Annotated in this window: 52 protein-coding genes and 2 tRNA genes (2 of these 54 cut by a window edge); 30 read left to right on the top strand and 24 right to left on the bottom strand. The window is 63.5% G+C overall.

The genetic code is table 11. From position 1 onward, the window contains the following. The 4 genes from CHB97_RS04155 to CHB97_RS04140 form a co-directional block, all read right to left on the bottom strand. Positions 1–22 carry the 5' portion of a pyridoxal phosphate-dependent aminotransferase family protein gene (locus CHB97_RS04155; RefSeq protein ID WP_089286629.1) on the bottom strand. The gene continues 1,193 nt to the left of window position 1, outside the view, so 22 of the gene's 1,215 nt are visible here — the first part of the coding sequence; it begins with the start codon at positions 20–22; its stop codon lies beyond the left edge, outside the window. 3 nt (positions 23–25) lie between these two features. Continuing rightward, positions 26–277: an acyl carrier protein gene (locus CHB97_RS04150; RefSeq protein ID WP_089286628.1), complete on the bottom strand. Its 252-nt coding sequence runs from the start codon at positions 275–277 to the stop codon at positions 26–28. Between the two features lie 236 nt (positions 278–513). Next, on the bottom strand, positions 514–1,467 hold the full coding sequence (locus CHB97_RS04145) for an NAD(P)-dependent oxidoreductase (protein WP_089286627.1): 954 nt from the start codon (positions 1,465–1,467) through the stop codon (positions 514–516). 1 nt (position 1,468) lies between these two features. Continuing rightward, positions 1,469–3,193: a fatty acyl-AMP ligase gene (locus tag CHB97_RS04140; RefSeq protein ID WP_089286626.1), complete on the bottom strand. Its 1,725-nt coding sequence runs from the start codon at positions 3,191–3,193 to the stop codon at positions 1,469–1,471. A gap of 379 nt (positions 3,194–3,572) precedes the next feature. On the opposite strand from CHB97_RS04140, the gene CHB97_RS04135 reads away from it, so the two are divergent. Beyond that, complete coding sequence (locus tag CHB97_RS04135) at positions 3,573–4,367, top strand: VacJ family lipoprotein (protein ID WP_089286625.1); 795 nt, start codon at positions 3,573–3,575, stop codon at positions 4,365–4,367. Between the two features lie 61 nt (positions 4,368–4,428). Here the strand turns inward: CHB97_RS04135 and CHB97_RS04130 are convergent, their stop codons facing one another. Genes CHB97_RS04130 through CHB97_RS04120 form a run of 3 tightly spaced genes read right to left on the bottom strand, consistent with a single transcriptional unit; the run spans position 4,429 to position 7,514 of the window. Beyond that, entirely contained in the window at positions 4,429–5,187 is a 759-nt protein-coding gene (locus tag CHB97_RS04130; RefSeq protein WP_089286624.1) for a sulfite exporter TauE/SafE family protein, read from the bottom strand. Positions 5,188–5,244: 57 nt separating this feature from the next. After that, the gene (locus CHB97_RS04125) at positions 5,245–5,922 is read right to left on the bottom strand and encodes an RluA family pseudouridine synthase (protein WP_244559375.1); all 678 of its coding nucleotides are present in this window, start codon (positions 5,920–5,922) and stop codon (positions 5,245–5,247) included. 11 nt (positions 5,923–5,933) lie between these two features. Continuing rightward, positions 5,934–7,514, bottom strand: coding sequence for a hypothetical protein (locus tag CHB97_RS04120; RefSeq protein WP_089286622.1), 1,581 nt, complete (start codon positions 7,512–7,514; stop codon positions 5,934–5,936). 390 nt (positions 7,515–7,904) lie between these two features. Between CHB97_RS04120 and CHB97_RS04115 the strand changes: the two genes are divergently transcribed. The 5 genes from CHB97_RS04115 (at position 7,905) to CHB97_RS04095 (ending at position 10,661) form a co-directional block, all read left to right on the top strand. Further along, positions 7,905–8,108, top strand: a complete 204-nt coding sequence (locus CHB97_RS04115; protein ID WP_143270702.1) for a hypothetical protein — start codon at positions 7,905–7,907, stop codon at positions 8,106–8,108. Between the two features lie 66 nt (positions 8,109–8,174). After that, a tRNA-Met gene (locus tag CHB97_RS04110) sits at positions 8,175–8,249 on the top strand. A gap of 71 nt (positions 8,250–8,320) precedes the next feature. Further along, a tRNA-Met gene (locus tag CHB97_RS04105) sits at positions 8,321–8,395 on the top strand. Between the two features lie 220 nt (positions 8,396–8,615). Further along, complete coding sequence (locus CHB97_RS04100; RefSeq protein ID WP_089286620.1) at positions 8,616–10,283, top strand: GGDEF domain-containing protein; 1,668 nt, start codon at positions 8,616–8,618, stop codon at positions 10,281–10,283. Between the two features lie 69 nt (positions 10,284–10,352). Continuing rightward, a complete protein-coding gene (locus tag CHB97_RS04095; protein ID WP_089286619.1) occupies positions 10,353–10,661 on the top strand; it encodes a hypothetical protein in 309 nt (102 codons plus the stop codon). Here CHB97_RS04095 and mnmA read toward each other — a convergent pair. Further along, on the bottom strand, positions 10,627–11,775 hold the full coding sequence (gene mnmA / locus CHB97_RS04090) for a tRNA 2-thiouridine(34) synthase MnmA (protein ID WP_089286618.1): 1,149 nt from the start codon (positions 11,773–11,775) through the stop codon (positions 10,627–10,629). The two genes, CHB97_RS04095 and mnmA, sit on opposite strands and share 35 nt — an antisense overlap. 185 nt (positions 11,776–11,960) lie before the next feature. Beyond that, a complete protein-coding gene (locus CHB97_RS04085; protein ID WP_160105537.1) occupies positions 11,961–12,653 on the bottom strand; it encodes a beta/gamma crystallin-related protein in 693 nt (230 codons plus the stop codon). A gap of 223 nt (positions 12,654–12,876) precedes the next feature. Here CHB97_RS04085 and CHB97_RS04080 point away from each other — a divergent pair, with 223 nt between their 5' ends. After that, positions 12,877–14,478 carry a peptide ABC transporter substrate-binding protein gene (locus CHB97_RS04080; RefSeq protein WP_089286616.1) on the top strand — a complete coding sequence of 534 codons (1,602 nt, stop codon included), beginning with the start codon at positions 12,877–12,879 and terminating at the stop codon, positions 14,476–14,478. 104 nt (positions 14,479–14,582) lie between these two features. Continuing rightward, positions 14,583–15,326, top strand: a complete 744-nt coding sequence (locus CHB97_RS04075; protein WP_089286615.1) for an ABC transporter substrate-binding protein — start codon at positions 14,583–14,585, stop codon at positions 15,324–15,326. Here the strand turns inward: CHB97_RS04075 and CHB97_RS04070 are convergent. From CHB97_RS04070 to CHB97_RS04060, 3 genes are all read right to left on the bottom strand, one after another. Next, positions 15,319–16,107: a hypothetical protein gene (locus CHB97_RS04070; RefSeq protein ID WP_089286614.1), complete on the bottom strand. Its 789-nt coding sequence runs from the start codon at positions 16,105–16,107 to the stop codon at positions 15,319–15,321. The two genes, CHB97_RS04075 and CHB97_RS04070, sit on opposite strands and share 8 nt — an antisense overlap. Positions 16,108–16,189: 82 nt before the next feature. Next, positions 16,190–16,861: a phospholipid-binding protein MlaC gene (locus tag CHB97_RS04065; protein ID WP_244559374.1), complete on the bottom strand. Its 672-nt coding sequence runs from the start codon at positions 16,859–16,861 to the stop codon at positions 16,190–16,192. 97 nt (positions 16,862–16,958) lie between these two features. Beyond that, a complete protein-coding gene (locus CHB97_RS04060; RefSeq protein WP_244559373.1) occupies positions 16,959–17,864 on the bottom strand; it encodes a VacJ family lipoprotein in 906 nt (301 codons plus the stop codon). 162 nt (positions 17,865–18,026) lie between these two features. On the opposite strand from CHB97_RS04060, the gene CHB97_RS04055 reads away from it, so the two are divergent. Beyond that, on the top strand, positions 18,027–19,007 hold the full coding sequence (locus tag CHB97_RS04055) for a metalloregulator ArsR/SmtB family transcription factor (protein ID WP_089286613.1): 981 nt from the start codon (positions 18,027–18,029) through the stop codon (positions 19,005–19,007). After that, positions 19,004–19,924 (top strand): methylenetetrahydrofolate reductase, encoded by a 921-nt coding sequence (gene metF / locus CHB97_RS04050; RefSeq protein ID WP_089286612.1) that lies wholly within the window; start codon positions 19,004–19,006, stop codon positions 19,922–19,924. Before CHB97_RS04055 ends, metF begins: the two co-directional genes overlap by 4 nt. Before the next feature lie 26 nt (positions 19,925–19,950). Here the strand turns inward: metF and CHB97_RS04045 are convergent, their stop codons facing one another. The 5 genes from CHB97_RS04045 to CHB97_RS04025 form a co-directional block, all read right to left on the bottom strand. Further along, entirely contained in the window at positions 19,951–21,180 is a 1,230-nt protein-coding gene (locus tag CHB97_RS04045; protein WP_089367394.1) for a hypothetical protein, read from the bottom strand. Between the two features lie 176 nt (positions 21,181–21,356). Beyond that, positions 21,357–23,033 (bottom strand): energy-dependent translational throttle protein EttA, encoded by a 1,677-nt coding sequence (gene ettA / locus CHB97_RS04040; RefSeq protein ID WP_089286610.1) that lies wholly within the window; start codon positions 23,031–23,033, stop codon positions 21,357–21,359. Positions 23,034–23,221: 188 nt separating this feature from the next. Further along, positions 23,222–23,479, bottom strand: a complete 258-nt coding sequence (locus CHB97_RS04035; protein WP_089286609.1) for a type II toxin-antitoxin system Phd/YefM family antitoxin — start codon at positions 23,477–23,479, stop codon at positions 23,222–23,224. Positions 23,480–23,719: 240 nt separating this feature from the next. Next, positions 23,720–24,058: a hypothetical protein gene (locus CHB97_RS04030; RefSeq protein ID WP_089286608.1), complete on the bottom strand. Its 339-nt coding sequence runs from the start codon at positions 24,056–24,058 to the stop codon at positions 23,720–23,722. 195 nt (positions 24,059–24,253) lie between these two features. Further along, positions 24,254–24,691 carry a DUF3618 domain-containing protein gene (locus CHB97_RS04025; protein ID WP_160105535.1) on the bottom strand — a complete coding sequence of 146 codons (438 nt, stop codon included), beginning with the start codon at positions 24,689–24,691 and terminating at the stop codon, positions 24,254–24,256. A gap of 189 nt (positions 24,692–24,880) precedes the next feature. Here CHB97_RS04025 and CHB97_RS04020 point away from each other — a divergent pair, with 189 nt between their 5' ends. Together CHB97_RS04020 and CHB97_RS04015 are read left to right on the top strand one after the other, a co-directional pair. Continuing rightward, complete coding sequence (locus tag CHB97_RS04020; protein ID WP_143270695.1) at positions 24,881–25,204, top strand: PilZ domain-containing protein; 324 nt, start codon at positions 24,881–24,883, stop codon at positions 25,202–25,204. Positions 25,205–25,213: 9 nt separating this feature from the next. Next, a complete protein-coding gene (locus CHB97_RS04015; RefSeq protein ID WP_089286605.1) occupies positions 25,214–25,693 on the top strand; it encodes a hypothetical protein in 480 nt (159 codons plus the stop codon). Between the two features lie 13 nt (positions 25,694–25,706). On the opposite strand, the gene CHB97_RS04010 is transcribed toward CHB97_RS04015, so the two are convergent. Beyond that, positions 25,707–27,572, bottom strand: a complete 1,866-nt coding sequence (locus tag CHB97_RS04010) for a PAS domain-containing protein (RefSeq protein ID WP_160105533.1) — start codon at positions 27,570–27,572, stop codon at positions 25,707–25,709. A gap of 328 nt (positions 27,573–27,900) precedes the next feature. Here CHB97_RS04010 and carB point away from each other — a divergent pair, with 328 nt between their 5' ends. The 9 genes from carB (at position 27,901) to CHB97_RS03965 (ending at position 40,689) form a co-directional block, all read left to right on the top strand. Then, on the top strand, positions 27,901–31,185 hold the full coding sequence (gene carB / locus CHB97_RS04005) for a carbamoyl-phosphate synthase large subunit (RefSeq protein WP_089286603.1): 3,285 nt from the start codon (positions 27,901–27,903) through the stop codon (positions 31,183–31,185). Positions 31,186–31,271: 86 nt separating this feature from the next. Beyond that, positions 31,272–31,745, top strand: coding sequence for a transcription elongation factor GreA (gene greA / locus CHB97_RS04000; RefSeq protein ID WP_089286602.1), 474 nt, complete (start codon positions 31,272–31,274; stop codon positions 31,743–31,745). Between the two features lie 140 nt (positions 31,746–31,885). Next, positions 31,886–32,284 (top strand): BlaI/MecI/CopY family transcriptional regulator, encoded by a 399-nt coding sequence (locus CHB97_RS03995; RefSeq protein ID WP_089286601.1) that lies wholly within the window; start codon positions 31,886–31,888, stop codon positions 32,282–32,284. Further along, positions 32,281–33,894, top strand: a complete 1,614-nt coding sequence (locus tag CHB97_RS03990) for a M56 family metallopeptidase (RefSeq protein WP_089286600.1) — start codon at positions 32,281–32,283, stop codon at positions 33,892–33,894. The genes CHB97_RS03995 and CHB97_RS03990 overlap by 4 nt, the downstream gene beginning before the upstream one ends. Before the next feature lie 293 nt (positions 33,895–34,187). Continuing rightward, entirely contained in the window at positions 34,188–35,276 is a 1,089-nt protein-coding gene (locus CHB97_RS03985; protein ID WP_089286599.1) for an ATP-dependent 6-phosphofructokinase, read from the top strand. Next, positions 35,266–35,796, top strand: coding sequence for a TIGR02444 family protein (locus tag CHB97_RS03980; protein WP_244559372.1), 531 nt, complete (start codon positions 35,266–35,268; stop codon positions 35,794–35,796). The genes CHB97_RS03985 and CHB97_RS03980 overlap by 11 nt, the downstream gene beginning before the upstream one ends. A gap of 84 nt (positions 35,797–35,880) precedes the next feature. Continuing rightward, on the top strand, positions 35,881–37,914 hold the full coding sequence (locus tag CHB97_RS03975; RefSeq protein ID WP_089286598.1) for a M13 family metallopeptidase: 2,034 nt from the start codon (positions 35,881–35,883) through the stop codon (positions 37,912–37,914). A gap of 204 nt (positions 37,915–38,118) precedes the next feature. Continuing rightward, positions 38,119–40,173, top strand: coding sequence for a M13 family metallopeptidase (locus CHB97_RS03970; protein WP_244559371.1), 2,055 nt, complete (start codon positions 38,119–38,121; stop codon positions 40,171–40,173). Positions 40,174–40,227: 54 nt separating this feature from the next. Beyond that, on the top strand, positions 40,228–40,689 hold the full coding sequence (locus CHB97_RS03965) for an acetyltransferase (protein WP_089286596.1): 462 nt from the start codon (positions 40,228–40,230) through the stop codon (positions 40,687–40,689). Between the two features lie 219 nt (positions 40,690–40,908). Here the strand turns inward: CHB97_RS03965 and CHB97_RS03960 are convergent, their stop codons facing one another. Continuing rightward, on the bottom strand, positions 40,909–42,003 hold the full coding sequence (locus CHB97_RS03960) for a polyamine ABC transporter substrate-binding protein (RefSeq protein ID WP_089286595.1): 1,095 nt from the start codon (positions 42,001–42,003) through the stop codon (positions 40,909–40,911). 234 nt (positions 42,004–42,237) lie between these two features. On the opposite strand from CHB97_RS03960, the gene CHB97_RS03955 reads away from it, so the two are divergent. The 3 genes from CHB97_RS03955 to CHB97_RS03945 all read left to right on the top strand — a co-directional run bounded on the left by CHB97_RS03955 (position 42,238) and on the right by CHB97_RS03945 (position 45,016). Next, complete coding sequence (locus CHB97_RS03955) at positions 42,238–43,086, top strand: FkbM family methyltransferase (protein ID WP_160105531.1); 849 nt, start codon at positions 42,238–42,240, stop codon at positions 43,084–43,086. 108 nt (positions 43,087–43,194) lie between these two features. Beyond that, a complete protein-coding gene (locus CHB97_RS03950; protein WP_089286594.1) occupies positions 43,195–44,142 on the top strand; it encodes a DMT family transporter in 948 nt (315 codons plus the stop codon). A 1-nt stretch (position 44,143) separates the two neighbouring features. Next, positions 44,144–45,016 (top strand): 23S rRNA (adenine(2030)-N(6))-methyltransferase RlmJ, encoded by an 873-nt coding sequence (locus CHB97_RS03945; protein WP_089286593.1) that lies wholly within the window; start codon positions 44,144–44,146, stop codon positions 45,014–45,016. 9 nt (positions 45,017–45,025) lie between these two features. Here CHB97_RS03945 and CHB97_RS03940 read toward each other — a convergent pair whose 3' ends face one another. Beyond that, positions 45,026–45,355 (bottom strand): DUF2892 domain-containing protein, encoded by a 330-nt coding sequence (locus CHB97_RS03940; protein WP_160105530.1) that lies wholly within the window; start codon positions 45,353–45,355, stop codon positions 45,026–45,028. A gap of 234 nt (positions 45,356–45,589) precedes the next feature. Between CHB97_RS03940 and CHB97_RS03935 the strand changes: the two genes are divergently transcribed. Next, a complete protein-coding gene (locus tag CHB97_RS03935) occupies positions 45,590–46,312 on the top strand; it encodes a protein phosphatase CheZ (RefSeq protein WP_089286591.1) in 723 nt (240 codons plus the stop codon). Between the two features lie 188 nt (positions 46,313–46,500). On the opposite strand, the gene CHB97_RS03930 is transcribed toward CHB97_RS03935, so the two are convergent. Continuing rightward, complete coding sequence (locus CHB97_RS03930; RefSeq protein WP_160105529.1) at positions 46,501–47,292, bottom strand: LuxR C-terminal-related transcriptional regulator; 792 nt, start codon at positions 47,290–47,292, stop codon at positions 46,501–46,503. 333 nt (positions 47,293–47,625) lie between these two features. Here CHB97_RS03930 and CHB97_RS03925 point away from each other — a divergent pair, with 333 nt between their 5' ends. Beyond that, entirely contained in the window at positions 47,626–48,285 is a 660-nt protein-coding gene (locus CHB97_RS03925) for a response regulator transcription factor (RefSeq protein WP_089286589.1), read from the top strand. A gap of 131 nt (positions 48,286–48,416) precedes the next feature. On the opposite strand, the gene CHB97_RS03920 is transcribed toward CHB97_RS03925, so the two are convergent. Continuing rightward, complete coding sequence (locus tag CHB97_RS03920) at positions 48,417–49,826, bottom strand: class II 3-deoxy-7-phosphoheptulonate synthase (protein WP_200819790.1); 1,410 nt, start codon at positions 49,824–49,826, stop codon at positions 48,417–48,419. A gap of 247 nt (positions 49,827–50,073) precedes the next feature. On the opposite strand from CHB97_RS03920, the gene CHB97_RS03915 reads away from it, so the two are divergent. Continuing rightward, positions 50,074–51,423, top strand: a complete 1,350-nt coding sequence (locus tag CHB97_RS03915; RefSeq protein WP_089286588.1) for an MFS transporter — start codon at positions 50,074–50,076, stop codon at positions 51,421–51,423. 21 nt (positions 51,424–51,444) lie between these two features. On the opposite strand, the gene CHB97_RS03910 is transcribed toward CHB97_RS03915, so the two are convergent. After that, the gene (locus CHB97_RS03910) at positions 51,445–52,134 is read right to left on the bottom strand and encodes a tyrosine-protein phosphatase (RefSeq protein ID WP_160105527.1); all 690 of its coding nucleotides are present in this window, start codon (positions 52,132–52,134) and stop codon (positions 51,445–51,447) included. 298 nt (positions 52,135–52,432) lie between these two features. Here CHB97_RS03910 and CHB97_RS03905 point away from each other — a divergent pair, with 298 nt between their 5' ends. The 3 genes from CHB97_RS03905 (at position 52,433) to CHB97_RS03895 (ending at position 55,778) form a co-directional block, all read left to right on the top strand. Next, on the top strand, positions 52,433–53,764 hold the full coding sequence (locus tag CHB97_RS03905) for a hypothetical protein (RefSeq protein ID WP_089286586.1): 1,332 nt from the start codon (positions 52,433–52,435) through the stop codon (positions 53,762–53,764). A gap of 250 nt (positions 53,765–54,014) precedes the next feature. Beyond that, entirely contained in the window at positions 54,015–55,019 is a 1,005-nt protein-coding gene (locus tag CHB97_RS03900) for a retropepsin-like aspartic protease (protein ID WP_089286585.1), read from the top strand. Between the two features lie 126 nt (positions 55,020–55,145). Beyond that, positions 55,146–55,778 carry an outer membrane protein gene (locus tag CHB97_RS03895; RefSeq protein WP_160105525.1) on the top strand — a complete coding sequence of 211 codons (633 nt, stop codon included), beginning with the start codon at positions 55,146–55,148 and terminating at the stop codon, positions 55,776–55,778. A 104-nt stretch (positions 55,779–55,882) separates the two neighbouring features. Here CHB97_RS03895 and CHB97_RS03890 read toward each other — a convergent pair whose 3' ends face one another. Further along, positions 55,883–56,170, bottom strand: the 3' portion of a protein-coding gene (locus CHB97_RS03890; protein ID WP_089286583.1) for a DNA polymerase IV. 1,017 nt of this gene lie beyond the right edge of the window; only the last 288 of its 1,305 coding nucleotides appear in the window; the start codon falls outside the window, past its right edge; it ends in the stop codon at positions 55,883–55,885.

Here is a 56,170-nt window from a genome sequence, read left to right as displayed (position 1 = left end):
TGTATTTGGCGAGAATGGTCATGACTCAGGCGCGCCCCCGGAGATCCTGAATGGTCCTGGCCAGGTCGCCAATGGTTTCGACCTCCGCAATCCGCTCCAGCGGGATCGAGACGTCGAACTTATCTTCGAGCACCATCACAAAATCCATCACGGCCAGGGAATCCAGGCCGAGATCGCGTGTGATGCTGGTGTCCGTCGTGATGGTGACCGGCGTGGGTAGGGTGGACCCCAGGGCAGTTATTATCTCTTCAACGATCTCGTTGAGGTCAGCAGTCATAAAAGTCGCCCCAGAGTCATACAAAACAGCAGCCGCAGTGACGCGCTGTTGTCGTGGTTGTACCAACTGACAGCCCAGGTGCCCCCCTGCGCGATCAGAAAAGCGTCACGATCCCGTAAGGTAAATGCAACGCCCATGGATGCAAGAACAAACCATCATCAGAACGCCACCGCTGTGACAGAAGACACAGCATTGGGTAATTCCGCAACACCTTGTCACACCCAGGTGCGCGTTAACTATATCCAGCCGTGGGAACGATACCAACCTGCCGTGGCACGGAAACCCTCCGTCAATCCGATTTTGGGACACCAAAGACCCGAATCCGGCATGTCCGTCACTGCCACTGTCCAATCAGGGTGCAGAATTTCCTGCACCTTTCCCCGTGTCAACATAGCAGGCCGGCCGGTCAGGCGGGCCTGAAGGCCGGAAAGCCTGCCTAGCAGCGACAGCAGGCCGGGCGGCACGCGCAACCGCAAGGCCCGGTGCCCAACCGCCGCCGCCGCGCAATCCAGCAGTTCATCCCAGCCATAGCCGGCATGTTGGCCGTCGCAAAGGGTATAGCAGCGCCCCATCACGCCGGGGGCAACCAGGGCAGTGATCGCGGCGGCAGCGTCACTGACATGCAGCATAGCGATACGCGCCGCCTTTCCCCCCAGCACCGGCACCACGGGGCCGGCGGCGGCCTTGAACAAGGACAGGGTTTCCCGGTCCCAGGGGCCGTAGATCGCCGGGGGACGGATGATCAGCCAGTTTTCCCCGCCATAGGCGGCAATCGCCGCATCCTCCCCCGCCCGCTTGCTGGCGGCATAGTCGGAAAGCGCCGGCTCCCGCGCGGCCTGGCTGGAAGTCACCAGAAAACGGGCCTGTGGCGCATGGCGGGCCAATGCCCGCCCCAGCCGCGCCGATCCGCCTTCATTGACCGCAAAAAAAGCGGCGCGGCTGGCCGCCTTGATCAACCCGCCAGCATGGATGACCGTGTCGGCGCCCGTCACCAGCCGGGCCAAGGCGGCCTCATCCCCCAGATCGCCGGGCACCAGCTGCGGGTGAATTCCCTCCAGCAGCGGGTGAGCGGGATCCTGGCGCACCAGCAACCGGGGCTGATACCCGGCCTGCCAGAGCGCCGCCACCAGATGGCGCCCGAGAAAGCCGGTCCCCCCGGTAACAGCGACGACAGGCCGCGCCACCGCCATATCAGGCAGCCTGCGGCTCGAACTCACCCGCCAGATACATCTGCTTGGCCTTCGTCCGGCTCAGCTTGCCCGACGAAGTCTGCGGCAGGGAATGGGTGGGAACCAGCACCACCTTCACCTCCAGCCCATGGGCGGCGCGCAGCACGCCGGTCACCTCTGCCGCCAGGGCGGCGCGGGCTTCCGCCTGGTTGGGGCGGCACTGCACCAGCACCGTCACCACCTCGCCCGCGTCGCTATCGACGGAGAAGGCCACCACATCGCCGCTGCGCAGCGAGGGTACGGCATGTTCGGCCGACCATTCCAAATCCTGTGGCCAGATATTGCGCCCATTGACCAGGATCAGATCCTTGGCCCGGCCGGTGATGACAATCTGACCGTTGCAGAGATAGCCCAGATCGCCGGTATCCAGCCAGCCATCGGCGGAGAATACAGCTGCCGTCTCCTCCGGCCGGTTGAAATATCCCTGCATCAGCGACGGGCCGCGGGCGAAGACCCGGCCCACCCGCCTTTCCGGCAACACGGTGCCATCCGGGTCGCGGATTTCCAGCTCATGCAGGGGCAGCGGCGGACCATTGAGCACGAATTCACGGGTGCGCACGCTGTCCGCATTCGGGGCCACCGCCACCGCGTCATTCTCCAGCCGGTCCAGATCGACCAGATCGGTCACGACACCCGTATCCAGCGGCGCGAAGGACAGGGCCAACGACGCCTCCGCCATGCCGTAAGACGGCACGAGGGCTTGCGCGCGGAAACCGCGCGGCGCAAACATCTCGGCAAATTTGCGCATCACGCGCGGGCGCACCATGTCGCCGCCAATGCCGGCACCGCGCCAGTTGGACAGGTCCAGCCCCTCGGTCGACGCGGTCTCTGCCCGCCGGGCCGCCAGCTCATAGCCGAAGCTGGGGCTGTAGGAGAGGGTGCCGCCATTGCGGCTGATGAGCTGCAGCCAGAGCAGCGGCCGACGCGCGAATTCCCGCGTCGGCAGATAATCGATGGAAATCTGGCAGACCAGCGGGGTCAGCAGAAAACCGACCAGCCCCAAATCATGGTAGAGCGGCAGCCAGGAAATGCAGCGATCCTTGGCCGTGATCTTCAGCCCATGGGCCATGATGGCCTGGGCATTGGCCATCAGGGCGCGCTGGGTGACCGCCACGCCCAAGGGGAAGCGGGTGCTGCCGCTGGAGAATTGCAGATAGCAGAGATCGTCCGGGGTGACGGTCGGCAGCGTGACGCCGCTGCCATCAACATCGGCGAACCGGGCCAATGTGCCCACCACCTTCAGGCCCAGCCCGTCGGTGGCGGCGCGCAGCCATTCTTCCAGATTGGCCGGGGACAGTGCGGCGCCGGCATCCGCCCCCTGGATCATGCGGCGGATATGGTCGATATAGGCATCCTTGCCGCCAAAGGCCGCCGGCAGCGGCAGCGGTGCCGGCACCAGCCCGGCAAACTGACAGGCCGCAAAGGCCCGCATGAAATCACCATCGCTTTCAGCGATGATGGCCACCCGGTCCCCCTTCACCAAACCCGTCGCCAGCATCCGGCGCGCCAGGTCCAGCGCCTGGGTATAAAGCTGGGCATAGGGCAAGGCCTCGGTCAGCTCCCCCTTGCCGGAATAGAAATTGAGGCCCGTTTCACCCTGCGCCGCATAAGCAATCGCCTCCGCCACCGTGGCGAATTCCGCCAAACGGGACGGCAGGGCATGGAACGATGGCGTGGGACGAAGCATAGCGCAGGGATCCGGATGCTTACGGGTGGGAAGATACCCGTTGGTCAAATCAAAGAACCATGGGCATAGGGGGATGCCTTCGCGGGCCCCTGTGCCAACGGTGATGGGCGCTCATACCAGAGGGAGGGCGCGGGGGCAATCGGTCAGGAAGGCAAAAGTCCTGCGATGGCCGCGCGCCCCCTCATGCCTGCCATGGATATGGCGGGGGTGACAGTCACCTATGCGTGAAGCCTATCCAAAAGGGCGCCACCATCCATCGGCGTCTGTGACTATTATCACTTTGCCGCAACGCACCTCGGCCTAAATGTGTGCTTTATCCAAGCCGGCTGGTGCGCTATGCGCCATTCTGACTTCATCTCCTTGTTCGATAGGGTAAGACATGGCCCGCCATCTGCCAGCCACTCCGTTGCGCCGCCGCGGCATTGCCGCGTTGCTGGCGGCTGCCCTGCTCTGCACGGTGACAGCCACCGGGGCTGGCGCACAGGACCGATCAGCCCGCCAGGCACAGGAAGACAGCGCCAATGATCCGCTGGAGCCGGTGAACCGGGGGATTTTCTGGTTCAATGAGGGTGTGGACACTGTCTTGCTGCGCCCCACGGCAAAGGTTTACCGTACCGTCCTGCCCGACCCGGCCCGGACCGGCATTCGCAATGTGCTGCGCAACCTGCGCTCCCCGCTTGATCTGGCCAACCAGCTGCTGCAGGGCGACGTGCCGGGTGCCGGCAATGTCATCAAGCGGTTCGTCATCAATTCCACGGTCGGGCTAGCCGGACTGATTGATGTCGCGGCGGAAAAGGGCATTCCCTACGAGTATGAGAGCCTGGATCAGACCTTTGCCGTCTGGGGCGTGCCGGAAGGGCCTTATCTGGTCTTGCCGGTGCTGGGCTCCTCCAGCCTGCGCGACGCATTCGGCACGGCGGGTGAATTCTTCGCCGATCCGGTCTCCAACTACGCGTCCAACACAGATCGCACCTGGATCAGCTACACGCGCGCTGGCCTCTATGCCGTGGACACGCGGTCGGAATATCTGGATGCGCTGGATGATGTGAAGCGGAACAGCTTCGATTATTACGCCTCCATGCGCTCCCTCTACCGCCAGCGGCGTGACGGCTGGATTCGGGATGGCAAGGCCGATCTGAACCAGATGCCCGATATTCCCGATTACGGTAACTGAACCGGATCGTTTATGGATCAAGGCCCCGTCATCAAGCGATGATGGGGCTTTTTTCTTGCTCTCAACCCGCCGACAAGGTGTGGACCGCCTCCACCAGATTGCGCAGGCTCAGCAGCATGATGATGATCGCCACCAGGATCATCATCGGCTTATCAGGCAGCTTCTGCGTTACCATGGCGGCAAAGGGGGCGGCGATGACGCCGCCCAGGATCAGACCCAGGATGGCCGGCCAGAGATCCAGACCGATGGTCAGGATGAAGGTGCAGGAAATCACCGTGGTAACAAAAAACTCCGCCAGATTGGTGGAGCCGATGGCATAGCGCGGCGTCGTGCCCGCCCCGATCAGGGTGCTGGCCACCATCGGGCCCCAGCCCCCGCCCCCCACGGCATCCAGAAAACCACCGCCCACGCCCAGCGCGCGCACCTTGTTGGGCGACAGCTCCGTTGCCGGCGGCGGGTGCAGGGCCTTCCACAGGATCAACCCGCCCATCCCCACCAGATAGATGGACACGATGGGCCGGATCAGTTCGCCCGACACGCCAGACAGCACATAGGCCCCCAGCGCCCCACCAACCATGCCGGGAATCGCCAGCCGCCAGACCAGCTCCGGACGGATATTGCGGCGACGCCAATGGGCAAAGCCCGATGCGCCGGTAGTGAACATCTCCGCCACATGCACGCTGGCGCTGGCCGTGGCGGGCGGAATGCCCAGGGACATCATCACACTGCTGGCGGTAACGCCATAGGCCATGCCAATGGCCCCATCCACCATCTGGGCGGCAAACCCCACGGCCATGAACAGCAGGATGTCTTCAATCATCAGAATGGGTTCCGCCCTGTTTATGCTGGCGCCGGCCCCTGGCGCAACCAGCGGCGGCTATCCCTTAACAATCTTCGCTAAGGTCTGTGCCATATGCGGGGGCGGTTCCGCCACCGCCGATACAGGGGCTTCAGCGGAAAAGTTGAATTGAACGGCGCGGGCCAGCAGATGCAGCCCGGTTTGCGGCGGCATCTGCGCCCCATAGATCGGGTCACCCAGCAGCGGCATTCCCATATAGGCACAATGGGCGCGAATCTGATGCATCCGACCGGTGCGCGGATGCAGTTCCAGCCAGGACAGCCCGCCATGGCTGGCCAGCAGCCGCCAGTCGGTCAAGGCCGGCTTGCCGGCAAGATCGACCACCACCTTGGATGTGCCGGGGATGCGCACCTTCAGCAGGGGCATGTCGATGCAGCCAGCATCGCCCTTCGGCCGCCCCTCCACCACTGCCCAATAGGTCTTCGCCACCTTGCCGGCAAGAAACAGGTCGCCGATGCGGGCCGCGGCGGCGGCATCGCGGGCCAGCACCAGACAGCCCGCCGTATCCTTGTCCAGCCGGTGGGCCAGACGCGGCGGTTCGTCCCGATCATCGGTCAGATGCGGCAGGTACAGTTCCAGATGGTCAGTGGTTTTTGTGCCGTAATGAACGGGCAGCCCATAGGGCTTGTCGATCACCAGCACATCATCATCGCGGTAAAGCACGCGGGCGCGCATATCCGCCGCTGTCAAAGCCATGGCTGCGGCACTCATTCCGTGGCCAGCCGCGCCTCGGCCATCTCGGCAAATTGCTGCAAGGCGGGGTCGCGCCAATGTTTGGTGCGGCGCAATTCCTCCATGGCCAGTTCCAGCACGGAACGGGCCAGCGCTGCCTCCCCGCCGGACAGCGGCTCCGGCTCCTGCAGCCGCTGGGCGACGGTGCGGGTCAGGCCGGGGTCCATCAGCCCCATCCAGCTGCCGGCCTCCGCCCCCAGCCGGTTGCCCAGCTGCGCCAGCCGGATCGCATGGGCCAGCCGCTGCGAGGCCGAGGCGTAACCATTGCGGGAGAAGCAGCCGCGATAGGCATCCCGCAGCCCGGCCACAACATTATCATGGAAGGAGGAAAAGCCGGTGCCCCAGAACAGGCTGCGCTTCAGCACCGCGCGCCAGCGGCTGCAAAAGGCCAGGGTCCAGTCCAGTGCCTCAAAATCGGGAATCGGGCGGCTGGCGCTGCGCCCTTCCATCAAGCAGCGCTCCTCCAGCATGGGATAAAGCTCCGCCTCCACCCGGCGGACCATGCGGTCCAGGAAATCGCGCGCCAGGCTGCCATAACGCATATGGTTGATCAGGTCCAAATCCTCAAACAGGGACAGGATCACATCCAGATTGCCCAGTTCCCGGTCCAGCAGATCGCGCCGCGCCAGCGGCAGCGACAGGCCGGGCCGCACCAGTTGGCCCACCCCCATGGCGCCCAGAATCTCCTCCGTCAGGGCAAAGCAGGTGCGCCCCAGATGGCGGGTCAGGGCCATCACCGTCGGTTCCTGCCAGGGCTGTGGCCCGTGCAACAGGATCATCCGGCCAGCAATATAGTTGCGATCAACATGCAGCAGGGCCAGGGGCGCCAGCACCCCGACGCCCGGCACCAGGGCTGCCACCCGCCCGTCCAGCCCCTGCGCCGGGTTGCCCACCATGGCGGCCAGGACATCCGGGTCACGGGCGGCCCGGCGCAGCTGTTCATGCAGTTCCCCCATGGCCCGCCCCTGCGCCAGCACCCCCTGCATCAGGCGCAAATCGTCAATGGTCAGCGGCCGTGGATCAAAGCCCAGGCGAATCCGCTTGGCCTCCAGCCCGCGCCAGCGGTTGGTCTCCTCCAGAAAGGGGCGAACGGCGCCGGCCGTACCCAGGGTGGCTGTCAGCACCTCTGCCGCGCGCTTGGCCAGGTCAGCCTGCAAGGCCACCACCTCCGGCAGGCCGAACACAGCGCGCAGCGGGCGGGACTGGGCACGTTCGGCCAGCATGGCATCCGCCTGCCGGGCGAATGGCCCGATGGATTTATCGACCAGCCTGATCCACAGGGCCCCCACATCCAGCGGATGCAGGGTGCCGGGGCTGGCAAATTCCGGCCGCAGCAGGGCGGAATCACGGGTCATGTAGCGCTGAAACAGCTCGGTGAACAGGCGGCGGGCGTGCTGCTGGCGCAGGGCGTTCAGCTTGGCCACCAGGGCACGGCGCACTGCCTGCCGGCGGGCCGTATCCCCCTCCAGCTGTTCCAGTTCCTCGAACAGCCGGTCGGCCTCTTCCGTCGGCAGACGGGCGACCAGATCGTTAATGGTACTTTCAGAGACGTTCATGGCGCGTCTGGCAAAAGCCGTCCTGTTCATTATCTAGCGCGCTTTCGTGTATGCCACACCAACTTCCTGAACACCCTATGCAATTGCACCCATCGGGAAAATCGACAGGCCAAGGGGCCGGAACAGCAGCAGCCTTGCTGAGTTGCGGTCAACCCCTCGGCGGATTGGTATCATACCAAGGGGCATGTCCCATGCCCCTTGAAGGCCAGCGACCGCTGGCCCGCGGGCTCGTGCCTGCTGTCAAGCCAAGCTGCCGGAGGCAGCGCCCGGCGTCTGAGGGAACATATAAACACCAAGGGGCATGTCCCATGCCCCTTGGTATCAGATGGACAGGCATCGGCTTCACGCGGCATTCTGTCCCGCATGACAGCCGCGCCCGGTGCCCCCACCATGTCCACGCCCGCCCCCGCCCCGTTCGTGTTCCGCTGGCGCGATGAGGCGGGCCAGTGGACAGAGGTAAATTGCTGGGCCGCCAGCCGGCGCGAGGCGGAAATCTATGCCAGCCGCGCCGGCTGGCCGGGTCATGATGGCACAAGGTTGGGCCGCTACCGCGCCTGGCTGGAACAGACGATCAAGGGCACGGAAGAAAACTAAAAAAGAGACTTGACGGAAGCAGCTGATTTATCTACACAGCGGCTCCCGATCGGAATGGCGGTCGATGGCACTGTAGCTCAGCGGTAGAGCAGGGGACTCATAAGCCCTTGGTCGCGTGTTCAAATCACGCCAGTGCCACCATCCCTTCCCGACGACAGGATATGCGCCGTATTTTCTACATCACGGCATTCGGCCCTCTGGGCCCGGGTTTCGGCACTGTAGCTCAGCGGTAGAGCAGGGGACTCATAAGCCCTTGGTCGCGTGTTCAAATCACGCCAGTGCCACCATTCAGTCGCCCCGCCGGCCCCAGTGCCCGGCGGGGCGTTTTGTTTTGGCCCCTCCCCCTCACCACCCCTTTGAATGATTTCCTCACCGAATGGATAGAGGGAACGCCGTTTGCACCGGCGGAAGGCTCGGTTAATTACGGGTAAACCTTCCCCTCGTGTGGCGGCCCGCGATCCCGGCGGTGGCGCTTCGTCCCCTGGAACCGCCCCCGGAGCATCACCCATGCTCAGCCTGCGCAGCATCATCGGCCTGTCTTTCCTGATTCTGACAGCGACGACCACAACCCTGTGTGGCGCCTATATGGAGCGGGAGGCCCAGATCACCCTGCGGCGGGAGGTGGGCAGCATGTTGGCCAGCATCGCCGATGGCATGGCCGACAAGATCAATGGCGATATGCGCCACCGGGCCAGCCAGGCCCTGCTGCTCACCCAGTTTGGGGGGCTGACCGATCCGGTCCATGCCCAGCGCACGGTGGATGAGATCGTCTCCCTGGACCCGACCGCCTCCTGGATCGGCATCACCGACGCGCAGGGCAATGTGATTGCCGGCAGCCGGGGCATCCTGACCGGCAAAAGCATCGCCAGCCGGCCGGTCTTCATGGAAGGACGCAAGGGCCTGTTTCTCGGCGATGTGCATGATGCCGTCATGCTGGCTTCCCTGCTGCCCAACCCGACCGGGGAACAGATGAAATTCGTTGATGTCGCCGCGCCGATTCCGGGGCCGGATGGCGCTGTTGTCGGTGTGCTGGCCATGCATTACAGCTGGACCTGGGTGCGCGATCTGGCCCGCAACCTGCTGCGGCCTGTCTCCAACCATGAGGGGATGGAGGTGATTGTCGTCGCCCGCGAAGGCACCGTGCTGCTGGGGCCGACGACGATGATCGGCCATCCGCTGGCCTTCAGCCCCCGCCCCGGTCAGCAGGGGTGGGAGGAACGGCGTTGGCCGGATGATCATGCCTATCTCACCGGCTATTCCACCGGGGTGGAGGGGGCAATGGTCAAGGATCTGGGCTGGACGGTGATTGTCCGCCAGCCCATGGACAAGGCCATGCAGGCTGTCCAGCATATGCGGAACCGGGTCTATCTGGTGGGGATGCTGCTGGCCGCCCTGCTGGGCGGCATTGGTTGGCTGACCGCCGGCATCATCACCCGCCCCCTGCGCGCCATCACCAAGGCGGCGGAACGCATCCGCCAGGGCGACAAGGATGCCGCCATCCCCATGGTGGGCGGGGCCCACGAAACCCGCATCCTGTCGCAGACCCTGGGCGATCTGATCAATAATCTGGTGACCAGCAACGGCGCCCTGATCGCCTCCGAAAAGGCGCTGGCCCAGATGGAGGATATTGCCTATCAGGACAAGGTGACGGCCCTGCCCAACCGGCATTTCTTCGACCATTATCTGGGACTGGCGCTGGCCCGCGCCCAGGCCACAGATGAACAGCTGGTCGCCCTTTATATTGATCTGGACGGGTTCAAGCCAGTGAATGACCTATATGGTCATGATGCCGGCGATGCGGTTCTGTGGCAGGTGGGGGCACGTTTTTCCGCCGTGCTGCGCCAGAATGACCTGATCGCCCGCATCGGCGGCGACGAGTTCGCCGCCTTGCTGCCCTGTGACGGGGCGGATGGCCATGCGGAGGGGGCGGCGGTGGCCGCCCGCCTGCTGGCCGCCGTAGCACAGCCGGTCAGCATCCAGGATGGGGGCGTGACGGTGAACGTGGGCTGCAGCATCGGCATCGCCGTCTGGCCGCTGGACGGGGACGATGCCGAGACATTGCTGAAACATGCCGACGCGGCGCTTTATGAAGCCAAGAAACGCGGCAAGAACCGGGCGGTGCATTACCCGGCCCTGGTGTCTGAACTGACGCTGGGCCCGCCCTGTCACGATTGAACTGGCGGATCATCGCCCCTACCATGGCGGGCATCGGAGGCGCCAAAGCCTTCCCCAGGGAGTGTCCCCATGGCCCGCAACCGCCGCCCGTCGCTTTACCTGATCCCCGCCATCCTGCTGGCCTTTACCTTCGTGGTGGTGCCCGGCCTGCCCTTCGATTTCCTGCCCGATGGCGTGCGCAGCGTCTGGGACGGGCTGGTCGCCCCCCTTCGCACCCCCGTCACCCAATTCTGGTGGGGCTATATCCGGGGAGCAACACAGCAGCCCTTGTTCAATCTGGTCAGCTATCTGACCCAGGTGGCGATTCTGGTCACACCCTGGGTCATCATCCGCCTGATCTGGATCAGGCGGCAGCGCGCCGCTGGGCCGTTCCGCTGATCCAGCCGCCGCCCAGCATCCGCTCCCCATCATAGAAAACGGCGGCCTGACCGGGGGAGATGCCATACTGCGCCTCCTCCAGATCCAAAGTGGCATTGCCGTCGCCATGCAGCAGCAGCACGGCCGGCGCCGGGTTCTGGGCGGAGCGCAGCTTCACCATCACCGGCATCGGCACGCCCACAACCGGGTTACCCAGCCAATTGACCTCCCGCACCTGCACCCGGTCACGGGCCAGTGCGGCGCGCGGGCCAACAATCACCTGATTGGCCACGGGGTCGACACGCACGACATAGAGCGGATCGGCTTCGTCCCCGCCCTCCCCCTTGCGGCCACCGATGCCAAGGCCCCGGCGCTGGCCGACAGTGTAGTTGATCACCCCGTCATGTCGGCCCATCAATGTGCCATCGACATGCACAATCTCCCCCGGCCGCACGGCACCGGGGCGCAGCTTCTCCACCACCTTGGCGTAACCGCCGGTGGGCACGAAGCAGATATCCTGGCTGTCCGGCTTGTCCGCCACGGCCAAACCCAGCTCATCGGCGATGGCGCGGGTTTCCGTCTTCGGCTTCATGCCCAGGGGGAAGCGCAGGAAATCCAGCTGTTCCTGAGTGGTGGCAAACAGGAAATAAGATTGGTCGCGGCTATGGTCCGCCCCGCGCAGCATCTGCGCCTTGCCATCATCGCCCACAAGGCGGCGGGCATAATGGCCGGTGGCCATGCAGTCGGCACCCAGTTCACGCGCCTGATCCAGCAGATCCTTAAACTTGACCGTCTGGTTGCAGCGCACGCAGGGGATGGGGGTTTCGCCCTTCAGATAGGTATCGACGAAATCATCCATCACCGAATTGCGAAACCGGCTTTCGTAATCCAGCACATAATGCGGGATCTCGATCTGGTCGGCCACGCGGCGAGCATCATAGATATCTTGACCCGCACAGCAGGCCCCCTTTTTGCCCACCGTCATCCCGTAATCATAAAGCTGCAGGGTGATGCCGACGACATCATAGCCCTCCCGCTTCAACATGGCGGCGGCAACGGAACTGTCGACGCCGCCGGACATGGCGACGACGACGCGGGTGTCGGCGGGCGACTTATCGAGACCAAGGCTGTTCATGGGCGCAAATATAGGCCGCCCCCCGCCCCGCCGCCACGGGGATGCAAAGCAAAGCGGCTATGAAGGGGCGATGGGGGTCATGCCCCTTCAAGGCCAGCGACCGCTGGCCCGCGCCCGCGTGGGCGCGTAAGCCAAGGCGGGCGCGTGCCGCCGCCCGGCGTCTGCATGATCCATAGCTCCAGGGATTACTGCCAGATATTGATCTGGCCACCGCTGCAGCGATAGTTCCAGCGCTGGCCTTCCCACCAGATGGTGCCCTCATACTCATTGCCGGTGAAGCGCGAACTGCCGCTCAAGCCATAGCGCTGGATGAAGGCCTTCTGCACCTCCCGCTGGCAGCTGTTGGTGGGGTTGGGATTGGCATCCCACTGGTCGCCCCGATCCTTGTTGCCGCGATTATCCCAGATGATCCCATCATCATCGGCGCGCCGATCCGGCCGGCGATTATCCTCCCACGGGTCGCGCTGGCCCCAGCCCGGCCGGCGATCATCCTCCCACCGCCGGTTATCCCAGCGCCGGTCATCCCAATCGCGGTCGCGCCCGTCGCGCCAGTTATCCTGCACCTCCCGCAGAGAGCTGATGCCACCGCGCAGGTTCTTCACCTCCGCCGTATTGGCGATGCGGGCGCCGCCGGCGAAGGTCTGGCAATGATCGTAGCGCTTATCCTTGCAGATTTCCCAGACACCCGAATGCACGATGACGGAGCGGGCCCGGTCATTCCAGGGCGGAATCTTGGCCAGCGAATCGACATCATCGCGGATGGTGATGCGATCCCCCCGGAAGTCCGGTTCGGCATAAAGCGTCACCGCCCCGGCCAGGGCCGCCCCCGACCAGGCCATGCTTGCCAATCCAAGGGTGATCGCAACGATCTTCTTCATCTTCTGTCCAAGGGGCCAACCCACCCACCATGGGCCGCCAGCCCCCCTCCCATCCTGCTGTCTTCCGGTCATCGCCGGACAGATCATCAATGTCACGTGGCTTTATGGCGCAGCAAGGGCACAGGCGCGGCACAATTTCGGTGTGGATTGAGGATGGACAGAGGGCACCTGACCAGACAGTCTGTGCCGCCGATTGCGAAGACCGGGAGATAGTGCAACCCCCATGACCAACATCACACGGCGCAGCATTATGGGCAGCGGCCTGTCCCTGGGGCTGGCCCTTGGCCTGCCAGGGACGGCCAGTCTGGCGGCAACGCCAACCATCCTGAATATCGGCCTTGGCCCCGATATCGACACGGCCGACCCGCACCGATCCACCACCATCGTGGCCGGTGGCCTGTTTGTGGAATTGTGGGAGGGGCTGACCAGTTTCGATGCCGCCGGTAATGTGGTTGCCGGTGTCGCCACATCTTGGGAAACCAGCGCCGACGGGCTGCGCTGGAATTTCACCCTGCGCCAGGATGCCAAATGGTCCGATGGCAGCCCGGTGACGGCCGATGATTTTGTGTTCGCCTGGCGCCGCGCCGTGACGCCTGCCACCCGGCTGGGCCTGCCGGAATGGATCGCCCCCATCCGCAACGCCATGCCGATCATGCGGGGGGAAAAGCCCCCGGGGGAACTGGGCGTGCGGGCTGTCGGCCCCTATCAGCTGGAAGTGCTGCTGGAACATCCCAAGCCCGACCTTACCGTCTATACCGCCTATTGGGTGCTGAGCCCGCTGCACCGCACCTCGGTGGAAAAGCATGGCGACAGCTTCCCGCAGCCGGGCAAGCTGGTGGGCAATGGCCCCTTCATCCTGGATGCCGCCATCCCGCAGAGCCATTATGCCCTGAAGCGCAACCCGCATTACCATGGCGCGGCCAGCATCGCCGCCAGTGCGGTGAATTACCATGTCACCGAAGACTTACAGACGGAGATGAAGCGTTTCCGCAGCGGGGAACTGGTGGCCACCAAGGAGGTGCCGCCCACCCAGCTGGACTGGGCGCGTAGCAATCTGGCCGACAGTCTGCGGCTGGCGCCCCGCGCCTCCACCTTCTTCCTGGTGCCCAACCTGACCCGTGCGCCTTGGAAGGGGAATGCCAAGCTGCGCCAAGCCTTGGCCATCGCCATCGACCGCAAGACCATTGTGGAGAAGATCGCCCGGGGGAATGAGCCGCCAGCCTACAGCATGACGCCGCCGGGGCTGGTCGGCTATCAGCCGCCGGAGCCGGACTGGGCAAAGCTGGGCGATGCTGACCGGGTGGCCCTGGCCCGCCGCCTGTTCGCGGAGGCCGGTTACGGCCCCGGCGGCCAGACCCTGCCCCCCGTCGAACTGCTGTACAACACCAACGAACTGAACCGGCAGGTCGCCGTGGCGGTGGCCGCCATGTGGCAGCAGGTGCTGGGGGTGAAGACCACCCTGTCCAACCAGGAATTCAAGGTGGTGGTCAGCCGGATGAAGGAACATTCCTATCCGGATTTCGCCCGCATCTCTTGGGCGGTGGGGCTGGTGACCGAATATCTCAACCTGCTGCGCTCCCGTGCGGAGGCGTTGGGGCCGGGTTATCGCAATCCGGTTTTCGATCAGGCGATGGAGGCGGTGGATGCCAGCCTGAGCCTGGAGGGATTCCGGTCGGCCCTGGCGGCGGCAGAAAACATCGCCATGGCCGATATGCCGATGATCCCCATCATGCGGCAATCCAGCCGCCGCCTGGTCAATCCGGCGCTGAAAGGTTGGGTGGACAACCCGCTGGATTTGCACCCGGCCAAGTTCCTATCCCTCTGATCGCAGTGGGATGGGGACGGGAAAGAAAGATTGCCGCATGATGGTGACTGTTAACCGGCAGCGACATCGCTGCCGGTCGGTATCCGACATGGAAAGGCAGGTGCATGTCACGATTCCGGCTGCTGGCGCTGATGATATTTCTGGCCCTGTCTGGCCTTGCCGCCACCGCGCAGGGGGAAGCCGTGCGCTTCGGCCTGCGGGAAGCAGCCCCGATGGTGCTGCTGCAGCCGGACGGACGGCTGGCCGGGCTGGAATATGAGATCATCCAGGCCGTGATGCAGGCGGCGGGCATGGAGCTGGTGCCCTATCTGGGGTCCAATGCGCGGCTGGCCGTGGCCGCCGATGGCAAGGCGGTGGAGGCATTCGCCCCGGTGGTCGGCCAGCCGCCGCAGGGCGTGACCCTGACCGACAGCTATCTCACCTATCAAAACGTGGCCATGAGCCTGCGGGAGCGACGGATAAAGCTGGAGCGGATGGCCGATCTTGGCCGTTACCGGGTGCTGGCCTTCCAGCGTGCCACCCAGACCCTGGGGCCGGAATTCGCCGCCGCCGTCGCGGGCTGTCCTTTCTATCGGGAGGAGCCCAAACAGGCGCTGCAGGCGGCGGGCCTGCTGTATGAGCGCTATGATGTGCTGATCGCCGATGCCCGCATCCTGCGTCACCATCTGGGGCCAACGCCGGTGACGGAACACCGGCTGTTTGCACCCAGCCCCTACAGCGCCGGCTTTCGCGACCCGGCCCAGGCCGCGCGCTTTAATGAGGGGCTGCGGCGGATCAAGGCCGATGGCACCTATGCGGCGATTCTTGCCCGCTATCCAGCCCTGCCGGACGATCCGACCATTAATTGATCCGGTGGCTATCCAGCCGCGCCGCCCGCACCCGGTTGATGATCGACCAGCGGTCGGCAATCTCCCCCACCGGGGCAACGGTCCAATCCCATTCGGGACCGGGGGGCAGGCTGGCGCCGAACAGCGGGTCTTCCACCTCCACCACTACCCCCTGATCATTCAGCACATGGCGGCGTATATCGCCGATCAGCAGGGCCGGACAGGCAAAGCCGCGCAGATGCGCCAGGTGGGCTTCCACAATGGCCCGGCCCAGGGCCGCCCTGTCGGTTTCCGGCTGCCGCCGCAGGGCCTGACGCAAAGGCACCAGCGGCAATTGCGAGACCAGATTGGCCGAGACGACAAGGCCGATGCGCGGATCATCCCAAAAGGCGGTGATCGGGGGCACCGCTACTGTGCCCCCCTCTCCGGCTTTCCAGGCGTCAGCCATGCCGGTCAGTTCCTGCGTCACCAGTTCGATCCCCGCATGGCGCGCCGCCAGACGGCGGGCCGGCGGCGGATGGGCCACATCCACCAGCAACAGCCGGGGGAAACGGGCCAGCAGCTCCGCCATCGGCAAATCCAGGCAGGGACCAGAACCCAGGATCAAGGCCGTGTCCCGATCCGGCGATGTATCGGCCATGGCCTTGATGATGGCGTTGCGGGTCTGTCGCTGATGCGGGGCCCAGGCAGCCGCACAACGTTCGGCACGGCTGAGGCAGGCCACCGCCGCATAACGATAGCCCAGCGCCACCAAGCCCTTGGGGCATCGGGTTCTGAGGCTGATCAGCCATTCACGCAGCATGGGGCCATCCGCCGGATATGGAAATGGCCCGTCGGAGAAAGACCGACGGGCCACGGAAAACAGGGAGACATGCCCCAACGCCTTACGGGGTGGGTGTCGCCGGGTGGCTGATGCGCTGGCGCAGCGCTTCCAGCAGGGCGTCGAACTTGCCGCCATTATTCTCGATCACGGAGGCGAATTCCGACCGCTGCGTCTGGCTCATGGAGACATTCTCCACCACCACGTCGACGATCTTGTAACCGCCACCATCCTTGGCCCGCACGCGCCAAGCCACATTCACCGGCGGGCCGCTGGGGCGCAGCACCTGGCTGACCACCACCGCGTCCCGCTGGCCGGCCGGCTGGGCGCCGCTGACCTTGAAGCTCTCACCCGCATACTGGCTGAAACGCTCGGCATAGACCTCCACGATCATCTGCTCGAACAGGTCCATATATTCCTTGCGCTGCGGCTCCGTCGCCGTGTTCCAGTACCGGCCCAGCACGAAACGGCCGATGGTGGCGACGTCGAAATTATCATTCAGCAGCTTGCGGAAAATCTCCTTGGTCTGTTCCTTGGAGACCTTGGAATCCGCCAGCGTGGCGATGGCCTTGTCACCCAGCGACTGCACGAAATCGGCGGCGGCCTTCGCCCCCTGGTCCGCCTGGGCCTGCGCCGGCAGCACCGCCACAACGGGCATGATCGCGGCACCAAAGCCAGCCATCAGCATGAAAGCGGCACCAGAGAGAAGCGAACGGCGATTATTGGTCATGGTCATCACGGGGTTCAGTCCTTGTTTCTGGCGTCAACATCGTTCTTTACCGCAAGGCAAACAGTGATGGACGTCACGGGGAATGCTGATAGGCCGGTTCCTGTCATTTAGCATCCCCATAGTCCGGTATAGCTGGCAATTGAGACGGATCTGGGGCGCCATCGCGGATCAACCCATCACGCCGCTGGCGATAAAGCGAACGCATCGCGGCATAGTAATCAAGACTATTACGCTTCAGGTCATCCAAAGGTTCCAAGAGTTCGGCGCGCGTGTCGAGCCCGACCAGCCCGGTACGGGTATAGACGATCCAGTCCCGATCCGTATTCTGGGCCCAGTTCGTCACCGGATCGGCATAGGCCTCCCCACTCAGGCCCACGGCATCACGCACGGAAGAGGGCCCCAGCAGCGGCAGGACCAGATACGGCCCTTCCGGCACACCCCATACCGCCAATGTCTGATCCAGGCTTTCATATTCATAGTCGAGCCCGTTTTCAGCCGCGACATCGATCAGCCCCCCCAAACCAACGGTGGTGTTGATGACAAAACGCCCCAGTACGGTGCCGGCACCCCCGACATCGCCCTGCAGAAGCTGGTTGGCGAAATCCAGCGGGCTGCGCAGGTTGCGCATGACATTGCGCACACCCGTGCGGGCCGGTGCCGGCACCACCGCCTTATAGGCCACGGCAAGCGGGCGGATCAGCACCGTGTCCACCCCGTCATTGAACCAGAAGACGGCCCGGTTGAAACCTTCCAGCGGATCATTATCCGATACTGGCCGGGGTGACGCCCCCTGCCCCGGCGCATTGCCCTGCAGGGCAGTGGTCGCCGGGTCACCACCCACGGGTTTTGTACCGTCGGGGCTGGCATAGAGATTGCCAGCCATGCCGGGATGGTTCGCCCGGTCGGTGCCGGTGCCACAGGCGGTCAAGGCAAGGGCAAGGAACGGCAGGGCCAGCCAGCCCCGGGCACGGCTGATCATCGGCATCATTGGCTGCATCGGCTTCGCCATCTCCAGTCGTCAGGGCGCCCCGGCAAGGGGGCGGATCAGCCCTTAACGCTTTTGCACGAGGATCGGATCGTCGGCCCATCCACCTGATGGATGCACAGCAGCCATTTACAGCGCATAAAGATATCTTTATATATTGATACAGAGAATGAAAGGTCAGGTGCCATGGATTTTCTGTTGAATGCGCTGAAGGCCGCGGCGGAGCCAACAAGGCTGCGGATGCTGTCGCTGTGCGCCCATGGCGAATTGTCCGTGACTGAGCTTACCCAGATTCTAGGGCAGAGCCAGCCGCGTGTTTCCCGTCATCTGAAATTGCTTTGCGAGGCGGGGTTGCTGGAACGGTTCCGTGAAGGCATCTGGGCCTATTACCGGCTGGCGGAGCGCGGCAATGTGGCGGAGCTGGCCCGCACCCTGGTGGATGCGATTCCCGCCGACGATGCCGGCCTGTCGCTGGACCTGGAACGGCTGGAGACGATCAAGGAAGGCCGCCGCGCCGCCGCCCAGCTTTATTTCAGTGAGAATGCCGCCCGCTGGCACCAGATTCGCAGCCTGCATGTCCCGGAACGGGAGGTGGAGCAGGCGCTGCTGTCGCTGCTGCCGGCTGAGGGCGTGCATGATCTGCTGGATGTCGGCACCGGCACCGGCCGGATGCTGGAACTGTTCGGCCCGCGCATCAGCCATGGACTGGGCATCGACAGTTCACGCGAAATGCTGGCGGTGGCGCGGGTGAATCTGGAAAAGGCCGGGCTGCGCCATTGCCAGGTGCGGCTGGGCGACATGTACCAGCTGGCCCTGCCGGGCCAGAGTCAGGATGCGGTGATCTTCCATCAAGTGCTGCATTTCGCCGAAACCCCGGCCGAGGCGCTGGCAGAGGCGGCGCGCCTGCTGCGCCCCGGCGGCACCATGCTGGTGGTGGATTTCGACCGCCATGAACAGGAATCGCTGCGCACCGATCATGCCCACCGCCGTCTGGGCTTCACCGATGCGGAAATACGCAGCTGGCTGAAACGGGCGGGGCTGGACCCCGCACCCGTCACCCAATTGCCGGGCGATCCGCTGACTGTCTGCATCTGGCGCGCCGTGCGCCGGGCTGAAACCCCTTCCCTGTCCAACCGCCAAGCCGCCCTGTCTGGAGCCGCGCCATGAGCCTGCCCGTTGCCGATCTTTCGGCCCCCCTGATCACAGCCCCCGGCGACCTGACGGTCAGTTTCGAATTCTTCCCGCCCAAGACGGAGAAGATGCATGAAAATCTCTGGGCGGCCATCCATCGGCTGGCCCCGCTGAAGCCGGCCTTCATGTCCGTCACCTATGGCGCCGGCGGTTCCACCCGCGAACGCACCCATGCCACGGTGACGGCCATCCAGGACCAGACCGGCATTCCCGCCGCTGCCCATCTGACCTGTGTGGCGGCGACCAAGGAAGAGATTGACGAGATCGCGCGGGCCTATTGGGATGCGGGCATCCGTCATATCGTGGCCCTGCGCGGCGATCCGCCGCCGCGGGCCGATGGCACCGGCGGCCTGGGCGGGCGCGGCTATGAACCGCATCCGGGCGGCTATGCCTATGCCGCCGATCTGGTGGCCGGGCTGAAGCGCATCGGCGATTTCGACATTTCCGTCGCCTGCTTCCCGGAAGTACATCCGGAGGCACCCAGCGCCCAGGTGGATCTGGATAATCTGAAGCGCAAGGTGGATGCCGGGGCCAACCGCGCCATCAGCCAGTTCTTTTTCGATGCGGATGCCTTCCTGCGCTTCCGCGACAAGACGGCCGCCGCTGGCATCGATGTGCCCATGGTGCCCGGCATCCTGCCGATCCTGAATTTCAAGAAGGCGGTGGAGATGGGGGAGAAGTGCAATACCGCCATCCCCGCCTGGATGCGCGAGCTGTTTGAGGGGCTGGACGAGGCGCCGGAAACCCGTCACCTCGTCGCTGCCACCGTGGCTATTGAACAATGCCGCTATCTGGCGCGGCATGGTGTGAAGCAGTTCCACTTCTACACCATGAACCGGGCTGATCTGACGGTTGCCATCTGTCACATGCTGGGCGTGCGGGCCCGCGGCTGAGCTGACGGCGGGGTATCGGCCAGGGATCAGTCTGGCCGAACCCGGGGAGCATTGGGACCGTCCACCAGGGACCGGCGGGCTTCCTCGGCCTGCCGGCGTGCCTGTTCCTGTGCCTCCTGCTGGGCAGCACGGCGGCGGTCTTCTTCTGCCCGCTGACGGGCTTCATCCGCATCACGGCGGGCACGCTCCTCCCGCTCCCGCGCTTCCTGCTGCTGGGCGTTGCGGCGGCTGTCCTCCTCCATGCGGCGGCGTACCTCTTCCGCATCGCGTCGGGCACGCTCCTCCCGCTCCCGCGCTTCCTGCTGCTGAGCGTTGCGGCGGCTTTCCTCCTCCATGCGGTGGCGCGCCTCTTCCGCACTGCGGCGGGCACGCTCCTCCTGCTCACGAACCTGCTGCTGGGTGTTGCGGCGGCTCTCTTCCTCCATGCGGCGACGCGCCTCTTCCGCACTGCGGCGCGCACGGTCCTCCTGCTCACGAACCTGCTGCTGGGTGTTGCGGCGGCTCTCTTCCTCCATGCGGCGGCGCGCCTCTTCCGCGTCGTGACGGGCACGGTCATCCCGGTCGCGCGCCGCCCGCTCTATCTGGCGACGGGCCTCCTCTGCCCGGCGCTGCGCGTCGGCGCGGTCCCGCTGGCGTTCCTGCTCACGCTCCCAGTCACTCCGCCCCACCGGTGGGGGCGGCGGCAGCCAACGATCATCGCGGTCACGACGGGGGTGATCACGGTCATAATAGCGGTCACGACTATAGCGATCCCGCTCATATTCCCAATATCGGTCGCTGCGCCAGGCGGGTTCGCTCCAGACTTCCTCTTCCCAGATCACCCTTCCATAGGTCGGCTGGGTACCGAAGGAACCAGGGGCATAGGTATTTTCCTGTTTGGGCGGATAAAGAATCGCCAGGATCTCCTGCCATTCCGCCGCCGTCATCGCCCGGCCCGGTATATTCCGCGAAGGGTCGCCGGCACAGACCTGCCTGATCGCTTCCACCCGCGGATGGAATAAGGGCACCTGCGGCCAGATATCCGGGGCCAGCGATTTCAGCCGGAGAAGGCTGCTGGTCTGCTCCAACACCTCATCCGGCGTCAGGCCGCGGCCCGGCACTTGCGGATTGCCTGCACAGATGGCCCGCAATTCGGCCAGCCGGATCACCCTTTCGCTGATTTCCTCATTGCGGCGCCGGCCGTCTTCCAGGAAAGGATCAGGGGCGCAAGCGGAAAGCAAAAGCACGGCACCAAGCGGAATCAAGGCCAAGCGCATGATGGGCATCCTTTTTTGGGGCAGTTTTGCCCTGTGTTCTTCTACCCTGGTATTAATCCTGATGGCTTGTGGCCAGACAGCGGCGAAACCGGGCTGGAAAGGTGCCACAAAAAAGAAATTCCCCCATCGGTTGCCCGACGGGGGAATCGCTCGCCATAAGCACTATCTGGGACAGATCAGCGTTCCAGCGGCTTGTACTTGATGCGGTGCGGCTGGTCAGCCTCCGCCCCCAGACGGCGGCGCTTGTCCGCCTCGTAATCGGCATAGTTGCCTTCGAACCAAACCACCTGGCTGTCACCCTCAAACGCCAGGATGTGGGTGGCCAGACGGTCCAGGAACCAGCGATCATGGCTGATGACCACGGCGCAGCCGGGGAAGGTGCTCAACGCCTCTTCCAGGGCGCGCAGGGTTTCGACGTCCAGATCGTTGGTCGGTTCGTCAAGCAGCAGGACATTGGCGCCGGACTTCAGCATCTTGGCCAGATGCACGCGGTTGCGCTCACCACCCGACAGCTGGCCCAGCTTCTTCTGCTGATCCGGCCCGCGGAAGTTGAAGGCCGACACATAGGCGCGGCTCGGCATGGACTTCTTGCCCAGCTCGATCACGTCCAGCCCGCCGGAGATTTCCTCCCAGACATTCTTCTTGTCATCCAGGCTGTCACGGCTCTGGTCGACATAGCCCAGCTGCACCGTTTCACCCACGCGGAAGGTACCGCCATCGGGCTGCTGCTGGCCGGTGATCATGCGGAACAGGGTGGTCTTACCGGCACCGTTGGGGCCGATGATACCGACAATGCCACCGGGCGGCAGGCGGAAGGACAGATCGTCGATCAGCAACCGGTCGCCAAAGCCCTTGCGCAGGTTCTCCGCCTCGATCACCACATTGCCCAGGCGCGGCGGCGTGGGGATGACGATACGGGTTTCGCCAATGGCTTCCTTCTGGTTGGCGGAAGCCAGCAATTCCTCATAAGCCTGGATACGGGCCTTGGACTTGGCCTGACGGGCCTTCGGGCTGGCGCGCACCCATTCCAGTTCCTGGGCCAACTGCTTCTGCTTGGCGCCTTCCTCCCGGCCTTCCTGTTCCAGACGCTTCTGCTTCTGTTCCAGCCAGGCGGAGTAATTGCCCTCGTACGGAATGCCCGAGCCGCGATCCAGTTCCAGAATCCAGCCGGTGACGGCATCCAGGAAGTAACGATCGTGGGTGACCATCACCACGGTGCCGGGATATTCGGCCAGGAAGCGCTGCAGCCAGGCCACGCTTTCGGCGTCCAGATGGTTGGTCGGTTCGTCCAGCAGCAGCATATCGGGCTTGGACAGCAGCAGCTTGCAGAGCGCCACGCGGCGCTTTTCACCACCCGACAGCTTGTCCACGGCGGCATCACCGGCCGGGCAGCGCAGCGCGTCCATGGCGATTTCGACCGTGCGGTCCAGATCCCAGGCGTCGGCCGCGTCGATCTTTTCCTGCAATTCGGCCTGTTCGGCCATCAGCGTGTCGAAATCGGCATCCGGGTCGCCCATGGCTTCCGACACGGCGTTGAACCGGTCCAGCAGCGCCTTGGTTTCGCCCACACCTTCCATCACATTGTCCCAGACATTCTTGTCCGGGTTCAAATGCGGTTCCTGCGGCAGATAGCCGACCTTCACACCCTCGGCGGCCCAGGCCTCGCCATTATAATCCTTGTCCAGCCCGGCCATGATCTTCAGCAGGGTGGACTTACCGGCGCCATTCACGCCCAGCACGCCGATCTTGGCGCCGGGGTAGAAGGACAGCCAGATGTTTTCAAACACCTTTTTGCCGCCAGGATAGACCTTGGTCACACCCTTCATCACATAGACATATTGATAAGCGGCCATGGCGGCATCCTTCAGGTAAGCATCTGCAAAAGGTTTGCGGGCCTTGTACCGCAGCGGGCTGCCCGGTGCAATCGGGGGGTGGGGTTAGAGAGTGGGAACGCCCAAGAGAGTGGCAACCTGCAGCAGTTGCTTGTCGATGCTGGCCAGAGGCAGACCCAAATCCAGGGCCAATGCCAGATAGGCTGTACTCACCGACGCCCCTCGTCCCGCAGGGACTTTCGCTCATCATCCGTAAAAGGAGCAATCCCGGCGGCATTGGCCCGTTCTCGCATACGCTGCCAGACGGTCTCCCAATCCGCGAAGCCATCTATCTCAGCCGGCTCCACCGGCGACAGCCGCGCCCCGGGGCGGCCATGGTCGGTGATCACTGTCTCCTCCCCCTTGCGGGCACGGTCGATCAGACGGGCAAACTGCGCCTGTGCCTCCACCGTTGACAGCTCTTCCATTTCATCCCTCCGGCATCCCGGTGATCGGATAAGGATTATGGACCGGTTTGCCCTGGTGGCAAAGGGGCCATGAGTTGAACCATACGGAGTTGGTGAGCCGTCAACTCCGAAAAATTCCCCCTCTACGCAACACTATGCAACAAAATTCACTTAGTGTTTCAGAGTGGAAAGGCCATCAACTCCGAATGCTGGTCTGGGGCAACGCAATTGAAGATAACCAATGGATAACAGGCGGCAACCTCACTTATCAACGATATCCTTCAACGACTTGACTACCTCGGAAATCTCTTTCAACTGTGGAACCTTTTCGGCCAGGGTGGCCAAGGGGCCGGCGACGTAGGCGGTGGCGGTCAGGACGCTGCCAACGATCAAGGCGCTGCCGATCTTCACAAGTTTGGGGCGTGCCCCCTGGTACATATCCTTGGTCAAGGATCGCAGTTCCACCACCACCGCCTGGGCGGGGGGCTTGGACACTTTCAGCAAGACCAGCATGGCATCGCGCAGCATTTGCAGCAGACGGGCCAGCAGTTCCCGTTTTGCCTCCGGCGCCATCACCCAACCGGGCGCCGGCGTTACCATCCCACTGACGCCACAGCCAAGTGGCTTTCCATCCATGTTTGTTGATAAGCTTCTTATGCTTTTCCAGTCCCTTAACCGTCATTCCCGCCTTCGCGGAGAATGACGGCGGTGAGATCGCGAGGTTTCGAAAAGCACGACAACTTTTCAGATAGAGACTACGGCAGGGCAACAAAAGGGGAAGTTTCAGACACACCCCTACAACCGTCGCCCTTCTGCACCCTCCATCCCCGCATCGGCAAACACATGGGCGGCCATGGCGGCGGATTCATGGCTGGGCGTCAGGCCCAGGATCGTATCAGCGGTGGGGGCCACCGGACCGTCCGCCCCGGCTGGCGGGGCCGGCTGATCCGTGTGGGCGGTGCGGCGGGGGGCGGGCGGGCGGTGGCGGCTGAAATCCAGGGCCAGCCAGGCCAGACCCAACCCGATCATAAGCACAGGTACCGGGTTGCGCAGGGCCAGATCGGTCACCTCATCCACAATGGCGCGGGCCGGGCCGTTGCGCTGGAACAGGCCGAGCGCGCTATCCACCAGGGTTTCCGGTTGCAGCCGCCGCTCAATCTCCGCCGCCGCGCGGGTCATGCCGGCGCGGGCCTCTTCAATCTCCCGTTCGATAACATTGGTGCTGCCGGTCATCCTGATCCCCATTACTGCCATCGGGCCAGCCCCGTGCCGGCCCCTTGCAGCAACACCGATCAGCGCCGGAAGTTTCATGCGCGCGAGATTATGGCCCCACCCCATCCCTATGGACACGTATCGGCTTGTATCCTGAAAAGCCGAATTGGCTTAGACTAGCCTTTCAGGCTGCGGAGATCGCCGATGGGCATGTTTGACTTCCTTAAAATAAATGTCACGGAAAAGGTTTCCGTACCGAATTACACCGCCCATCTTCATATTGACGGCAAACAATTGTCCGTGGCCAACCTGGGCATCAGCAGCGTGACCGTCACCGGCACCAAATTGAAGGTGGGGCAAAGCGTCACTTTCGATCTCGCACTGAAGGACCCCAAGCAGAATCTGGCGCTGAAGGGGACCGGCACCGTCGCCACGGTTGATGGCAAGACGGCGAAGATCAACTTCACCAATCTACCCGATGCCAGTAAACAGGCGGTGGCGCGCTTCCTGGCGCGCTACATGATCAACCGCTGAGGTCTCTCCTTGCCAAAGCTGCTGCGCGCCCTGCTTTTCCTGCTGCTGGCGGGATTTGCCGCCTTGCCGGCCAGAGCGGAGATACAGCAGCGCCCGCGCCCACAGCCGGAAGGTGCCCTGGGGCGGCTGCCCTGGCAGAGCTGGCATAACGGGGCCATCGCGCCGCAGCGCCCGACCCCGCAATACCAACAGCGTATCGTCTTTGCCTTTGATAAACCGTCCGACACCCTGCTGACACCCAGCCGGGAACTGAGCCAGCTTTGCCGGCGGAACCTGTTCGTGCAGCAGATCAATCTGCATTACCGGGCCTTCGGACCGGGGGAACGGCCGATGGGGGTGGGATTCGGCTCCCTCTCCTTCAATATCTATGATCCGGGGCAAAAGCGCAGCCCGGACCGGGTTTATTTCTTCAAGGATCAGGATACGGGCCGCTGCGAGGTTTTCACCGCGCGGCTGGAGGATATCAGGCGCTATTTCATTCGCCCCTGATCCGGCCCCCGTTTCAACGGGCCAACGCCACCATATCCACCCCATCGCTGGCCAGCCGGAAGGCATCTTCCTCCCGCGGCACCTTTGTGATTAGCAGCCGCATCTTGCGCAGATGATAGGTGCGCAGCAGCCGTTGCAACCGCGCCCGGCCCGGCCCGTCCAGCGGCCCCAGCAATTCATAATCGATGGAAACAACGGACACGCGGGTGCCCAGCGGGTCCAGCACATGATCCACGCCATTCAGTTCAATGGCGATGCCTTTGCAGTGCGGCCCCAGAGTCTGCACCATGCCGGAAATGCGCGAACCGGCGGTGCCGGCCGGCATCTGCACCAGATGGAACATCAGCTGCCGGCGCAGCTCCACCGGCAGATTGCGCGATACCTCCACATAGCGGTCCAGCAGGCGCGGCAGCATCAGGTTTTCAAACCGTACCGGCATGATCAGCGTGGCATCGCGCTTGCCCGGCCGATGCCAGTCCATCGCCACCGACAGGGTGACCAGATCCGCCTCGAAGCTGACATTCAGATCATCGGCGATGGACATCAGGGCGCTGGCAATATCATCCCGCCAGGGGTGTGCCAGATCGGCAATATAGAAGGGAATCGGATAGCCTTCGGGCTGGGTCACCTGAATCGGGTCCAGCGTCGCCTTTTGCAAGGCGGTCTTCAACAGGCGGGATACCTGCTGGCGGCTTTCTTCGCGCCGTTGCGCCAGTTTGGCCAGCAGCACGTCGGCAATGCCGCCCTCGTCAAAGCCGTCATCCGCCACATCCACTTCAGCGGCAAAGCTTTCCACCTGGGCTTCCAGCGACGCGGTGCTGTTGCCCAGCAGGCGGTTGCGAATCTGCTGGGCGATCTCCCGCGCGCGGATCGACGCCTCCGCCTCCGGCAACTCGCCAAAAAAGATGACAAAGCTGTCATCGGCCGTGCGTTCCAGCATATCCTCCGCCCCCAGATGGCGGCGAATCACCCCCTCGGCAATGGCCAGTGCCTGCACGCGCACCTGCCCCCAGCGTTCCCCCAGGGCGGTGCGCACATCATCCAAGCCGATCAGTTGCAGGCGCCCGGCGATCAGCGGGCGCGAAGGATCGGCCGCCGCGCGGTCGGGCAACTCGCTCAGGCTGCCGCGCGGGCCGGACAGCATATCCTCCAGCGAGGCGCAGGTCAGCATCCGCAGCCGCCGGCCGCTGACCTGGCGCACCGGTTTGCCCTGAATTTCCACCTGGATCGGCTTGCCCCGGCCAGTCAGCAGGCGCAGGGCCCGCCGGCTCTCCTCATCGCTCTGCAGCGCTTCATGAAAGCGGGGGGACAGCGCCGGCCAGTCATCAATCGGCACCAGCACGGAAAAATGCTTGCCGGAGATTTCATCAATGGGGCGTTCGATCAGGCGCAGCATGGCCGGGTTCACCAGCACAATGCGCCCCTCATCGCTCAACATCAGCATCGGCAGGTCGATATTGCCGATAACGGCGCTCAACATCAGTTCGGAGGAGGCGCGCGCCTGCGCCAGCTTCTGGAATTCCCCATTATCGCGGGCGATTCCCAGGAATATAGGAACATCGTCGATGGTCCGCAGCCCCTGGCCGACCAGCCGCAGCGACACACGCCCGCCCCGGCGCATCAACCCAACCTCAATATCCAGCACCGATCCCTGATGCATCACCCGCATGATGGCCGGGCCGGGGTCGGGCTGCCCCTCCACCCGCTGCAGCAGGGCAGCCGACATATTCTCCATCCCCGCCGCATCCAGCCCAGCCAGGGCACCGAATGCATCATTGGCAAAGGCGACCACCAGCCGCCCGCCCTCATCGCGCAACACAAGCACGGGAAGCGGAAAGGAAGAAAAAAGATTGGCGATGCCGGTCAGGGACTCGATCAAGCACATCCCTCCACCGGGATTGAGTAAGAATACCAAGCGATCTAATTTTACGCGCTTTTACCGGAAGCAAAAGCCGATTTCGTGCAAGTTACCGTTGTAGGCAAGGAATTTCCTACTGCTGCGTGTAATTCCCCTTTTTGGACACGGCAAGGCCCATGCCTCCCGCCCCGCGCATCCCAGCGCCCCAAGCTCGGCACTTCACCAATGCGGCCGACCCCTCTATATAGGCGCCTCAGCTGGACGTCCCCCGCACCTGTAGTGGGTGTAAGGGGCGTTTTCGTGCGACCATATCGCCCTTCCCGCCCGTAAGACGACGGTCCGACTGAACATGCCGAAACGCACCGACATCAAATCCATCTGCATCATCGGCGCGGGGCCGATCATTATCGGCCAGGCCTGCGAATTCGATTATTCCGGCGTCCAGGCCTGTAAGGCGCTGAAGGAGGAAGGCTACCGGGTCATCCTCGTCAATTCCAACCCGGCCACCATCATGACCGATCCCGGTCTGGCCGACGCAACCTATATCGAGCCGATCACCCCGGCCATGGTTGCCAAGATCCTGGAGAAGGAGCGGCCCGACGCGCTGCTGCCCACCATGGGCGGCCAGACGGCGCTGAATACGGCGCTGACCCTGTTCCGCGACGGCACGCTGGACCGGCTGGGTGTGGAGATGATCGGCGCCAAGGCCGACGTCATCGAAAAGGCGGAAGACCGCCTGAAATTCCGCGACGCCATGGATAAGATCGGGCTGGAAAGCCCGCGCTCCCTGCTGGTGAAGACCTATGAGGAGGCGCTGGAGGGTCTGGCGTTCGTCGGCCTGCCCGCCATCATCCGCCCCAGCTTCACGCTGGCCGGCACCGGCGGCGGCATCGCCTATAACCGGGCGGAGTTTGAGGATATCGTGCGCGGCGGCCTGCGGGCCAGCCCGGTGCATGAGGTGCTGATCGAGGAGTCGGTCCTCGGTTGGAAGGAATATGAGATGGAAGTTGTGCGCGACAGCCGCGACAACTGCATCATCATCTGCGCCATCGAGAATATCGATCCGATGGGCGTGCATACCGGCGACAGCATCACCGTGGCCCCCGCCCTGACGCTGACCGACAAAGAATACCAGATCATGCGCAATGCCAGCCTGACGGTACTGCGCGAGATCGGTGTGGATACCGGCGGGTCGAACGTGCAGTTCGGCGTCAATCCCGATACCGGCCGCATGGTCGTGATCGAGATGAACCCCCGCGTGTCGCGCTCCTCCGCGCTGGCATCCAAGGCCACCGGCTTCCCGATCGCCAAGATCGCGGCCAAGCTGGCCGTCGGCTATACGCTGGATGAGCTGACCAACGATATTACCGGCACGACGCCGGCCAGCTTCGAGCCGACGATTGATTACGTCGTCACGAAGATGCCGCGCTTCGCGTTCGAGAAGTTCCCCGGCGCCGACACCACGCTGACCACCTCGATGAAGTCGGTCGGTGAGGCCATGTCCATCGGCCGCACCTTCGCCGAGTCGGTGCAAAAGGCCCTGCGGTCGATGGAAACCGGCCTGACCGGCTTCAATGAAGTGGACCTGACCGGCGGCAGCGGCGTGGTCGACCCGCTGAAGATCCGCGCCGCATTGTCGCGCCCCACCAGTGAACGGCTGCTGTATATCGCCCAGGCCTTCCGCCATGGCTTGACGGTGGATCAAGTGTTTGAGGCCTGCAAGGTCGATCCCTGGTTCCTGCGTCAGATCCAGGACATCGTTGCCGAGGAAGCCACCATCAAGGCGGCCGGGCTGGCCGGCCTGGATGCCGAGCGCTTCAACCGCATCAAGTCCATGGGTTTCAGCGATGCCCGCATCGCCGAGCTGACGGGCAGCAGCGAAGAGGCTGTGGCCGCCGCCCGCCGGGCCAAGGGCATCGTGCCGGTGTTCAAGCGCATCGACACCTGTGCCGCCGAGTTCGCCAGCCGCACGCCCTATATGTACTCGACATATGAAGGCAACGGGCTGGAGCCGGCGGAGTGCGAAAGCGCGCCGACGGACCGCAAGAAGGTCATCATCCTGGGTGGCGGGCCGAACCGTATCGGCCAGGGGATCGAGTTCGATTATTGCTGCGTCCATGCCGTCTATGCCCTGCAGGAAGCGGGCTATGAGACGATCATGGTCAACTGCAACCCGGAAACGGTTTCCACCGACTATGACACCGCCGACCGTCTGTATTTCGAGCCGCTGACGGCCGAAGACGTGATCGAACTGGTCCGCAAGGAGCAGCAGAATGGCGAGGTGCTGGGCCTGATCGTGCAGTTCGGCGGCCAGACCCCGCTGAAGCTGGCCCGCGATCTGGAAGCCGCCGGCATTCCCATCCTGGGCACCACGCCGGACGCCATCGATCTGGCCGAAGACCGGGAACGGTTCCAGCAGCTGCTGCACAAGCTGGACCTGCGCCAGCCGGCCAACGGCCTGGCCCGTTCGCTGGAAGAGGCGGTGGCGGTTGCCAACAAGATCGGCTTCCCCGTCGTCATCCGCCCCTCCTATGTGCTGGGCGGCCGGGCGATGGAAATCGTCCATGATATGGCCGGTCTGCACCGTTATATCGCCACCGCTGTGAAGGTCTCGGGCAAGAACCCGGTGCTGATTGACAGCTATCTGCAAGATGCCATCGAGGTGGATGTGGACGCCGTGGCCGATGCCACGGGTGCGGTCTATGTCGCCGGCATCATGGAGCATATCGAAGAAGCCGGTATTCATTCCGGTGACAGCGCCTGCGCCCTGCCGCCCTACACCCTGTCCAAGGCTGTGGTGGATGAACTGTCGGTCCAGGCGGTGAAGCTGGCCAAGGGGCTGAACGTTGTCGGCCTGATGAACATCCAGTTTGCGGTGAAGCAGTCTGCCGATGGTTCCGGCCCCGGCGGCTTCGACATCTACATCCTGGAAGTCAATCCGCGCGCCAGCCGCACGGTGCCGTTCGTGGCCAAGGCCACCGGCACGGCCATCGCCAAGGTGGCCGCCCGCGTCATGGCCGGGGAAAAGCTGGCGGACTTCAAGCTGAACGGCCCGTTCCCGCCGCACATGGCGGTGAAGGAAGCCGTGTTCCCGTTCAACCGTTTCCCCGGCGTCGACATCCTGCTGGGGCCGGAAATGCGTTCCACCGGCGAGGTGATGGGCCTGGACAAGAATTTTGCCATGGCCTTCGCCAAGAGCCAGCTGGGCGCCGGCGTCACCCTGCCGCGTGAAGGCACGGTGTTCATCTCCGTGCGGGAGCGCGACAAGCCGGCCATGGTGCCGGTGGCCCGCACCCTGGCCGGGTTGGGTTTCAAGATCATCGCCACCAAGGGTACCGCCAAGTTCCTGACCGATGCCGGCATCACGGTACGGGCAGTGAACAAGGTGCTGGAAGGCCAGCCCCATATTGTCGATGAAATGATCAATGGCGCGGTCCAACTGGTGTTCAACACTGTTGAAGGACCGCAGGCGATGTCTGACAGCTTCAGCTTGCGCCGCACGGCCCTGACCAATAACATCCCCTACTACACGACGGTGGCGGGTGCTGAGGCAGCGGTCGAAGCCATCTCAGGCCTGAAGACCGGCAATCTTGAAGTGGCTCCGCTTCAGTCCTATCTGAGCGGGTCTTACTAAGAAGGTTGGTCTGCGGTGCGGCCCCATGGCCGCACCGTCGGGGTTTTTTATTTCGGCGCCACCTAATCTCTTGGGAAAAAGGTACGATGGAAAAGGTTCCCATGACGGCCCGGGGGTATAACCGGCTGCAGGATGAGTTGAAGCACCTGAAGAGCGTTGAGCGGCCGGCGGTGATCAAGGCGATCGCCGAAGCCCGCGAACACGGCGATCTGTCGGAAAATGCCGAATATCATGCGGCCCGCGAGAAGCAGAGCTTCATCGAAGGCCGGGTGATGGAGCTGGAAGACAAGATCAGCCGCGCCGAGGTGATTGACCCCACCCGGCTTTCCGGCAATGCCGTGAAGTTCGGTGCCACCATCACCCTGGCTGACGAGGACACCGATGAAGAGGTGACCTATCAGATCGTCGGTCAGGATGAGAGCGACATCAAGCAGGGCCTGATCGCTATCACCAGCCCGCTGGCCCGCGCGCTGATCGGCAAGTCCGTCGGCGACAATGTGGAAGTCACCACCCCCGGCGGCTCCAAGAGCTACGAGGTTGTGGGGATCGCCTTCAAGTAAGGTACCCAAAAGGCACCCCTTTACCGGGGGAGTCAGCAAAAGCCCGCCCGGCAGCCCGCCGCGGCGGGCTTTTTGTTTTTCACCCCCCGCATGGAAACCGCTTGTCGCCTCACCCCTTTAATGCTACACACTGTAGCACTATGAACGATAGCACTACAGACAATCACAATCCGTCAGACCTGGGCGATCTCGAACGGGAGATCATGGACCTGGTCTGGCGACGTGGGCCGGTCAACGCTGATGCGGTGCGAGAGATGCTTAGCCGCCCGTTGAAGGAATCCACGGTTCGCACTGTCCTGAAACGGCTGGAGGAGAAAGGCTATCTCACCCATGACGTGGAAGGACGGACCTTCATCTATCGGGCCGCACAGGGGCGCGACCGGGTGGCGGCACGCGCCGTAAAGCGCATCGTCGACTGGTTTTGCGGTGGATCGGCAGAAGATGTCGTCGTCGGCATGGTGGAAACGGACATGCTGACGCCGGAGCAACTGCAAGCCCTGGCGGAAAAGATCGAACAAGCACGAAAACGGGGGAAATGATGCTGGCACTGCTGGCGGAGGCGGCCCTGCGGTCGGCTGTACTCATCGGGATGGCGTGGCTGGCCCTGCGCCTGCTGCGTATCACCAACCCTTTCACCCAGATGGCAGTCTGGGGCGGCGTGCTGGCAACATCGCTTGCCATGCCGCTGCTGATGCAGCTGGCCCCCGCAGATCGCTTGACCGTACCGCTGGACGGTATCCGGTTTTGGCTGCAGCCGGCGACACAGCTGGTCGCCCGGGCTGAACCGGCAGCCCAGGCAACCCTGACGGCCGCCAGCCCGCCCACCCTTGACATTGGCTGGTCCGATTTTGGACTGGGTCTCTATCTGCTGGTGGCCGGCACCCTGCTGCTGCGGCTGGCGCTTGGCACCCTTGCCGGCCTGCGGCTGCGGGCCCGGGCGCAGCGGCTGCGCTACGGATGGACGCAGCCGCAGGATATCCGGGTAAGCAAGGATATCACCGTACCGCTGACCATTGCCGGCACCATCCTGCTTCCCCCTGACTTTACGGGCTGGAGTGCTGCCACCCGCAAAGCCGTGCTGGCGCACGAAGCGTCGCATATCGAGCGGCACGATTACTACACGCTGCTTCTCTCCACCCTGCATCGGGCCCTGTTCTGGTTCAGCCCGGCCGCCTGGTGGCTCGACAACAGGCTGGCGCTGCTGGCGGAAGCCAATAGCGACACGGCCGCCCTTGAACAGATGGAGGATCACTTGACCTATGCCGAAATCCTGGTGGCCATGGCTGTAAAGGCCCGCCGCCTCCCCGCCGGTCTGGCCATGGCGCGGCCTGCCACCGTCACCGCCCGCGTCGAGCGTATCCTGCAGGGGGGCGCCCTGCCGCTGCGGATGAATGCCCGGCGCTGGGCGCTGGTGCTGGCCCTGCTGGCCCCCGCCAGCGTCATCAGTGCCGGCGCCACCGGCACGGACAAGGTTGATCCCGCCGTGGCAGCCCGCATGGCCGAGCAGGCCAAGCCGCGCACCGCCATCGCCCTGGCACCGGAAGCCATGGACAAGTTCACCGGCTATTATGAGACCCCGTTGATGGCCAACCGGCCGCTGAAAGTTTATCGGGAGGGCGATCATCTGCTGGCCCATGTCATCGGCCAGCCGGCAATGGCCTTCTATCCGGAAAGCCCGACCAGTTTCTTCTCCCGCGATCTGCCGGTTCAGGGCAGTTTTCAGGTGAATGGCCAAGGTATGGTCGGTGGCGTGGTGCTGCACCAGAATGGCCACGACCTGCCCGCCGCCCGTATTGACGATGCCCGCGGCAAGGCGCTGGAACAGGCCCTGGCGGAACGGGTCAAATCCAACAAGCCGCTGCCCGGCAGCGAGGCCGCCCTGCGCGCCCATATCGCCCAGATCAAGGCCGGCAAGATCGACCGCGACAGTCTGATGGCGGACAAGGCCGATGCCGTGATCTCCCTGCTGCCGAAGATCCAGGCGGCGATGCTGCCGCTGGGCGATCTGCAATCAGTACAGTTCAAGCGCGTCGATGAGGGCGGCATGGATGTCTACCGCGCCACCTATGCCCATGGCGTGCGCGATTGGTGGGTGCTGGTGACGCCGGAGGGCAAACTGGACAGCATGTGGTTCGGCCCCGCCTCCTGATCTCGAACGCTATTACACCAATCTCCCTTGATCGTGACCGATCCAGGGAGATTTCATGTTCCCTCAGGCGCCGGGCGGGCGCATCCGCGCCCTTGGCTCACGCCGCACGAGCGGCGGGCCAGCGGTCGCTGGCCTCCAATCCGCCTAAAGGTCAACCTTTAGGCGGATTGGTATAAAACAAAACCCGCCCGGCTTGCCTGTGGTGGGTTTTGCCATGCCGGATCAATGCCCCCGCTTGCCACCGCCCCCGCTTTCCTGGCACCTTGCCGGCAATGGATAAAAGCGAGGAAACAATGACCGGCAACAAGCGCATCGGCATCCTGACCAGCGGCGGCGACTGCGCCGGCCTGAACGCGGTGATCCGGGCCGCCGTCCACCGCGCCCAATATTATTGCTGGGAAGTGGTGGGGATCGAAGATGGCACCCAGGGGCTGCTGACCCGCCCGGTGCGCTATGTGAAGCTGGATACCAACATGGTGGATGGTGCGATGATGCGCCAGGGTGGCACCATTTTGGGCACCACCAACAAGGGTGATCCGTTCGCCTATCCCATGGCCGATGGAACCAAGAAGGATCGCAGCCAGGAAATTATCGGCGGCCTGCGCGAACTGGGCGTCGATGGGCTGATCGGTATTGGCGGCGATGGCTCCATGGCCATCCTGCGCCGGCTGGCCCAGCAGGGCGGGTTCAAGCTGATCGGCATTCCCAAGACCATCGATAATGATCTGGGCATCACCGAAACCTCGGTCGGGTTCGACACGGCAGTGGCCGTGGCGACGGAGGCGCTGGACCGGCTGCAGCCCACCGCCGCCAGCCATGACCGGGTGATGGTGCTGGAGGTGATGGGCCGCGATGCCGGGCATATCGCGCTTTCCGCCGGCATTGCCGGCGGGGCCGATGTGATCCTGCTGCCGGAACTGCGCTGGTCCGTCGCCGGTATCGCCGCGAAGATCCGCAAGGTGCAGGCCGGCGGGCGCAATTTCGCCCTGGTGGTGGTGTCGGAAGCCGTCAAAACCATGGAAGGGTCTGCCGCCCAGCAGGAATTCAGCGATGGACAGAAGCGCTATGGCGGCATCGGCAATTATGTCGGCCATCTGATCGCCGAGGCGACGGGGGCAGAAACCCGCGTCACCGTGCTGGGCCATGTGCAGCGCGGCTGCCCGCCCAGCTATCGTGACCGGTTGCTGGCCTCAGCCTTCGGTGTGGCGGCGGTGGATTTGCTGGCAGACGGCAAGTCCGACCGGCTGCTGGCCTGGTCCAACCGCTGCGTCATCGATATCCCGATCGAGGACGCCATCAAGACCTATGCCGCCGTCGATGTCGCCGGCACGCTGGTGAAGACGGCGCGCGGCCTTGGCATCTATGTCGGTGATGATGCCTGAGGATGACTGGCCGCCGGCCCCGATGGTCCCGGCGGCCTCCCCTGCCCCCTGGAACAGCCTGTGGGATTTCTCCCTGGCCGTTTACGCCGCCCCCGGCGTGGCGGAGGCCTGCCTGCGGGCGCAGGATCAATATGGGCTGGATGTGAACCTGATCCTGTGGGCCGCCTGGCTGGGCGCCAATGGCCATCGGCTGACCGGCCCCGAACTGGCCGCTGCCGCCAGCGCCACCGATGCCTGGCGGCGCGAGGTGGTGCAACCGCTGCGCGCCGTGCGCCGCCGGCTGAAAAACGGTCCCCCGCCCGCCCCCAACGCCGCCAGTACCGCCCTGCGGGAGCAGGTGCAGGCGGCGGAGCTGGAGGCCGAACGCCAGCAGCAGCAGATGCTGCAGGCATTTCCACCCCGGCAACGTCTTGAAGCGACACCGGAATTGGCACTGGCGGCCAATATCGCCCTGTTGCTGCCGGCCGGTAACCGCCGCGCGGTTACAGAAGCGTTACACGCGGCCATTTTCAACCCGTGAAGGGTGGTGTTAGGGTCCGCACCCAAGGGCCGCCCGGACAGCGACCCGACCCTGAAACTGTCTATATTGTCGGAGTACGTGAGGATGAAGGGCTTGCTGGCCGGTTCATGCCTGGGTGCGATTGGTTTGACCCTGACCCTGGGTCTGGCCCCCCTGAACGCCGCCCATGCGGCGCAATCGAAGGTGCCGGAGGTCGATAACAGCGTCAGCCCGTGCCAGGATTTCTTCCTGCACGCCTGCGGCCCCTGGATCAAGGCCAACCCGCTGCCGCCGGAACGGTCCGTCTATGGCACCTTCCATGAGCTGGCCCAGCGCAACCAGAACACGCTGCACGCGATCCTGGAGAAGGCCGCCAAGGGCAGCGAGCCGGGCACGGCCAAGATCGGTGCCTTCTATGCCGCCTGCATGGATGAGGCCGCTGCCGACAAGGCCGGCATCGCCCCGCTGAAGCCGGTGCTGTCGCAGATCGACGCGCTGAAGGACAAGAAGCAACTGGCGGCCCTGGTGGCCTCCCTGCACCAGTCCGGCATTGATGTGCTGTTCGGCTTCGGCCCGCAGCAGAGCTTTGCCAAGGCCGAAGACACCATCGCCGCCTTCGACCAGGGCGGGCTGGGTCTGCCCGACCGTGACTATTACCTGACCGATGATGAGCGGTCGGCAACGCTGCGCGGTGCTTATGAAAAGCATGTCGCCGCCATGTTCACCCTGGCCGGCGACAAGCCGGAGGTGGCGGCCAAGAAGGCCGCCGCCGTGATGGCGTTTGAGACCAAGCTGGCCCGCGTGACGATGAGCAAGCAGGACCGGCGCGATACCCAGAAGCTGAACAATCCCACCAGCTTCAAGGCCTTCACCGGCACGACCAAAGCCATCGATTTCGCAACATATGTGCGCGATGTGAAGGCCCCTGCCTTCACCGACATGAATGTCAATGATCCGGCCTTCTTCAAGGGTCTGGATCAGGCGGTAAGCGAAACCGATCTGGCCGATCTGAAGACCTATTTCCAGTGGCACACCCTGCGCGCCGCCGCCCCCTGGCTGTCAAAGTCCTTTGTGGATGAGAATTTTGCCTTCTATGGCAAGACGCTGTCCGGGGCCCAGGAACTGCGCCCGCGCTGGAAGCGCTGCACCGATGCCGCCGACAACGCGCTGGGTGAAGATCTGGGCAAGCATTATGTGGAAACGGCCTTCGGCCCGGAACACAAGAAGCGCATGTTGGTGATGCTGGACGATCTGCGCGCCGCCTATGCCGCCGATATCAAGGAACTGGACTGGATGGGGGCGGAGACCAAGACCAAGGCGCTGGAAAAGCTGGCCGCCATGGAACAGAAAATCGGCTATCCGGAAAAGTGGCGCGATTACACCGCCCTGACCGTGAAGAAGGACGATCTGCTGGGCAACCAGTTCCGTTCCGCCGGGTTCGAGAATGCCTATCACCTGTCCAAGATCGGCAAGAAGGTGGACAAGAACGAATGGTTCATGACCCCGCCCACGGTGAATGCCTATTACGATCCCAGCCAGAACAATATCAACTTCCCGGCCGGCATCCTGCAGCCGCCCTTCTTCGATTTCCAGGCCGATGATGGCTTGAATTACGGCGCCATCGGTGCCGTGATCGGGCATGAAATGACCCATGGTTTCGATGATGAAGGCCGTGGCTTTGATGCCAAGGGCAACCTGAAGGATTGGTGGACCGCCGACGACGCCAAGAAGTTCGAAGCCAAGGCCCAGTGTCTGGTGGATCAGTACGGCTCCTATCAGGTGGCCGGCGATACCAACCAGAATGGCAAGCTGACTTTGGGTGAGAACACGGCCGATAATGGCGGGTTGCGGCTGGCCCTGATGGCGCTGAAGCAGCGCGTCGGCGGCGACAAGGCCCTGACCACCAAGGGGGCCGATGGTTACACGCCGGAACAGAAGCTGTTCTATGGCTGGGCCAGCGTCTGGTGTTCGTCGGCCCGTCCGGAAGCCGAACGTCTGCGCGCCAAAACCGACCCGCATTCTGCCCCGCGCCACCGCGTGAATGGCACTGTCGGTAACATGGCGGAATTCGCCCAGGCCTTTAACTGCAAGCCGACGGACCCGATGGTGCGCGGCGATAAGGCCTGTAAGGTCTGGTAACAGCTTGGCTGCGGCCAATCGTCCCATTTGGAACGGTTGGCCGCGCTTGGGGATACCAGTTACCAATCCGTTACAAAAAGCACTTAGCTTTTACAGCCCGGCTTCGTGCTAATCTGCGCCCACGCTAAAAGCCCGAAAAACGGGCATCCATACGCGTACCATCCAGCATCGGCGACCGTCGGGGTTTACATGAAGCTGAAAGGCTTGCGGAGCACGTCCCAATTGGGGGCGATCGGTTTGGCATTGTTGGTGGGCCTGACGGCCTGCACATCGAAACCAACCCGGGTGGCGGAAGCGCCGGCACCCGCAAAGCCGCAGCCGCCGGCCCCCGGTCTGCCGGTGCTGGACCCTACTGTCTCCCCTTGCGATAACTTCTATCTGCACGCCTGCGGCGTCTGGATGAAGGAAAACCCGATCCCCGCGGATCAATCGCGCTGGGGTACCTTCCAGCGGCTGGCGGATCAGAACCAGGGCGTGCTGCGCACCATTCTGGACGATGCCGTCGCCAACCCGAAGCCGGAAACGGCGAAGATCGCCGCCTTCTATGCCGCCTGCATGGATGAGGCGGCGGTGGAGGCCAAGGGGCTGGCCCCCTTGCAGCCGACGCTGAGCCGGATTGACGCGCTGCGCGACAAGCAACAGCTGGGCGCCCTGGTGGGCACGCTGCATGACCAGGGCATCGGGGCCTTTTTCAGCTTCAGCCGGATGCAGAAATTCAGCGACGCGGTGCAGACCATCGCCGTCGCCGACCAAGGCGGGCTGGGTCTGCCCGACCGCGATTTCTATTTCAAGGATGATGCCAAATCCAAGGAACAGCGGGCCGCCTATCTGGCGCATGTCACCCGCATGTTCACCCTGGCCGGTGATGCACCGGCCACCGCCGCCGCCCGCGCCAATATCGTGATGGTGCTGGAAACCAAGCTGGCGGATGCGTCGATGACGCGGGTGGAACGGCGCGACCCCAACAAGCGCAACAACCCCACCACCTTCAAGGCCTTCGCCAAGAAGCATGAAGGGTTTGACTGGGCGGCCTATGTGAAGGCCAGCGGCGCGCCGGCCTTCACCGACATGAATGTCGGCAATCCCGGCTTCTTCAAGTCGCTGGAACAGGTGCTGAAAAGCACGCCGCTGGATGAGTTGAAGACCTATCTGCGCTGGCAGACCCTGCGCGCCGCCGCCCCCTGGCTGCCCAAGGCCATGGCGGAAGAGAATTTTGATTTCTATGGCCGCACCCTGTCCGGCACCAAGGAACAGCGCCCGCGCTGGAAGCGCTGCGTGGCTGCCACCGACAGCGCGCTGGGTGAGGATCTGGGCAAGTATTTCGTCGCCAAGACCTTCGGGCCGCAGCACAAGGCCCGGATGCAGGGCATGGTGAATGACCTGCTGGGCGCCTTCAACGACCGGTTCGGCGCGCTGGACTGGATGGGCGCGGAAACCCAGGTGAAGGCACGGGAGAAGCTGGGCGCCATTGCCACCAAGATCGGCTATCCGGAAAAATGGCAGGATTATACCGCCCTGACCGTCACGTCGGATGATCTGCTGGGCAATGTGTTCCGCGCCGCTGCCTTTGACCGGCGCGACAGTCTTTCCCATATCGGTAAGCCGCGCGACCCCAGCGAATGGGGCATGACGCCGCCGACGGTGAATGCCTATTACTCCCCGCAGCAGAACAATATCAATTTCCCGGCCGGCATCCTGCAGCCGCCCTTCTTCGATTTCTCCGCCGATGACGCCTATAATTACGGTGCCATTGGTGCGGTGATCGGCCATGAAATCACCCATGGTTTCGATGATCAGGGCCGCAAATATGCCGGCGACGGCAACCTGTCCAACTGGTGGACAGAGGATGACGGCAAGAAGTTTGAGGAAAAAGCCCAGTGCCTGGTCGACCAATATGGCGGTTACACCGCCGTGGAGGGCGTGAACCTGAACGGCAAGCAGACGCTGGGCGAAAACACCGCCGATAATGGCGGCCTGTCCATTGCCCTGGCTGCGCTGAAGAAGCATCTGGGCCCGAAGGTATCGGAAAAGATCGGCGGGCTGACGGCGGAGCAGCGGGCCTTTTATGGCTGGGCCCATATCTGGTGCTCGCAGAGCCGGCCGGAAGCGCGGCGCCTGCAGGCGCTGACCGACCCGCATTCCCTGCCGGAATTCCGTGTCAATGGCACGGTGTCCAACATGAAGGAGTTTGCAGCCGCCTTTAACTGCAAGCCGACGGACCCGATGGTCCGGGGCGACAAGGCCTGCAAGGTTTGGTAAAAAACAAGGGCCGGCGTGCAATGCGCCGGCCCTTTTCTTTTTCGGATCGGGCCTATGCCGAACCAAGCCGCTGCCCTGCTGCCGCCCATCCGGCTTTCGACCGAAGCCGATATTCCGGAAATCCATCGCGTCTGGCGCGCCTCTGTCCATGCCACCCATGGCTTCATCACTGCGGCGGACCTGGATTTTTATGAAGAGCTGTTGCGCACGCTCTATCTGCCCAGCGCCCGTGTCTGGCTGGCCACCCAGGCGACGGGCCAGATCACGGGCTTCATCGGGCTGGGCGGGCCGAAGATCGAATGCCTGTTCGTCGATCCCGCCTTTCACCGCCAGGGTGTCGGTCAAAGGCTGATCACCCACGCCCTCAGCTTGCAGCCAAACCTGCTGGTGGATGTGAACGAGCAGAATCCGGGGGCCATTGCCTTCTATGTGGCGCAGGGCTTCCGCTATGTCGGCCGCACCAACCTGGACCATTGCGGCAAGCCCTATCCGCTGGTCTATCTGGCCCGGTTTTAGAGCGGATCGCGGAAAAGCGGAATCGCTTTGGAGCGTGCATCCGCTCGCTGAACAAGGATTTAGAGCCGGGTGCGTCAGGGCGGGCCACCCGACAGCGGCAGTATCTGTGGAGTCACGCCCACTGGAGAATGCAAAACGCCGGCGGTTTCTCCGCCGGCGTTTGAGCTGAGGAAAGCTTGCCCCTTGGGCAATCTTTCCTCAGCTGGTATTCCGAAGCTATCAGCGACCAGTCTTGATCTTGGTCCAGGCGCGGGTGCGTTCGCGTTCAGCCTTCTGCGGCAGCTGCTTCACGGTGAAGAACTTGGCCATCACCTCCGGCGGCGGGAAGATCACCGGATTGCCTGTGATTTCCTTGTTCATCAGCGGCCAGGAGGCCGGCACCGCATTGGCATAGGCGACATAGTCGCTGATGCCGGCCATCACCTTGGGCTCCAGCACGAAATTGATGAAGGCCGAGGCAGTTTCCATATTGGCGCCGGCCGGAATGGCCGCCATATCGAACCAGACCTGTGCACCTTCCTTGGGGATGGCATATTCGATCGTGTGCTTGGCCTTGGCCTTTTCCGCCCGGGCCTTGGCCTGGAACACGTCACCGGAATAACCAACCGCCACGCAGGCATCACCAGAGGCCAGCGGGTCGATCACCGAGGGGACGAAGGTCTTGATATAGGGGCGGATGGCCAGCATGGCTTCCTCCGCCTTCTTCAGATCTTCCGACTTGTCGGAATTGGGGTCCAGCCCCTGGGACTTCAGCACGGTGGGCAGAATATCGGTCTGGCTGTCCAGGAAGACGATGCCGCAGGCGGCCAGCTTCTTGGCATTTTCCGGCTTGAAGACGACATCCCAGCTGTCAACCGGGGTGTTGGGCAGGATTTGCTTCAGCTTTTCGACATTATAGCCGATACCGATGGTGCCCCATTCATAGATCACACCATATTCATTGCCCGGATCGGTGGTTTCCACCAGCTTCATCAAGGCCGGGTCCAGATTCTTCAGATTGGGGATCTTGGACTTGTCCAGCTTCTGCACCGCCTTGGCCTGGATCAGCTTGCGCAGGGTAGGTTCAGCCGACGGTACGACAACATCATAGCCAGAATTGCCGACCAGCAGCTTCGATTCCAGCGTTTCCAGATCGGTGAACAGATCGTACTGGGTCTTGATCCCGGTGGCCTTGGTAAAGTCATCCAGGGTGGTTTCGCCGATATAATCGGCCCAATTATAAATATTGACCTTCTTTTCCTGGGCCATGGCGGTATGGCCCAGGGCGATGGCAGCCACCATGCCGATGACGCCCAGCACCTGCTTCATTTTCATCAAAGACCCCCAATGAAGTGGGGCGGACCCGCGCCACGGGACCGCCCGGTTTCTGGCGCCGGAAAGGCCCCAGGACGGGGGAATTGCACATGGCTGCCCCGCCCTTGTCAACGGCGATGCATTCATCAAACCGCCTTATCCGATAAGGTTTCGTCCTTATTCCCATCGCAACGCACCATCGGCTTATGGCATAACCGCAGCAACATGCCGATGATGGGGCGAATATCCCGATTGATGCGGAGCAACAAGGCCTTGCAGCCCGAGACAGCAACACAATTCGGTTTCCACGCCCCCAACAGTCTGGTGCGGGCCCTGATCGAATTCTGCCAGTCCCGGCCGGTCACACCGGTGGGGCGGCGGGCGGCCTTATGGCTGCGGCGACTGGCTATGCTGATCCATGGGCCGGTATTCGATGTCGCGGTCCGCGGCATCAATCTGCGGCTTTATCCGGGGGATAATGTCGGCGAACGTAAATTTCTGTTCATGCCGCAATTCTTCGATCCGGAAGAAATGGCGCTGATTGCCAGCCGGCTGCCGCGCGACGGCACCTTTGTCGATATCGGCGCCAATATCGGGCTTTATACCCTGAATGCTGCCCGCACGCTGGGCCCCGCCGGCCGCATCATTGCGTTTGAACCGGGGCCGGAGGCGGTGCGCCGGCTGCGCATGAACCTGTCGCTCAACCGCACCGATGCCACCATCACCCATGTTGAATGCGCGGTTGGCGCCAGCGAAGAGGTGATGGGATTGCATCTGGACGGAAGCAATCTGGGCGGTTCCAGCCTGGTGCATGAACATGGCGGGGATGCCACCCCGGTGCAGGTCCGGCCCCTGCTGGCGGTGCTGCAGGAGCTGGGCATCCACAGCATCGATCTGCTGAAGATCGACATTGAGGGGGCGGAGGACCAGGCCCTGCTACCCTTCTTTGACAGTGCGCCGGCCAGCCTGCACCCACGGCTGATGATCATCGAGCGGTCGGAGACATCCTGGAAGCAGGATGTGCTGGGCCGGCTGGAACAGCTGGGCTATCGCCGCTTCGGTGACAGCAAGATGAACTGGTTGCTGGAAAAGACCGGCAGCTGATTCTGTCCAGGGCTTGCCCCATGCCTGCCATGTGTGCCCCGGGCTGGTGCACCGGGGCGGATTGGCGCAGGCTGCGGCCTGCTCCGTAACAGTCCAGCCTACGCGAAAATGCCTGTCTCTCTTCTGCCGCCGGCCGGCAGTACTGGCCGCGCCATCCTGGCGATGATCGGCGCGGTTGCCCTGTTTTCCACCATGAATGCGATGATCAAATCGCTGGCCGGGCATTATCCGCTGGGAGAGATCGTCTTTTTCCGCGCGCTGTTCGCCATGGTGATCCTGTTGCCGGTGATCTGGCGGGCGGGGGGCCTTGCCACCCTGCGCACCGACCGGCCGTGGGGCCATGTGCTGCGCAGCATCATCGGCGTCATCTCCATGACCTGCGGCTTCACGGCCATCAGCCTGCTGCCGCTGGCCAATGCCGCCGCCTTTGCCTTCACCGCCCCGCTCTGGACCACGACGCTGGGCGTGCTGATCCTGGGGGAGAAGGTGCGCTGGCGCCGCGCGCTAGCCCTGATCACCGGTTTCACCGGCGTGCTGATCATGGTGCGCCCCGATGGGGAGCTGCTGCGCCAGATCGCCGCCGGCGGTGAAGCGGCGCTGGGCTGCGCCTTCGCCCTGGCCAGCGCCGCCCTGGCCGCCTGCGCCATGATTTCGGTGCGCCGGCTCTCGGCGACCGAACGCAGTTCCACCATCGTGTTCTATTTCATGCTGACCGGCTGCTTCTATGGCCCCCTGCTGGCCGGTGGCGATTTCCGCCTGCCGACCGGGCATGATGCCCTGGTGCTGGTCGCCATCGGTCTGGTGGGCGGGGTGGCCCAGCTGCTGCTGACCAGCGCCTATCGCGGGGCGCCGGTGGCGGTAATCGCGCCTTTTGATTACAGCGCCATGCTGTGGGCCACGGGGTACGGCTTCCTGATCTGGGGGGAGGTGCCGGATTCCCGCGTGATGCTCGGCGCCCTGATCGTGGTATCCAGCGGCATCTATATCACCGTGCGGGAGGCGCGGCTGGGACAGACACCAGCACCCGCCCCGCAATTATTGACCAAGATGGGTTGAGATGAATTATCGCCACGCTTTTCATGCCGGCAATCAGGCCGATGTGATGAAACATGCGGTCCTGGCTTATCTGCTGGATCGCCTGTGCAGCAAGCCGGCGCCCTTCTTCGTGCTGGATAGCCATGCCGGCATCGGTCTTTATGATCTGGACGGGGAGGCGGCCCAGCGCACCGGGGAGGCGGTGCGCGGCATCCGCCGCCTGCTGGCCACGGCCCCTGCCCTGCCCGCTGCCGCCGCCCCCTATCTGGCACAACTGGCCCGTCTGAATGGCGGCACGCTGCCGGCGGATGGCACGATCCGGTCTTATCCCGGTTCCCCTGCCCTGGCGCGTGGCCTGATGCGGCCGGGCGACCGGCTGGTGCTGGCGGAACTCCATGCGGAAGATGTGGAAACCCTGCGCGGTCATTTCCGCCAGGATACCCAGGTGGCCGTCCATCATATGGATGGCTGGCTGGCGCTGAAGGCGCATCTGCCGCCCAAGGAGCGGCGCGGGCTGGTGGTGATCGACCCGCCCTTCGAGGCGCCGGACGAATATGAACGGATGGTTGCCGCCTTGGCGCTGGCCCATCGTCGCTGGTCGACCGGTATCTATCTGCTCTGGTACCCGATCAAGGACCGGGCCACCATGTGGCGCTTCCACCAGATGCTGGAGGATACCGGCATCCCGAAGATCCTCGCCGCAAACCTCAGCTGGGCGGACGATGATCGCAGCGACCGGCTGAACGGTTCCGGCCTGATCATCGTCAATCCCCCCTGGCAGACGGAGGAGGCACTGGCGGAACTGCTGCCCGCCCTGCACCAGGGGATGGGCGCGGTGCAGGGCGGCACCGCCTGCCACTGGATTCGTGACGAAAACGGCCAGCCGGGCCGGTAATCAAGGGGGTCAGGCGATGCCCGGATTGAAGGAAGGCGGATCGCTGGCCGGAAAAGATTGCTCCGCCGCGCGGGTGACCTCGTCTGCGTCCCCGGTCTCCGCATCCCGGCTGCCACCGTCGGCGACCGCTCCCTGTTTGCGGTCGCCCAGCAGATCATAGGCGGGGCAATAACCGCTGAGGCCGCGTGCCGCCAGCACGCCGCCGGCAATGCCGGCCAGAATGCTGCCGCGCCGTACCGCCGCGGCCAGCAGAAGGCCGCCGGCGAGGGCGGTCAATACCCGTTCCGTCGATCCCAGATTCGGCTGCGGAAGATGATCGCGCAATTGGTGTTGAAACATGGTTCGCGTCCTTAATGAAGGGGGATCGGGCTGGTTTGCGCCCGGTTCCTGCTTCTGGAACGACATCGAACAGTAACAGTTCCCGTGATACGCCCTTTCGCATGAAACCAAACCTTTTGGTCTGCCGTGCGACCTTGCAGCAGCAAGACGCTTCGTTCACAGTAGCCGCCGCTATCCCCGAAAGAGGTGCTTCTCCTGGGGGGTGGCGTTGCAGCGTTTCCAGCGGGGGATTTAATGGTGCAGTTGCGTCACCGGCCGTTCATGGCCGAAATTCAGCGTGCCAAGCGCAACGGCCAGGCCGAGCCGCCAGCGTCCAACGGTACTCAACCCGCCGCACTGCCGCCGCCCATCAATGTCGAGCTGGACAATGGCGAGGTATTGGCCGCCATTTCAGCGCTGGGAAACAAGCTGGATCGTTTCCTGTCTGTCGATCATACGCAGATTGAAAAGATCCAGATCGATATTGCCGATATTGCCGGCCGCATCCAGGCCACCAAGGTGGAAATGGCGGCCCTGCGTCACCCGCTGTCCAAGGAAGACAAGTTCCAGGAAGCCAGCGAACAGCTGGGGGCTGTGGTGCGCGCCACCGAAGAGGCCACCAACCAGATCATGGCCTCCACCGAAGAGATTGAAGATATTGTCAATGAGGTGCGGGCCCAATTGCCGGACGGCTATCAGAGCAGCCGGCTGAAAGATCTCAATGATCTGACCCTGCGGATTTTTGAGGCCTGCAATTTCCAGGATCTGACCGGTCAGCGCATCACCAAGGTGGTGCAGGCACTGGCCTTCATCGAGCAACGCATCGAGGGCATGATCTCGGTCTGGAATCAGAAGGAACTGGAGGCCTTGCCGATGCCGCCCAATCTGGCGCGCCAGGATGCCGGCCTGGACCTGCATGGTCCGGCGGGCGAGAAGGAAAAGGTTTCCCAAGCCGACATCGACGCCTTGTTCGACTGATCCCGGCATGCAAAAGGGGCGGGCCCGGCTGCCCACCCCTTTTGCTTTCCCTATGCCCCACACACCCTGCTTAATCCGCTCGCTGAACAAGGACTTATAGCCGGGTGCGTTTCCGTTTAAACGCACCCGGCTCTATCGGTTGTGCCCCGCCTTTGCAGGTTAACCGAGTGGCCTGTGCAGACGCTGGCTCAGTTTGCGCTGATATCACAGCGGGCGGCGAGAATGGCAATCTGGGTGCGGTTGCGGGCCCCCAATTTCTGCATCATCGCCCGCACATGCACCTTCACGGTGCCTTCCAGCACGCCGAGCTGGCGGGCTATTTCCTTGTTGGAACAGCCCTGCTGCAGAAGCCGGAAAATATCCCGCTGGCGATTGGTCAGCCGCGCAACAGCGGTCTGATCCAGCCCGCCATCCGGCAGTTTAACCGGTGACGATTGGGCGATAAGGCCATAGGGAAGCTGCACATAGCCTTCGCGGGTCAATGCCAGGGCAACAGCATCTGCCAGAACCGCTGTGGGGTCGCTCTTCAGCAGGCAACAGACGGCACCCGCGGCCAGAAAGGTGCGCGTCTCCGCCGCTGAAAAAGCCGCTGACATGATGATGGCGGGAATGCCGGACAGCGCCGACAGGAAATCCACCACGCTGGCCGTGCGGTCGTCGGGCAAGCCGTCAGCATCCATCAGCACCACATCAGGGTTGACCGTTCCCTGCTGCAATAAATCAAGCGCTTCGGCAGGGGTGCCGCATTGCCAGGACTGTGCCCCATCATGAAGCGATGACAGGGTCAATGCCAGCCCATGGCGCACCAGGGCCTGCGGGTCAACCACCAGAAATCCACGCCGCCGCCCAGTCGGCATCGCCCCTTCTGACACGCCCTTTGCGGTCACAGAGAGACGTTCCGCAGGCTGACCCTGTGCGGTGGCCATATATTCACCGGAGACAACGCGAAACGGGCTTCCCCGCCGCAGGGCCATGGACATTGGGATCTCCTTTTGAATTCCCTTTTGATCTCTACTCAATGGTAGAAGCATATTCATATGGTTTAAGTCATATCGCAACCATGTTCTGGCCACGGCGTAAGAATCTGTTATTATTCTTTAGAGAAGATGAAGAAATTTTGAAATTATTTCTAATTTCGAAGCAATTTTCTCTTACGCTTATTAAGTTATCCAGCTTTTTAAGCATATTTTTTCTAAAATGCAATCTTCAATGCACGTTTACAGCAAGGCCAACAGCACGATCGATGACTTATCTTCTAAGGGTTGAAATGCCTTACGAAATCTCTTTTTGGTGAATTTGAAGGGGAATGTACAATGCAATCCGGACCCATCATGTTGGTGGATCACGATCAACTGTTCAGTGCCGCTCTGGCTGCCCTGCTGGAGGAAAAGGGGCTGGAGGTTGACCCTCCCATCCCTTCCATTGATGCAGCATTGGAAATTTTGCAGGGAGGGGCGGAACCGGCCATGATCATTACCGATCCCGCCGGATTTGAACTGGACGCTGACAGCCAGCCACTTAGGCGGCTGCGCGAATATTTGCCGGATATACCATTGCTGGTCCTCAGTTCAGATCTCAGTCAAACAGCGTTGGCAGAAAGCTTGAGTGCCGGTGCCCATGGCCATATTTCCAAGGGGGCCTCGTTTAACGCCGTATGGCGTGCTGTGCGCCTGATACAGCAGGGCCAGGCGGTCTATCCCGCTGCCGCAGCCCACATCATGGGTCAGAGCGCCGCTGCGCCAGCCGTGGAGGGGGCTGCCGCCGGGGAAAATGCCGACCTTTCACCGCGCGAAATGCAGATTCTGGCCTGTGTGCTGAGCGGCCATTCCAACAAGGCCATTGCCCGGCGGCTGACCATTACCGAATCCACGGTGAAGATGCATTTCAAGAATGCCATGCGGAAAATCAACGCGACCAATCGCACCCAGGCAGCGATCTGGGCCATGGAACATGGCATTGCCCCGATGGCATGAACGGGCCATGCCGCCTTGTGCTGCGTAAAACGCATTGCCATGCGGTTACCGATTGAGCGTCCGGGGACGATCACATGCAAAAAAGGCCCCGAACCGCCCAGTTCGGGGCCTTTGCCTGCTGAGGCTATGGCTTATTCCGCCGCCACGCGGGCCTTGGGCTGGCCATCGCGGGCCGCCTTCAGCCCTTCGGCCACCAGGAAGGCCAGTTCCAGCGACTGGCTGGCATTCAGGCGCGGATCGCAGGCGGTGTGATAGCGCTCGGCCAAAGCATGATCGGTGATGGCCTGGGCGCCGCCCGTGCATTCCGTCACGTCCTGACCGGTCATCTCAAAATGCACGCCGCCCGGATAGGCACCTTCGGCCCGGCAGACATTCATGAAGCCGCGAACCTCCGCCAGTACCCGCTCAAACGGGCGGGTCTTGTAGCCGCTGGAGGATTTCACCGTATTGCCATGCATCGGGTCGCAGGACCAGACGACCTGGCGGCCTTCGCGCAGCACGCGGCGCACCAGCGGGGCCAGCTTGTCATCCACCTTGTCGGAGCCCATGCGCACGATCAGCGTCAGTCGCCCGGCCTCGTCGGCCGGGTTCAGGATGTCGATCAGGCGGATCAGGTCATCCGGGTCCATGCTCGGGCCGCATTTCAGGCCGATCGGGTTCTTCACCCCGCGCAGGAACTCCACATGCGCGCCGTCATGCTGGCGGGTCCGGTCACCGATCCACAGCATATGGGCCGACACGTCGTACCAGTCACCCGTGGTGCTGTCGATGCGGGTCAGCGCCTGCTCATAGGGCAGCAGCAGCGCCTCGTGGCTGGTGAACAGCTCCGTCTCCCGGATCTGCGGCGTGGTGGCACCGGTGATGCCGCACGCCGCCATGAAGGACAGCGCCTCATCCAGCCGGTTGGCCAGATCCTGGTACCGCTCGCCCTGCGGGCTCTTCTCCACGAAGCCCAGGTTCCACTGATGCACCTTATGCAGGTCGGCATAGCCGCCCTGGGCGAAGGCGCGCAGCAGGTTCAGCGTGGCGGCCGCCTGATTATAGGCCTGCACCATGCGTTCCGGATCGGGCACGCGGGCGTCGGAATTGAAATCAAAGCCGTTGATGATGTCGCCGCGATAGCTGGGCAGCTCCACCCCATCGATCACTTCCGTATCGGCCGACCGCGGCTTGGCGAACTGGCCGGCCAGCCGGCCCACCTTCACCACCGGGGTGGCGGAACCGAAGGTCAACACCACGGCCATCTGCAATAGCACGCGGAACGTGTCGCGGATATTATTGGGATGGAATTCGGCGAAGCTTTCCGCGCAATCACCGCCTTGCAGCAGGAACGCCTCCCCGCGCGCCACCTTGCCCAGATGGGCCTTCAGGCTGCGCGCTTCGCCTGCAAAAACCAAGGGTGGATAACTCGACAAGCGTGTCTCAACAGATTTCAGCTTGGCTTCGTCGGGATAAAATGGGACCTGCCGGATCGGCTTGGCGCGCCAGCTGTCAGGCGTCCAGCGCCCAGCGGTCCCCACCTTCTGCATATCCGTCGGCATGATCCTACCTCGTCCTTCCTGTAATTTCAGCACCGCCTGGCCTCTCTCTTCGCCGGCGGGTCCGCATATGGGTACCCATCGCCGGCCTTTCACCGGTGGGTTTATCTTTTTAAGCGACAGTGCGATGTATTTTCCAGTCCCAAACACCTGCGATCTGCGCAATGTTCGTGCGCAAATTGGCCGCGCGATTGGCGGGGCCGGCGCCTATACTGCGCCACCACCTTGAAAACAATGTCGGAACAGGCGAATGGCGACGGCGGAACAGGCAAAGACCAAACCGGGTTGGCGGGATGTGGCGCGGTCGCTGCGCCGGCCCAAGGTGGTGGCAGCACTGCTGCTGGGCTTTTCCTCCGGCCTGCCTTTCCTGTTGACAGGCAATACGCTGGGCTTTTGGCTGCGGGAGGAAGGCAACAACCTCGCGGTCATCGGCTTCCTGTCCTGGGTGGGCGTTGTCTATTCGCTGAAAATGTTCTGGGCCCCGCTGGTGGACCGGCTGGATGTGCCGCTGCTGGGGCGGCTGGGCCGGCGGCGGGGCTGGATGGTGCTGTCGCAACTGCTGGTCGGGGCCGGGCTGCTGGGCATGGCCTTTGTCGGCCCGTCGGGTGGCCAGGGTCTGTGGGCGCTTGGCGGTTTCGCCCTGCTGGCGGCCATTGCGTCCGCCACCCAGGATATCGTGGTGGATGGCTGGCGCATTGAAAGTGCTGCCGATGGGGATGAACAGGGGCTGCTGGCCGCCACTTTCCAGATGGGCTATCGGGCCGCCATGCTGGCCACCGACAGCCTGATCCTGCTGCTGGCGGCGGTGATCGGCTGGCAGCTTTCCTATGGGGTGGCCGGGCTGGCCATGGGGCTGGGGCTGGTGGCCACCCTGATGGCCACCGAACCCCAACGCCACCTGCCGGCCGGGGACGCCGCCGCTGCCCCGCTCTGGACCGGCAAGGGCCTGTTCGATGCCATTGCCGGCCCGTTCCTGGCCTTCCTGCGCACCCACCGGGAATTGTCGGTGCTGATGCTGCTGGTGGTCTCGCTCTATCGGCTGGGGGATTTCCTGATCGGCCCGATGATCAACCCGTTCTATGTCGATCTTGGCCTCAGCAAGGAGGTGGTGGGATCGGTGCGTGCCTCCATCGGGCTTTGGGCCTCGCTGCTGGGGATCGCGGTGGGCGGGCTCTGCTCGGTCAGGCTGGGGTTCAACCGCACCTTGATCCTGGGGGCCATTCTGGGCCCCTTCTCCAACCTGGCCTTCTCCGCCATGGCACTGGCGGGGCCGAATGTCACTGTTTTCGGGGCCGCCATCCTGGTGGATAATTTTGCCACCGGCTTTGCCGGGGTGGCGCTGACGGCCTACATGGCCAGCCTGACCAGCATCGGCTATACCGCCACGCAATATGCCCTGCTGACCTCCTTCTACGCCCTGCTGGGCAAGGTGCTGAAGGGCTTCTCCGGTCAGGCGATGGAGGGGCTGCAGGCGCAGTTCGGCAGCACGATGGGCAGCGCCGCCTTCTTCGCCGTCACCGCCATGATCGGCGTACCGGTGGTCATTCTTTGCGTGATGCTGGACCGGGCCGCGCGCAAGCGGCAGCAGCAGCCCAGCTGATTCAGCGCTGTTGCAGCGGGATCATTCCCGGTGCAACAGCTTGTCGGTCAGGAGATTGGCCCAGCGGCGGGAAAGGAAGTCCCGCTTCAGCTGCTCCCGATCATATTCCTTGTCCACCCATTCATAGAATTCATCGACCGTGCGCCCGCCGGTGCGGGCGAAGCTGTCGAAGAAATAATCCAGAATGCCGGTCTTGGCCTGCCGGATATGCCCGAAGCGCCAGCTCAGCTGCTGCTGTGCCTCCGCCAGGGGGCGACCTTCGACCACAAACATATATAGCGTGCTCATGAAGCCGACACGGTCGGCCCCCGCCTTGCAGTGCATGACGGCGGGGCTGCGGATACGGCTCCACATCTCCCGCGCGGCAAACAGATCTTCCTTATAGGGTGCGTCACGCGAGCGCACCCGGAAATCAATCAGATCGATGCCAAGGCGGGCACAGGCCCGCACCTCAAAAAAATAGGAGCCGCAGCCCTCCCGCCGGCCACGCAGATTGATGATGGTGCGAATCCCCATCGCCGCCAGATCCGCCACCTGCCCCGGCGTCGGCTGGCTGGAGCGATACATCCGGCCACCCAGCGGATGAAAATTACGATGGACCATGCGGATGAAGGCATGATCCTGGAAAAGCATATTCAGATAACGTGCAGTCAAGGCCTTGCGGCAATTGGAACTTGCCCATTCCGGCAGCAAACGCGCGGGATAAACCATGCGCGGCTCTTCATACTGCATGCCCTGCCCCATTTGCCAAAGCCCGCGGGCTTGGCGGCGCCTCTCGGCCCGCTCTATCTATTTCATACGATATAGGCCACACGGGTGGCGAGCCGAAAATAAACAAATATGGTTATGTTTGTTTGACAGTTTTCCATCACTATAAAGACCAAGCGTTGGTCAGCGCGCCGCCGACCTGCGGCAAGACAAAGCAGCCGGCCATTTTATCGCCCCTTGCCTTGGCGGCGGCACTGGCCTAGGGTCCGCTCGCCCATAGTGGAGAGGGGTCTGTTAAACCGTGGTCCGTTCCGTGTCGTCCACCATCGCCCGCCTGCTGCTTGCCGGCGCGGCTATTTCCTTTGCCGGCGTTGCCGCCGCGCAATCCGCCAACAATGAACAGGCCCAGCCGCCGGCCGGCGGGCTGATCCTGCCGGGTACGGTGCAGACGCCGCAGCAGGGCGGCAGCCCGGCTGCCGGTACCATCGGTGGTGGCGGTCCGGCCGCTGGCACGATCGGCGCACCGCAGGCCCAGCCGCAGCGCCCCGCAGCGGCCGCCCCCCAGGGTGCCGCACCGAAGCCCGGCGCGCCTGTCCCGGCGCAGGGTGGCCCGGCCGCCCCGCCCAAGGCGTCCAAGACCGGCACCCTGAAGGGCGAATGGAAGGTGCAGCCGCAGGTCTTCACCGACGGTTCCTTCAAGATGTGCGCGGTGGGGGCGGAGTTCGACAATAATCTGCACCTGCTGTTCCTGCGCAATCCCACCAAGCATACCCAGATGATTCTGGGCATTCCCGGCGCGCAGATGCCGCCGGGCCAGCGCACCGGCGTCAAGCTGTCGGTGGATGGCAAGGTGACGCGCGAACTGGGTGCCATTGTCAGCCAGCCCAACGCGCTGGCCATTGGTCTGGGCGATGATGCCGATCTGATCAAGGCGATCAGCACCGGCAAGACCCTGTCCATTGAGGTGCCGGGCGACACGGCCACCTTCCAGCTGAAGGGCACCACCAAGGCGTTCAGCGACCTTAACAGCTGCGTCGACCAGGGGGTTGCCGGCACCTTGAAGCTGCCGCCGCCCAGTGAACCGGTGATTGATCCGGCCCTGGCCAAGACGCTGGTGGATGCCGGCCTGCAATCGGCTCGCGCCATCCCGGTGGACAAGATCCCGCCGCAGCAGCGGCCGGGTGACTATGCTTGGCAGATCGGCGACAAGGTGCTGGGTTCCGTGCGCAGCTTCCCCCTGGGTGAAGCCGCTGGCGATTTCGCCAAGGTTTCCGACACCTATGCTGAACAGCTGAAGAAGAGCTGCGAGGGCACCTATACGCCCGCCTTCGCCGCGATTGAGACGCTGACGGCCTATAAGCTGCGCACCGGCACGGTGTCGTGCGACAGCAATGGCAACAAGATCCATGTCGCCGTGCTGATGCAGTTCATCGAGCTGCCCAAGCAGCAGGGCCAGGAACAGGCCCTGCGGATTTTGAACGTCTATTCGCATGAATCCGCTGATGCCGATAAGGCACAGGCGGACAATGCGATGCAGGCGATTGCCAAGGTGATCCGCGAAAAAGGCAAGGAGCCGCTGAAGGTTCCGGGCCAGCCGCAGGCCCCGGCTGCCGCACCGGCCGCCAAGCCGTAATCGGTAAGCGATTTAGTTTCATGAGAGGGCCGGGCGGAAACGTCCGGCCCTTTCTGTTTGGCGGGAATTGGCCCCAAACCCGCCCCTGTTGCGGGGCCGGCGCCCTTTGCCATGCGGCTTGACCACAGCATAATCAACCCTACCGGCGTATGATTATGGAGTGTCTGGGCAGCCGCCCTGGCAGAAAACAAGGCCGGCAATCCGCCAAAAATGACGGCACCGCAAAAGACGGCGCCGCGAGGGAGGCACCATGCGGCACAAAACGACCCGCAGCGCCGATCAGCAACCCGGCTTTCTCTGGCGGCAATGCCGCCGCTGGGCGTGGCTTCTCAGCCTGCTGCTGGCCGGCTTTTCGCCGGCCCTGGCCTCCTCCCCCGCCATTCCCGGATTGGAGCCGGAGCCGGTTCACGCCATCCCGACACGGCCAGACAGGGCCGGGCGCCTGCTGGCCCCGGTTCTGGTGGATGGTGCCGGGCCTTTCCGGTTTCTGGTGGATACCGGCTGCAATGGCACCATGATCGGGGAAAAACTGGCCCTGGCCATGGGGTTCAAACCTGATCCGGCCGGGGCTGGGCCAAATGTAATCGTGCATGATGTGCTGGGGCCGGTGCGGATGCCGGCGATGCGGTTGGGTGAACTGAATATGGGGCGTTTCAGCACCCGCAATGTGATCGCCCCCGTCATGCTGATCGCCGACCGCTCCGGTGCCGATGGGGTCATCGGCACCAACAGTCTGGCCGGCCATCGCCTGATGGTGGATTTCAAACGTGACCGTATCCGCATAGAGCCCTCACGCCGCCAGCCCCCTTCCGGGTTCGAAACGATAAAGGGGCGGATGCATGGCGATAATCTGCTGATCGTTCCGGTTCAGATCGCTGGCATCACCGTGCCGGCGCTGGTTGATACGGGGGCGGAACGATCCTTGTTCAATAAGGCTTTACTGAACCGCATCCTGGCATCGGACAATACCGAGCCCTTAGGCTATCTGCATCTGGTCAATCTGGCCGGTCTGGAGGTCAAGGGGCCGGTACATCTGCTGCCACGGGTTCGCCTGGGCAGCCTGACCATCCGCAACCTTGCGGCCATTCTGGTGGAGGCCCATGCCTTTGATCGGCTGGGCCTGTCTCATGCTCCTGCCATGGTGCTGGGCATGGATGTGCTGGGCATCGCCGAGAGTATTGCCGTGGATTTCGGCCAGAGCGAACTGCACCTGCGGATGACCGATATGGGGGGAGCTCGCATTATCCACCGCTGACCCGGCAGCTTTTTCCGTGCCCAATGCGCCACACAGTGCGGTTACCTTTCGGAAACAATGCGGCAATTCACTTTGCCTGCATGACTCTTCACCGCCGCTCCGTTAAATTAGACATATATGGAGTGGATGATGACGTCCAAACGCCTTGCGGCCCTTATCCTGTGCCTGACCTGCCTGGCTGGTCCCGCCCATGCGGTGGACCTGCTGGCGGATTCGGCTGGGGCAGAGGTGGCGGAGGTCTCCACGCTTTCCGGCCATGGCGTACCCCTGTCGATGGACAGTTACGGGGCCATCAGCGTTTCCGGCGCCAATGCATCCAGTGCTGCCGGTTGGCAACCGATGGAAAGCCTGCGGGTGGAACTGGAGTATTCCTACCGGGGCCGCAATGCCCTGGCGCTGGCCCCCGGTGGCCCCGATGCCAATACCGCCGGCACCATCAGCCTGATGGCCAATGCCATGGTCGATGTGAAGCTGACGGACTGGATGACCCCCTATGTCGGCATTGGTGTCGGCATGACCCGGCTGGAGGCTGATCGCCTTGCCTTTGGCCTGGGCACCGGCGATGCACGCGGGGAAAGCTTCGGCTATCAGGGATTTGTCGGCGTGAACGTCCCGGTCAGCAGCCGCTTCTCCTTCTTCGCTGACGGGCGTTACACCAGGCCGGGGGATTTTGCCTTTACCGGCGTGGATGCCGCCCCCCACACTCTGGCGGAAAGCTGGACGGCGCTGGCTGGCATCCGCTTCACCTTCGGCCGCTAAAGCAGGCTTATACCAATCTCCCTTGATCGTGACCGATCCAGGGAGATTATGCGTTCCCTCATACGCCGGGCGCTGCCTCCGGCGGGTTGGCATTACGCTCCCCTTCACACCGGCTCGCGCGGCGGTTTGCCGCCCAGACCCCTGCCCTTGACGATGGCGCCACTGCCCAGTTTGGCCCGCACCGCATCCATGGCCTGTTCCACCTGGGCCCGGCGCAGCAGGCCGGGGTCGGCCAGATCGGGCGGATCGGCATCGCGCCCATCCACCAGATCAGAACAGCCGATACCCAGCAGGCGGAAATGCCGGCCATCCACCTCCCCCGCCAGCAGCGTGCAGCCGGTACGGAAGATGCGGTCGGCCATCCGGGTGGGGCTGGGCAGGCGCTGGCTGCG

The organism is Azospirillum sp. RU38E (genome assembly GCF_900188385.1).
Taxonomy (GTDB): domain Bacteria; phylum Pseudomonadota; class Alphaproteobacteria; order Azospirillales; family Azospirillaceae; genus Niveispirillum.
The sequence above is the reverse complement of the archived record's forward strand: the minus strand, read 5'-3'. Positions and strand labels throughout refer to the sequence as shown.

What these genes read in the sequence shown, in the direction of transcription:
- CHB97_RS04120 (WP_089286622.1), bottom strand. Translation starts at nt 7,514, where the DNA reads ATGAACGTCTCTGAAAGTACCATTAACGATCTGGTCGCCCGTCTGCCG.
- CHB97_RS04045 (WP_089367394.1), bottom strand. Translation starts at nt 21,180, where the DNA reads ATGCGCTTGGCCTTGATTCCGCTTGGTGCCGTGCTTTTGCTTTCCGCT.
- CHB97_RS03985 (WP_089286599.1), top strand. Translation starts at nt 34,188, where the DNA reads ATGACCGGCAACAAGCGCATCGGCATCCTGACCAGCGGCGGCGACTGC.
- CHB97_RS03980 (WP_244559372.1), top strand. Translation starts at nt 35,266, where the DNA reads ATGATGCCTGAGGATGACTGGCCGCCGGCCCCGATGGTCCCGGCGGCC.
- CHB97_RS03925 (WP_089286589.1), top strand. Translation starts at nt 47,626, where the DNA reads ATGCAATCCGGACCCATCATGTTGGTGGATCACGATCAACTGTTCAGT.
- CHB97_RS04055 (WP_089286613.1), top strand. Translation starts at nt 18,027, where the DNA reads ATGGATTTTCTGTTGAATGCGCTGAAGGCCGCGGCGGAGCCAACAAGG.
- CHB97_RS03940 (WP_160105530.1), bottom strand. Translation starts at nt 45,355, where the DNA reads ATGTTTCAACACCAATTGCGCGATCATCTTCCGCAGCCGAATCTGGGA.
- carB (WP_089286603.1), top strand. Translation starts at nt 27,901, where the DNA reads ATGCCGAAACGCACCGACATCAAATCCATCTGCATCATCGGCGCGGGG.
- CHB97_RS03930 (WP_160105529.1), bottom strand. Translation starts at nt 47,292, where the DNA reads ATGTCCATGGCCCTGCGGCGGGGAAGCCCGTTTCGCGTTGTCTCCGGT.
- metF (WP_089286612.1), top strand. Translation starts at nt 19,004, where the DNA reads ATGAGCCTGCCCGTTGCCGATCTTTCGGCCCCCCTGATCACAGCCCCC.
- ettA (WP_089286610.1), bottom strand. Translation starts at nt 23,033, where the DNA reads ATGGCCGCTTATCAATATGTCTATGTGATGAAGGGTGTGACCAAGGTC.
- CHB97_RS04020 (WP_143270695.1), top strand. Translation starts at nt 24,881, where the DNA reads ATGTTTGACTTCCTTAAAATAAATGTCACGGAAAAGGTTTCCGTACCG.
- CHB97_RS04115 (WP_143270702.1), top strand. Translation starts at nt 7,905, where the DNA reads ATGTCCACGCCCGCCCCCGCCCCGTTCGTGTTCCGCTGGCGCGATGAG.
- CHB97_RS03990 (WP_089286600.1), top strand. Translation starts at nt 32,281, where the DNA reads ATGATGCTGGCACTGCTGGCGGAGGCGGCCCTGCGGTCGGCTGTACTC.
- CHB97_RS03955 (WP_160105531.1), top strand. Translation starts at nt 42,238, where the DNA reads ATGCGGAGCAACAAGGCCTTGCAGCCCGAGACAGCAACACAATTCGGT.
- CHB97_RS03935 (WP_089286591.1), top strand. Translation starts at nt 45,590, where the DNA reads ATGGTGCAGTTGCGTCACCGGCCGTTCATGGCCGAAATTCAGCGTGCC.
- CHB97_RS03975 (WP_089286598.1), top strand. Translation starts at nt 35,881, where the DNA reads ATGAAGGGCTTGCTGGCCGGTTCATGCCTGGGTGCGATTGGTTTGACC.
- CHB97_RS03910 (WP_160105527.1), bottom strand. Translation starts at nt 52,134, where the DNA reads ATGGTTTATCCCGCGCGTTTGCTGCCGGAATGGGCAAGTTCCAATTGC.
- CHB97_RS04075 (WP_089286615.1), top strand. Translation starts at nt 14,583, where the DNA reads ATGTCACGATTCCGGCTGCTGGCGCTGATGATATTTCTGGCCCTGTCT.
- CHB97_RS03960 (WP_089286595.1), bottom strand. Translation starts at nt 42,003, where the DNA reads ATGAAAATGAAGCAGGTGCTGGGCGTCATCGGCATGGTGGCTGCCATC.
- CHB97_RS03920 (WP_200819790.1), bottom strand. Translation starts at nt 49,826, where the DNA reads ATGCCGACGGATATGCAGAAGGTGGGGACCGCTGGGCGCTGGACGCCT.
- CHB97_RS04065 (WP_244559374.1), bottom strand. Translation starts at nt 16,861, where the DNA reads ATGACCATGACCAATAATCGCCGTTCGCTTCTCTCTGGTGCCGCTTTC.
- CHB97_RS04130 (WP_089286624.1), bottom strand. Translation starts at nt 5,187, where the DNA reads ATGATTGAAGACATCCTGCTGTTCATGGCCGTGGGGTTTGCCGCCCAG.
- CHB97_RS04035 (WP_089286609.1), bottom strand. Translation starts at nt 23,479, where the DNA reads ATGGAAGAGCTGTCAACGGTGGAGGCACAGGCGCAGTTTGCCCGTCTG.
- CHB97_RS04080 (WP_089286616.1), top strand. Translation starts at nt 12,877, where the DNA reads ATGACCAACATCACACGGCGCAGCATTATGGGCAGCGGCCTGTCCCTG.
- CHB97_RS04140 (WP_089286626.1), bottom strand. Translation starts at nt 3,193, where the DNA reads ATGCTTCGTCCCACGCCATCGTTCCATGCCCTGCCGTCCCGTTTGGCG.
- CHB97_RS04100 (WP_089286620.1), top strand. Translation starts at nt 8,616, where the DNA reads ATGCTCAGCCTGCGCAGCATCATCGGCCTGTCTTTCCTGATTCTGACA.
- CHB97_RS04085 (WP_160105537.1), bottom strand. Translation starts at nt 12,653, where the DNA reads ATGAAGAAGATCGTTGCGATCACCCTTGGATTGGCAAGCATGGCCTGG.
- CHB97_RS03950 (WP_089286594.1), top strand. Translation starts at nt 43,195, where the DNA reads ATGCCTGTCTCTCTTCTGCCGCCGGCCGGCAGTACTGGCCGCGCCATC.
- CHB97_RS03995 (WP_089286601.1), top strand. Translation starts at nt 31,886, where the DNA reads ATGAACGATAGCACTACAGACAATCACAATCCGTCAGACCTGGGCGAT.
- CHB97_RS04125 (WP_244559375.1), bottom strand. Translation starts at nt 5,922, where the DNA reads ATGGCTTTGACAGCGGCGGATATGCGCGCCCGCGTGCTTTACCGCGAT.
- CHB97_RS04150 (WP_089286628.1), bottom strand. Translation starts at nt 277, where the DNA reads ATGACTGCTGACCTCAACGAGATCGTTGAAGAGATAATAACTGCCCTG.
- CHB97_RS03965 (WP_089286596.1), top strand. Translation starts at nt 40,228, where the DNA reads ATGCCGAACCAAGCCGCTGCCCTGCTGCCGCCCATCCGGCTTTCGACC.
- CHB97_RS04025 (WP_160105535.1), bottom strand. Translation starts at nt 24,691, where the DNA reads ATGACCGGCAGCACCAATGTTATCGAACGGGAGATTGAAGAGGCCCGC.
- mnmA (WP_089286618.1), bottom strand. Translation starts at nt 11,775, where the DNA reads ATGAACAGCCTTGGTCTCGATAAGTCGCCCGCCGACACCCGCGTCGTC.
- CHB97_RS04145 (WP_089286627.1), bottom strand. Translation starts at nt 1,467, where the DNA reads ATGGCGGTGGCGCGGCCTGTCGTCGCTGTTACCGGGGGGACCGGCTTT.
- CHB97_RS03945 (WP_089286593.1), top strand. Translation starts at nt 44,144, where the DNA reads ATGAATTATCGCCACGCTTTTCATGCCGGCAATCAGGCCGATGTGATG.
- CHB97_RS04030 (WP_089286608.1), bottom strand. Translation starts at nt 24,058, where the DNA reads ATGGTAACGCCGGCGCCCGGTTGGGTGATGGCGCCGGAGGCAAAACGG.
- CHB97_RS03895 (WP_160105525.1), top strand. Translation starts at nt 55,146, where the DNA reads ATGATGACGTCCAAACGCCTTGCGGCCCTTATCCTGTGCCTGACCTGC.
- CHB97_RS04095 (WP_089286619.1), top strand. Translation starts at nt 10,353, where the DNA reads ATGGCCCGCAACCGCCGCCCGTCGCTTTACCTGATCCCCGCCATCCTG.
- greA (WP_089286602.1), top strand. Translation starts at nt 31,272, where the DNA reads ATGGAAAAGGTTCCCATGACGGCCCGGGGGTATAACCGGCTGCAGGAT.
- CHB97_RS04070 (WP_089286614.1), bottom strand. Translation starts at nt 16,107, where the DNA reads ATGCTGCGTGAATGGCTGATCAGCCTCAGAACCCGATGCCCCAAGGGC.
- CHB97_RS03900 (WP_089286585.1), top strand. Translation starts at nt 54,015, where the DNA reads ATGCGGCACAAAACGACCCGCAGCGCCGATCAGCAACCCGGCTTTCTC.
- CHB97_RS04135 (WP_089286625.1), top strand. Translation starts at nt 3,573, where the DNA reads ATGGCCCGCCATCTGCCAGCCACTCCGTTGCGCCGCCGCGGCATTGCC.
- CHB97_RS04060 (WP_244559373.1), bottom strand. Translation starts at nt 17,864, where the DNA reads ATGGCGAAGCCGATGCAGCCAATGATGCCGATGATCAGCCGTGCCCGG.
- CHB97_RS03915 (WP_089286588.1), top strand. Translation starts at nt 50,074, where the DNA reads ATGGCGACGGCGGAACAGGCAAAGACCAAACCGGGTTGGCGGGATGTG.